At 67.6% G+C, this 48,078-nt stretch carries 42 protein-coding genes and 1 pseudogene (1 of these 43 running past the window's edge); 20 read left to right on the top strand and 23 right to left on the bottom strand.

Annotated elements, in window-relative coordinates; all coding sequences use genetic code 11:
- Positions 1-70: 70 nt before the first annotated feature.
- The 3 genes and pseudogenes from AB0J16_RS43765 to AB0J16_RS43755 all read right to left on the bottom strand — a co-directional run bounded on the left by AB0J16_RS43765 (position 71) and on the right by AB0J16_RS43755 (position 1,864).
- Positions 71-841, bottom strand: a complete 771-nt coding sequence (locus AB0J16_RS43765) for an ISAs1 family transposase (RefSeq protein WP_358551218.1) — start codon at positions 839-841, stop codon at positions 71-73.
- Positions 802-954, bottom strand: a pseudogene (locus AB0J16_RS43760) (transposase family protein); the annotation flags it as partial. The gene AB0J16_RS43765 and the pseudogene AB0J16_RS43760, both read right to left, overlap by 40 nt.
- A 298-nt stretch (positions 955-1,252) precedes the next feature.
- Positions 1,253-1,864 carry an RICIN domain-containing protein gene (locus tag AB0J16_RS43755; protein ID WP_358551216.1) on the bottom strand — a complete coding sequence of 204 codons (612 nt, stop codon included), beginning with the start codon at positions 1,862-1,864 and terminating at the stop codon, positions 1,253-1,255.
- Between the two features lie 175 nt (positions 1,865-2,039).
- Here AB0J16_RS43755 and AB0J16_RS43750 point away from each other — a divergent pair, with 175 nt between their 5' ends.
- The 3 genes from AB0J16_RS43750 (at position 2,040) to AB0J16_RS43740 (ending at position 5,027) form a co-directional block, all read left to right on the top strand.
- On the top strand, positions 2,040-3,149 hold the full coding sequence (locus AB0J16_RS43750) for a class I SAM-dependent methyltransferase (RefSeq protein ID WP_358551214.1): 1,110 nt from the start codon (positions 2,040-2,042) through the stop codon (positions 3,147-3,149).
- Positions 3,150-3,313: 164 nt separating this feature from the next.
- Entirely contained in the window at positions 3,314-4,585 is a 1,272-nt protein-coding gene (locus tag AB0J16_RS43745) for an ATP-binding protein (RefSeq protein WP_358551212.1), read from the top strand.
- Positions 4,586-4,907: 322 nt separating this feature from the next.
- The gene (locus AB0J16_RS43740) at positions 4,908-5,027 is read left to right on the top strand and encodes a hypothetical protein (protein ID WP_358551226.1); all 120 of its coding nucleotides are present in this window, start codon (positions 4,908-4,910) and stop codon (positions 5,025-5,027) included.
- A 288-nt stretch (positions 5,028-5,315) separates the two neighbouring features.
- On the opposite strand, the gene AB0J16_RS43735 is transcribed toward AB0J16_RS43740, so the two are convergent.
- The 4 genes from AB0J16_RS43735 to AB0J16_RS43720 form a co-directional block, all read right to left on the bottom strand.
- On the bottom strand, positions 5,316-5,453 hold the full coding sequence (locus AB0J16_RS43735) for a hypothetical protein (protein WP_358551210.1): 138 nt from the start codon (positions 5,451-5,453) through the stop codon (positions 5,316-5,318).
- Positions 5,454-5,604: 151 nt separating this feature from the next.
- Positions 5,605-6,885 carry an FAD/NAD(P)-binding oxidoreductase gene (locus AB0J16_RS43730; protein WP_358551208.1) on the bottom strand — a complete coding sequence of 427 codons (1,281 nt, stop codon included), beginning with the start codon at positions 6,883-6,885 and terminating at the stop codon, positions 5,605-5,607.
- Positions 6,882-7,082, bottom strand: coding sequence for a ferredoxin (locus AB0J16_RS43725; protein WP_357944715.1), 201 nt, complete (start codon positions 7,080-7,082; stop codon positions 6,882-6,884). Before AB0J16_RS43725 ends, AB0J16_RS43730 begins: the two co-directional genes overlap by 4 nt.
- Positions 7,082-8,281 carry a cytochrome P450 gene (locus AB0J16_RS43720; RefSeq protein ID WP_358551206.1) on the bottom strand — a complete coding sequence of 400 codons (1,200 nt, stop codon included), beginning with the start codon at positions 8,279-8,281 and terminating at the stop codon, positions 7,082-7,084. The genes AB0J16_RS43725 and AB0J16_RS43720 overlap by 1 nt, the downstream gene beginning before the upstream one ends.
- 100 nt (positions 8,282-8,381) lie before the next feature.
- Here AB0J16_RS43720 and AB0J16_RS43715 point away from each other — a divergent pair, with 100 nt between their 5' ends.
- The 3 genes from AB0J16_RS43715 (at position 8,382) to AB0J16_RS43705 (ending at position 11,044) form a co-directional block, all read left to right on the top strand.
- Positions 8,382-8,996, top strand: a complete 615-nt coding sequence (locus tag AB0J16_RS43715; RefSeq protein WP_358551204.1) for a TetR family transcriptional regulator — start codon at positions 8,382-8,384, stop codon at positions 8,994-8,996.
- A gap of 354 nt (positions 8,997-9,350) precedes the next feature.
- Positions 9,351-9,557 (top strand): hypothetical protein, encoded by a 207-nt coding sequence (locus AB0J16_RS43710; protein WP_358551202.1) that lies wholly within the window; start codon positions 9,351-9,353, stop codon positions 9,555-9,557.
- Positions 9,548-11,044, top strand: coding sequence for a glycosyltransferase family 39 protein (locus AB0J16_RS43705; RefSeq protein WP_358551200.1), 1,497 nt, complete (start codon positions 9,548-9,550; stop codon positions 11,042-11,044). The genes AB0J16_RS43710 and AB0J16_RS43705 overlap by 10 nt, the downstream gene beginning before the upstream one ends.
- A 39-nt stretch (positions 11,045-11,083) precedes the next feature.
- Here the strand turns inward: AB0J16_RS43705 and AB0J16_RS43700 are convergent, their stop codons facing one another.
- The 6 genes from AB0J16_RS43700 to AB0J16_RS43675 form a co-directional block, all read right to left on the bottom strand.
- On the bottom strand, positions 11,084-12,301 hold the full coding sequence (locus AB0J16_RS43700; RefSeq protein ID WP_358551198.1) for a hypothetical protein: 1,218 nt from the start codon (positions 12,299-12,301) through the stop codon (positions 11,084-11,086).
- Between the two features lie 65 nt (positions 12,302-12,366).
- Complete coding sequence (locus AB0J16_RS43695; protein ID WP_358551196.1) at positions 12,367-12,768, bottom strand: hypothetical protein; 402 nt, start codon at positions 12,766-12,768, stop codon at positions 12,367-12,369.
- The gene (locus tag AB0J16_RS43690) at positions 12,765-14,885 is read right to left on the bottom strand and encodes a right-handed parallel beta-helix repeat-containing protein (protein ID WP_358551194.1); all 2,121 of its coding nucleotides are present in this window, start codon (positions 14,883-14,885) and stop codon (positions 12,765-12,767) included. The genes AB0J16_RS43695 and AB0J16_RS43690 overlap by 4 nt, the downstream gene beginning before the upstream one ends.
- A gap of 101 nt (positions 14,886-14,986) precedes the next feature.
- The gene (locus AB0J16_RS43685) at positions 14,987-15,595 is read right to left on the bottom strand and encodes a TetR/AcrR family transcriptional regulator (RefSeq protein ID WP_358551192.1); all 609 of its coding nucleotides are present in this window, start codon (positions 15,593-15,595) and stop codon (positions 14,987-14,989) included.
- A 7-nt stretch (positions 15,596-15,602) separates the two neighbouring features.
- On the bottom strand, positions 15,603-17,159 hold the full coding sequence (locus AB0J16_RS43680; protein ID WP_358551190.1) for an MFS transporter: 1,557 nt from the start codon (positions 17,157-17,159) through the stop codon (positions 15,603-15,605).
- A gap of 90 nt (positions 17,160-17,249) precedes the next feature.
- Entirely contained in the window at positions 17,250-18,476 is a 1,227-nt protein-coding gene (locus tag AB0J16_RS43675; protein ID WP_358551188.1) for an MFS transporter, read from the bottom strand.
- Between the two features lie 148 nt (positions 18,477-18,624).
- On the opposite strand from AB0J16_RS43675, the gene panB reads away from it, so the two are divergent.
- From panB to AB0J16_RS43660, 3 genes are all read left to right on the top strand, one after another.
- Positions 18,625-19,455 (top strand): 3-methyl-2-oxobutanoate hydroxymethyltransferase, encoded by an 831-nt coding sequence (gene panB / locus AB0J16_RS43670; RefSeq protein ID WP_358551186.1) that lies wholly within the window; start codon positions 18,625-18,627, stop codon positions 19,453-19,455.
- Positions 19,456-19,552: 97 nt separating this feature from the next.
- A complete protein-coding gene (locus AB0J16_RS43665) occupies positions 19,553-20,740 on the top strand; it encodes an AAA family ATPase (RefSeq protein WP_358551184.1) in 1,188 nt (395 codons plus the stop codon).
- Between the two features lie 99 nt (positions 20,741-20,839).
- Positions 20,840-22,081, top strand: a complete 1,242-nt coding sequence (locus tag AB0J16_RS43660; RefSeq protein ID WP_358551182.1) for a S8 family peptidase — start codon at positions 20,840-20,842, stop codon at positions 22,079-22,081.
- A 112-nt stretch (positions 22,082-22,193) separates the two neighbouring features.
- Here the strand turns inward: AB0J16_RS43660 and AB0J16_RS43655 are convergent, their stop codons facing one another.
- The gene (locus AB0J16_RS43655) at positions 22,194-23,105 is read right to left on the bottom strand and encodes a serine/threonine dehydratase (RefSeq protein ID WP_358551180.1); all 912 of its coding nucleotides are present in this window, start codon (positions 23,103-23,105) and stop codon (positions 22,194-22,196) included.
- A 48-nt stretch (positions 23,106-23,153) separates the two neighbouring features.
- Positions 23,154-24,326, bottom strand: coding sequence for an aminotransferase class I/II-fold pyridoxal phosphate-dependent enzyme (locus AB0J16_RS43650; protein WP_358551178.1), 1,173 nt, complete (start codon positions 24,324-24,326; stop codon positions 23,154-23,156).
- A gap of 59 nt (positions 24,327-24,385) precedes the next feature.
- On the opposite strand from AB0J16_RS43650, the gene AB0J16_RS43645 reads away from it, so the two are divergent.
- From AB0J16_RS43645 to AB0J16_RS43620, 6 genes are all read left to right on the top strand, one after another.
- Positions 24,386-25,819, top strand: a complete 1,434-nt coding sequence (locus tag AB0J16_RS43645; protein ID WP_358551176.1) for a PLP-dependent aminotransferase family protein — start codon at positions 24,386-24,388, stop codon at positions 25,817-25,819.
- Positions 25,820-25,891: 72 nt separating this feature from the next.
- On the top strand, positions 25,892-26,578 hold the full coding sequence (locus tag AB0J16_RS43640; RefSeq protein ID WP_358551174.1) for an alpha/beta hydrolase: 687 nt from the start codon (positions 25,892-25,894) through the stop codon (positions 26,576-26,578).
- A 45-nt stretch (positions 26,579-26,623) separates the two neighbouring features.
- The gene (locus AB0J16_RS43635; protein WP_358551172.1) at positions 26,624-27,511 is read left to right on the top strand and encodes an ABC transporter ATP-binding protein; all 888 of its coding nucleotides are present in this window, start codon (positions 26,624-26,626) and stop codon (positions 27,509-27,511) included.
- Entirely contained in the window at positions 27,508-28,233 is a 726-nt protein-coding gene (locus AB0J16_RS43630; protein ID WP_358551170.1) for an ABC transporter permease, read from the top strand. Before AB0J16_RS43635 ends, AB0J16_RS43630 begins: the two co-directional genes overlap by 4 nt.
- An 11-nt stretch (positions 28,234-28,244) precedes the next feature.
- Positions 28,245-29,330, top strand: coding sequence for a histidine kinase (locus AB0J16_RS43625; RefSeq protein ID WP_358551168.1), 1,086 nt, complete (start codon positions 28,245-28,247; stop codon positions 29,328-29,330).
- A complete protein-coding gene (locus AB0J16_RS43620) occupies positions 29,327-29,935 on the top strand; it encodes a response regulator transcription factor (protein WP_358205012.1) in 609 nt (202 codons plus the stop codon). The genes AB0J16_RS43625 and AB0J16_RS43620 overlap by 4 nt, the downstream gene beginning before the upstream one ends.
- A gap of 39 nt (positions 29,936-29,974) precedes the next feature.
- Here AB0J16_RS43620 and npdG read toward each other — a convergent pair whose 3' ends face one another.
- The gene (gene npdG, locus AB0J16_RS43615) at positions 29,975-30,625 is read right to left on the bottom strand and encodes an NADPH-dependent F420 reductase (RefSeq protein WP_357944648.1); all 651 of its coding nucleotides are present in this window, start codon (positions 30,623-30,625) and stop codon (positions 29,975-29,977) included.
- 487 nt (positions 30,626-31,112) lie between these two features.
- Here npdG and AB0J16_RS43610 point away from each other — a divergent pair, with 487 nt between their 5' ends.
- On the top strand, positions 31,113-32,534 hold the full coding sequence (locus tag AB0J16_RS43610; RefSeq protein WP_358551166.1) for a hypothetical protein: 1,422 nt from the start codon (positions 31,113-31,115) through the stop codon (positions 32,532-32,534).
- 386 nt (positions 32,535-32,920) lie between these two features.
- Here the strand turns inward: AB0J16_RS43610 and AB0J16_RS43605 are convergent, their stop codons facing one another.
- Positions 32,921-33,364 carry an ATP-binding protein gene (locus tag AB0J16_RS43605; RefSeq protein WP_358551164.1) on the bottom strand — a complete coding sequence of 148 codons (444 nt, stop codon included), beginning with the start codon at positions 33,362-33,364 and terminating at the stop codon, positions 32,921-32,923.
- 671 nt (positions 33,365-34,035) lie between these two features.
- On the opposite strand from AB0J16_RS43605, the gene AB0J16_RS43600 reads away from it, so the two are divergent.
- Together AB0J16_RS43600 and AB0J16_RS43595 are read left to right on the top strand one after the other, a co-directional pair.
- On the top strand, positions 34,036-34,884 hold the full coding sequence (locus AB0J16_RS43600; RefSeq protein WP_358551162.1) for a helix-turn-helix transcriptional regulator: 849 nt from the start codon (positions 34,036-34,038) through the stop codon (positions 34,882-34,884).
- A 13-nt stretch (positions 34,885-34,897) separates the two neighbouring features.
- On the top strand, positions 34,898-35,110 hold the full coding sequence (locus tag AB0J16_RS43595) for a DUF397 domain-containing protein (protein ID WP_358551160.1): 213 nt from the start codon (positions 34,898-34,900) through the stop codon (positions 35,108-35,110).
- Between the two features lie 154 nt (positions 35,111-35,264).
- On the opposite strand, the gene AB0J16_RS43590 is transcribed toward AB0J16_RS43595, so the two are convergent.
- From AB0J16_RS43590 to AB0J16_RS43575, 4 genes are all read right to left on the bottom strand, one after another.
- On the bottom strand, positions 35,265-35,624 hold the full coding sequence (locus AB0J16_RS43590) for a hypothetical protein (RefSeq protein ID WP_358551158.1): 360 nt from the start codon (positions 35,622-35,624) through the stop codon (positions 35,265-35,267).
- 1,563 nt (positions 35,625-37,187) lie between these two features.
- Positions 37,188-37,676 (bottom strand): hypothetical protein, encoded by a 489-nt coding sequence (locus AB0J16_RS43585; protein ID WP_358551156.1) that lies wholly within the window; start codon positions 37,674-37,676, stop codon positions 37,188-37,190.
- Positions 37,677-37,702: 26 nt separating this feature from the next.
- Complete coding sequence (locus tag AB0J16_RS43580; RefSeq protein WP_358551154.1) at positions 37,703-43,024, bottom strand: RHS repeat-associated core domain-containing protein; 5,322 nt, start codon at positions 43,022-43,024, stop codon at positions 37,703-37,705.
- A complete protein-coding gene (locus tag AB0J16_RS43575) occupies positions 42,982-44,202 on the bottom strand; it encodes a hypothetical protein (RefSeq protein WP_358551152.1) in 1,221 nt (406 codons plus the stop codon). The genes AB0J16_RS43580 and AB0J16_RS43575 overlap by 43 nt, the downstream gene beginning before the upstream one ends.
- A gap of 558 nt (positions 44,203-44,760) precedes the next feature.
- Here AB0J16_RS43575 and AB0J16_RS43570 point away from each other — a divergent pair.
- The gene (locus AB0J16_RS43570) at positions 44,761-45,189 is read left to right on the top strand and encodes a hypothetical protein (RefSeq protein WP_358551150.1); all 429 of its coding nucleotides are present in this window, start codon (positions 44,761-44,763) and stop codon (positions 45,187-45,189) included.
- Positions 45,190-45,216: 27 nt separating this feature from the next.
- Here the strand turns inward: AB0J16_RS43570 and AB0J16_RS43565 are convergent, their stop codons facing one another.
- Complete coding sequence (locus tag AB0J16_RS43565) at positions 45,217-46,605, bottom strand: metallophosphoesterase family protein (protein WP_358551148.1); 1,389 nt, start codon at positions 46,603-46,605, stop codon at positions 45,217-45,219.
- Between the two features lie 56 nt (positions 46,606-46,661).
- On the opposite strand from AB0J16_RS43565, the gene AB0J16_RS43560 reads away from it, so the two are divergent.
- A complete protein-coding gene (locus tag AB0J16_RS43560; protein WP_358551146.1) occupies positions 46,662-47,924 on the top strand; it encodes a hypothetical protein in 1,263 nt (420 codons plus the stop codon).
- 81 nt (positions 47,925-48,005) lie between these two features.
- Here AB0J16_RS43560 and AB0J16_RS43555 read toward each other — a convergent pair whose 3' ends face one another.
- On the bottom strand, positions 48,006-48,078 hold the 3' end of the coding sequence (locus AB0J16_RS43555) for an AAA family ATPase (protein WP_358551144.1). The gene runs 461 nt beyond the window's last position; 73 of the gene's 534 nt are visible here — the last part of the coding sequence; its start codon lies off the right edge, out of view; its stop codon occupies positions 48,006-48,008.

Below are 48,078 nucleotides of genomic sequence, written 5' to 3'. Positions count from 1 at the left end.
GACGGGGCCTTAGACAAGTCCGATCCTCCCAGTTCAAGGGCACTTTTCTTATGTGAACGATCAGGTCGGCTCAAATTCGCCGTGAAAGCCGCAGGCTAGGCGGCGGCCGTGTGGCACTCAGAGACACCGAACGACCCGATTTGGCGCCGTACGTCGTAAGCGGCTCAGTCTGGGCGGCATTTATGGATGGCGCCAAGAACGGCGAATTCGACTTCTGACCCCAACGCCGGCGGCACCACGACAGCCGTACGTGCTCGAACCGCTTGCCGCGCCCGCCGGGCGAGTGGCACCTTGATCGCCATGACTGCTGTGCCCTCCACCTGGGTTGCAGGCTGGGCTGGTTCTTCTTGACGATCAGGATGTAGTGGGCGTTATTCTCGGCCACCAGGAAGGTGACGTGTTCGCGCTGGGTGTGCAGCGCGTCGGCGGTGAGAACGTACCCGTCCAGGTCAAGGCCTGCCAGCAAGGGCTGGAATCGGGCGATCTCGTTGGTTTTGCCGTTCACGTCGGTCTGTGCCAGCACTAGGCCGGAGCTGTGGTCGAACGCGGCCGGCAGGTGCACTGTGTGGTGCTCGTTACGGCGGGCGCCGCGCAGCGCCTTGCCATCCACCGCGACCGCCCGGCGCATCGGCCTCTCACCCGATGAGGTGGGTTTGGGCTGAAGCTGGGCATGCCGGCGAGCGGCGAGCCACGCAGCGAGGATGGCGTCGAAGGTGTCGGCGTCGACGATTTCCAGCACGCGGCGAATCGTGGCCTCATGCGGCGTTGGGCAATGCCGCTCACGCGATCGTGCCGAACCTCCAACGCGGTCTGTACCTGGCCAGGGGCATCGGCGATCCATTCGCCGATCGCGGTGAAAGACCGCGCTCCCGCCAATACCGCCGCTGCGGCAATTGTCAGGATCGAGGCCAGCGCGTGGCGGATGCCGCGCCGTCCACGCGAGTCGGGAACCAGTCGCAGCTAATCCAGCAGGTTCCCGCACTCAGCCGCAGCTACAGGGGCTGAGTCGCGGGCAGGCCCTGTGTAAGGTGCCGGCAAGCGCATTCACCTTTTGGCAGCTGTCAAGAACGCAGACCGCTGCGTGGGAGGTGTGCGCTGCGGCTGACGGGGCCCTGGAGCGGGACCGCTGATGACCGTGAGCGGTCCCGCTCATATGTCTTTCAGGTCTGGGCGATCCGTCTGACAGATCTGAGCGGCAGCCATAGAGCTGGGCGCCACCGGCCACGGCTCGGCTCCCGGGCGGCCCTTCATGTCAGTACACCGAATACGCCTTCCATATCTGGGCTTTGGTGTTGTTGCAGGTCCACAACTGAATTCTGGTCTCGTCCGCGAATTTTCCGCCCTTGATGTCGACACATAGTGTGCCCCCGTCGGGTCCGACGGGGACGAGTTCATAGTTGTTGGTGCCGTAATTAAAGTCCAACCTCCATAGATTGGAGTATGGCATGTTCGCCCCCGAGCACTCGTAGGCGTTCAGAAGCTGACCTTTGCTGGTACTGAGTCGGGTAAGACACAGGTCGGGATTGGTGGCCAGCGAAAAAACCAGGCCATCTCCGTAGTCAGTTTCGATGGTCTTGCTCATGATCCACCGCTGGGAGGCGTTGTTGGCCCTTGCTTGCCCGAGAGCCAGAACCGTGTTGTTCGTCGTCCTGCCGTTCGCCGTTCCTAGACGCCAATGTCCGCTGGGGGCGCCGTCGGCTTCGAGGTACACTTCATCGATGAGTCTCGACGTCGTGGCGGCGTGAGCGGTTGATGATGTAGTTGCTTGCCGGGTGACGGCCGTAGCTGCCGACGCAGGGGACGAAGCAACGCCGCTGCCAAGGGTTATCGCGGCAATGAGAGTAACGATTTTGCGCATGCGCATGCCCGGATTCCTCTCGCAGATGACGGCCTGACCCATTGATACTGTGGGACGCGATCTTCTGGTGCAAGCCTTTGCACGCTGATGCAATAACCCAGCTCACGCATACCGGCGGGTCTCCGGGCAGGCGACTCTTCTGCTCTTCTGCCATGACGTCGTCGAGGAGAAAGAGGCGGCCATGGACGCCTTGAACATCGACACCAGCCCGGAAGCCCGTACCGATCAGCTCGTCGAGCGCCTGTTGGACAGCACCATCGGCGCCCTCGAACTCTTCTCGGTCTACCTCGGCGCCGAACTCGGCCTCTACCGCGTACTGGAACAACGAGGTCCCCTGACCGCCGAGCAGCTCGGCGAGCAGGCCGGGATCGCGGCGCGTTACGCCCGCGAATGGCTGGACCAGCAGGCCGTGGCCGGCTTTCTGCAGATTGAACCGGACCTCCCCAAGGCCGCCGACAGGGAGCGGCGCTATCGCCTGGACCCCGCGTACGCCCGCGTGCTGACGCACGTCGACGACCCCGCGCACGTGGCGCCGTTGGCCCACATGCTCGCCGGGATCGGCGGCGTCCTGACCGAGGTGGCACATGCCTACCGCACCGGTGACGGCGTTCCCTACCAGGACTACGGCCACGCCTTCCGCCACGGCCAGGGCCACATCAACCGCCCCGCCTTCACCCACGAACTGCCCACGGGCTGGCTGGCCGCGATGCCGGACGTCGTGGCCCGCCTGGAGGCGGCGCCGCACCCGCACATCGCCGACGTCGGCTGCGGGCAGGGGTGGTCGACCCTGGCGATGGCCCGCGCCTTCCCCAGCGCGCGGGTGGACGGCCTCGACCTGGACGCGGCCTCGATCGCCGACGCCCGCCACCAGGCCACCGGGGTCGACCTCGAAGGACGCGTGCGTTTCGTGCACGCCGACGCCCAGCGCCTGCCCGACACCGGCCCGTACGACCTCGTACTCATCCTGGAAGCCCTGCACGACCTGCCCCAACCGGTCCAGGTGCTGCGAGCCGTCCACCTGGCCCTTACCCCTGGCGGCACGGTGCTCATCGTCGACGAGCGAGTGGCCGACCGCTTCAGCGCACCCGGCGACAAGATCGAACGGATGATGTACGGCTGGAGCGTCACCCACTGCCTGCCCGCACAACTCGCTGAGAAGCCTTCGGCGGCTACCGGCACGGTACTGCGCGCGGAGACCGTCGGAGAGTGGGCGCGTGAGGCCGGTTTCGCCCGATGCACCGTGCTGCCGGTCGACAACGACTTCTTCCGCCTGTACCGACTCGACACCTGAGCGGCGCTGTTCTGCCCCACAGAACTCCGGCTCCGCGCGAATTCGACCCGGCCACTCAACAAGACAGCGAGCTCGCATGTCGCGTAGAGTGACTGAGGCTGCTTCTCTCCGGTTTTCTACGCAGAACAGCATGTAACCCTTGGCACCAGGAGGTCAGCCCGCCCATGCTGCTGAGTTTTCGCGTCGCCAACCATCGATCCCTTCGCGATGAGCAACAACTTCTGCTGACACCCAGCTACGAAACGGACTCACGGTCGCCCCTTACCGCCGAAGCCGTGCCCGTGATCGGCCTATTTGGACCAAATGCTTCGGGTAAGTCCAATGTAATAGACGCCCTTGTTTACATGCGTAACCTCGTCCGAGGCTCTCTTCGCGAATCCGAGCCTGGGGCAGGAATAAAGCGCCACCCCTTCGCCTTGGATCCTGCCGCTCTCGAGGAGCCCTCTACCTACGTGGTCGATCTGCTGATCGAGGGCGTGCGATACACCTATGGGTTTGCCGTGGACGATGCCCAGGTGGTCGAAGAGTGGATGTTCAGTTACCCCTTGAAAAAGAAGAGGGTGATATTTCAGCGAAGCTTGGACGACTACTCGTACGGAGACCACTCACCCGCATCAATGCGACAGGTAGCCGCGATCACCGAGACCAATGTACTGTTCCTGTCCATCGCGGCGAGATCAAGGCAAGAGGAAATTCGACCGGTCTACGATTGGTTCACAGAAATTCTGACCCGAAACCCTCGCCATTTCCGACCAGGGCGCCCCTCTACAGCCGAATCACTGGATCGCCTTGGCCTGCTGGACAGGATAACCGCCCTACTGCAGGCGGCAGACACTGGAATCGAGTCCGCCGAGATAGTCGAAGAGACCGATGCAGAGCTTGCAGAAAGATCCATGCGCCTCAAAGGGCCGGACGGATACACGCCAGAGCGCCGCAAGGATATATTCTTCAAGCATAAGGGCGAAGGGGGAACATTCGCGCTGAGCCTACGCGACCAATCCTTGGGCACACAGATCCTGTACGAAATGGGATTCGACGTGTTCAGGACGGTCAGCCGAGGATCGATATTGGTCGTCGATGAGCTCGATTCGAGCCTTCACCCGTATTTGACGGCACAGCTCATCAAGCTCTTCAGCGATCCGGCGCTCAACACCCGTGGGGCGCAACTCATCTTCAGCAGCCACGATGCGACCCTCCTCGGCCGGATCCAGGGTGAAGAAGTGCTACGCCGTGACGCCATCTGGTTCACGGAGAAGAATGATCATGGTGTCACCGAGCTTTTCCCTCTGACCGACTTCAAGCCCCGACTCGACGAAAACCGGGAGCGACGCTACCTGGCCGGTCGCTACGGCGCCGTGCCGATTGTCAGCGACAACCTGTTCGCCGCCGCTCTGGCGACCCGTGGAGAGGCGGACGATGTCTCCTCGGAATCTTAGAGGCGAGAGAAACAGAAAGAAGATTAATACGGAAACTCGCCTCGACCGCACGAGGAGTGGAACGCGGCAGGAACGATCGTCTTTCTTGATTCTTTGTGAAGGCAAAACCGAGAGAGACCACTTCATCGGCATGCGGTCGCGTCGCGGGCCACAGATCGACGTCGACATGCCAGAGGTCGACCACCTATCCATAGTGCGCGAGGCACGCACTCGCAAGTCCGATGAATACAGCGCAGTTTGGTGCGTTCTGGACACGAAACTCGATCAATCGCTAGCTGATGATCTTGTCAGAGAAGCCACCTGAGCCTCCGTCGAGCTTTGCCTGTCCACTCCTTGTTTCGAAGTATGGCTGATCATGCATCACGTCGACTGCACACGACCGTTTCAATCCGCCGAAGAAGCCAAGAAGAAGCTCAAGTCCCTCATCCCTTCATGGAGCTAAGGTACGACTCGGTTCTCGGACTTTTCACATGGCCTGGAAGACGCATGCCATCGGGCACGCAAGATCGACCCAACCGGACGCGAAGTCTCCAAAAATCCCTCGACGAACGCTTGGCGACTCGTTATCGAGCTAAAAGCCGGACTCGATTAGCTCGCTATGAACCGCGAGACGCCATGCGCGTCCAGGCAAGTTCGTACGGGCGGCTGGGTCTCCACGAAAAATCGCGGACCGGGTCCTCGGATGCGGCATTGGCGAGGTCGAGTTGCCGCTCCCTGCGGTCGCCGGTGATCAGGTCCACGTCCAGATGGTCCTGCTTCTGTCGGACCCGACCACACCAGACACACCGTCGAGGCTGATCACGGCGAGGTCGGCCATCGCGTGGATGGTGTGGCCGGAGAAGCAGTGGAACATCCGAAGATCATTCATGCGCGAGACCGTATCCCGCCCGTGACACTTTCCACAGATTCCCGGCAGCTCGGGGGTCGCCTGGGGTTCAACCACCGTAGAAGGACCTGCAGGCTGCCGATGCCGCGAGTGGGTGGTGTGGCGCGGGAGTGCCGGTACACCGCCCAGGTGTTCAGGTCCCGCTAGTTATGGATCGGAGGGCGTCGGTGACGTGCCCGCGGGCGAGCCTGACGCCGCGCGGATGGTTCCAGCCGATCGCCGCGGTGGGGACACCGTCCACCTCGGCCAGAGCGGCGAATCGGCCGCTGCCCGGCTCTCCGTCGAGTGGGCGCAGGCGGGCGCCGGGTGGGATGTGGCCGTGGATCTGGAGCTTGACGTCGTACTGGTCGGTCCAGAAGTACGGGATCGGGCTGTACGGCGCGCCGTCTCCCATGATGTCGGCGGCCACGGCCATGGCTTGCTGGGTGGCGTTGGTGCGGTTCTCCAGGCGGATGCTCGTTCCCAGGAGTTCGTGGTGCCAGCGGGCCACGTCGCCGACGGCGTACACGCCCGGTGCGGCCCGGCAGCGGGAGTCGCACTCGACGCCGTCGGTGAGCGCCAGGCCGCTACCGGCCAGCCAGCCGGTGGCCGGAACGGACCCGACGGCGATCACCACCACGTCGGCGGGGACACTCTCTCCGCTGGTCAACTCGACCGCACCGACCCGCCCGGCCGGACCGACTCGCTCGGCCGGGCCATCCCCGGAAGCCGCTCCCGTCAGGCCGGACACGCCCACCCCGGTGCATACCCGGACTCCGTGGCTTTCGTGGAGTGCCCCCACCAGGCTGCCGAGCTCGTCGCCCAGCTGGCGGACCATCACGGTCGGCAGGGGGTCGACGAGCGTGACCTCAGCCTCCAGGGTGCGAGCGGTGGCGGCGATCTCGCAGCCGAGTACGCCCGCACCGATGACCGCGACCCGCCGCGCCCCGCGCAACTGTTCGCGCAGGGCCAGGGCGTCGTCGAGAGTGCGCAACGTATGCACGCCGGCAAGGTCCCGAGTGGGCAACGTGTGCACCCCGGCAAGGTCCTGAGCGGGCGACGTGGGCGCCCCGGCAAGGTCCCCCAGGAACGGCGGCCGGCGCGGGCTCAGGCCGGTGGCGATGACGAGCGTGTCGTAGGACAGCGTCCGCCCGTCGTCGAGATCCACCGTACGGGCGGCGGTGTCGAGCCGTTCGGCGCGGCGGCCGAGGATGAACTCGGCGCCGAGGGCGTCGAGCCGGGCGGGGTCGCGCAGGAAGACGCGTTCGGCGGGCCAGGCTCCGGCCAGCACCTCCTTCGACAGCGGTGGCCGGTCGTAGGGCAAATGCGGCTCCTGACCGACCAGCCGGATCTGCCCGGCGTACCCCTTGGCCCGCAACACCTCCGCCACGGTGAGCCCCCCGGCCGAGGCGCCGACGATGAGCACGCCGCTCACGGCTCCTCCGTCAAAGCGATGGCCGTGGCCGGGCACAGCAGCGCGGCCTCGCGGACGGCCGCGTGGAGTTCGGGCGGCGGCGCGGGGTCGAGCAGGACCACTACGCCGTCGTCGGGGTGCTGGTCGAACACTTCAGGGGCGCTGAGCACGCACATGCCCGCGGCGCAGCAGCGTTCCGGGTCCACATCGATGCGCATCACACCACGTCCCAGGTGACCGGGAGCCGGTGCACGCCGTAGATCATCATGTCGGTGCGCAGCGGCACCTCCTCGGCCGGCACGTCCAGGCGCAGCGTCGGGAACCGCTCGAACAGCGCGGGCAGGCCGACCTGCAGCTCGACGCGGGCCAACTGCTGGCCCAGGCACTGGTGGACGCCATGGCCGAAGGCCACGTGCCCGGTGGCCGGGCTGCCCAGGTCGAGTACGTCGGGGTCGGCGAACTGGTGCGGGTCGTGGTTGGCCGCCGGGATCGACACGGTGACGGTCTGACCGGCCTTGATCAGCTGCCCGCCGAGCTCGACGTCCTCCAATGCGGCCCGGTGCAGGCCGGGGACGATGCTCAGGCGACGCAGCAGTTCCTCGACGGCCTTGCCGGCGTCGGCGCGCAGGAGCGCGAGCTGGTCGGGGTGGCTCATCAGGGCGAAGGCGCTCAGGGCGAGCATGTTCGCGGTGGTGTCGAACCCGGCGCCCATGAGGATGCCGCCGATGACGGACAGCTCGTCGTCGGTCAGGTCGCTGTCGTTGGCCAGGCCGCTGAACAGGTCGTCGGTGGGCTGGGCGCGCTTGGCCGCCGCCAGGTCGCGCATGAACCCCTGCACCGCGGCGAAGGCGGCGACCTTGTCCTCCGGAGAGATGCCCATGCCCCCGAGCACGGCCATGTGGTGCTGGAAATCGGCCCGGTCGGCGGTCGGCACGCCCAGCAGTTCGCAGATCATCAGGGCCGGGAGCGGCAGCGCGAACGCCTCCACCAGGTCCACCGGCGGGCCGTGCCGCTCCATCGCGTCCAGGTGTTCGGCGGTGATCTGCTCGATCCGTCCCGTGAGCTGGCGCATCCGGCGGACGGTGAACTGGCCGGTGAGCAGCTGGCGGTAGCGGGTGTGCTCGGGCGGGTCCATGGAGGGGAAGGCGCCGGGCGGTGCGGGCCGGGGCTTCGCGCTGAGAGTCGCCCCGGGGAACGGGCTGTGGGTGAGCTCGGCCCGGTGGCTGAATCGCTTGTCGGCCAGGACCGAGCGGACCAGGTCGTGCCTGGTCACCAGCCAGCCGATATGGCCGTCGGGGTAGGCCATCGGGGCAACGGGGTGTTCGGCGCGCAGGTGCCCGAGCTCTTCGGGCGGGTCGAAGGGACAGCCTGGGCGACGCGTCATCGGGATCGGGCTCGGGTACGCGGGTGCGGACATCTCATTCCTCTCTGGTCTGGAGGTGACGCGGCTCCACTTAACACCACTAAGAGTAAAAATACAACTAGTGTAAAAACAGTCGTGATGTAAGCTCATCCCCGTGGAGGAGACACGGCGCGAGCGCAAGAAGCGCCAGACCAAGCAGCTGCTCGTCAGCACCGCGTACCGGCTGTTCAGTGAGCAGGGCTACGAGCGGACCACCGTCGCGCAGATCACCTCCGAAGCGGATGTGGCGACGAAGACGTTCTTCAACTACTTCCCGAGCAAGGAGGACGTGCTGTTCTCCGACGCCGAGCACTATTACGAGGTGGCGCTGGAGGTCCTCGCCGAGCGGGCGCCGGATGAAGGGGTCCCGGAGCTGCTGCTGCGGACCTACGACCAGGTCATCGCCCGCTATCTCGCCGACGATCCGCTGACCGGCGACCGCGAGCGGATGGAGATCTACGGCAACCTGATCATGACCGTCCCGGCCGTACAGGCGAAGGCCCTGCATGTGCTGTTCGACCTGCAGAGCAAGATCGCGGGCGCGTTCGTGAAGGCCTTCCCGGACGAGCTGGACCCGATCAGCGCGGCGGCCGCGCTCGGCTCCCTGCTGGGCGCCGTCCAGGCGGCGACGCGCGCCTGCGGGGAACTGCACGGCCATTCGGAGGAGGAGTACTTGAAGGCGGGCCGACGGGCCGTCGAGATCGCCATGCGCGGGCTGGGCGCATTGTGAAGTGACAGCCCTGCCGTACCTGGATCGCTTCGGCCCGCCCGAGCGCACCCACCGAAATCAGGCGTCCACGGCCTCCTCCCACACGGGATGATCCCGGGCGCCGGGCCGGCACCAGATCAACGCCCGCGATGACGCCTGCTGCGCGCTGCCCAACGTCTCCCACAAGGCCAGTTAACCGGCGCCTGCACCGGCGCCTTCAGACGTCACGGACGTCGCCGGAGCAGCGAAGATTGGCGACGAGGTGCTAGCAATATGATATCATCCAGATATCAGGCAGCACTGAGGCTCGTTGACTGCTGGACTCATCATGAGCGCGAACACGGGCAAGGACATGTCCGCACGTCGAATTGGTCGATGGCGGCGGTCGCAGGCGCCAATCGCACGGCGGCCGAGCGCGAGATCTTCGGCCCGCGCGGCGAACGGCCCTCGCCGACCGGATCCGTCGAGCGGGGTCGATCCGGCCGCCACCTCTTCCGGCTGGTCCTGCGCCACGGCGATCGCGAACGCCCTACCGATACGACCGGTGGTGATCACGACCGATGGTTGACGGCGTGGATGTGACGAGATCGCCAACGGGTTCCCGATCGTGGGCGGTGCCGTGGCCGGTGTGGCTGGTGGCCGGGCTGATGGTCGCCGGGTTGCTCAGCCTGTCGGGGGCGTACGGCTTTCATGGTGATGAGATGTACTTCGCGGTGGCGGGGCGGCATCCGGCGTTCGGGTACGTGGATCAGCCGCCGCTGACGCCGTTGCTGTCGGCGGCGGCGGTCGCGATCCTGGGGGCCTCGCCGACGGCGGTGCGGATCCTGCCGGCGCTGGAGATGGCCTCGGTCGTGATGATCGTGGGGTTCATCGTCCGCGATCTGGGTGGCTCGCGCCGGGCGCAGGTACTGGCCGCGGTGACGGCCGGCATCTCGGGGTATCTCGGCGCGGGGCACCTGGACACCACCACCGAGCCGGACCTGCTGGTCTGGGCGGTGGTGATGTGGTTACTGGTGCGACTGCTCGCCGGCCGGGATCGGCGGCTGTGGGTGGCGGTGGGGCTGAGCGCGGGCATCGGGCTGGAGAACAAGGACACGCTGCTGTTCCTCGCCGTGGGGCTCGTCATCGGGGTGCTGCTGTGCCGGCGCTGGGAAGTCGTCCGCTCACCGTGGGCATGGGCCGCGGCTGTGATCGCGGTCGTGATGTGGGCACCGAACCTGGCATGGCAGGCCGTGAACGGCTGGCCGCAGCTGACGATGGCCTCGCGGATCGCCGGGTACGCGGCGACGAACCGCGCCCAGGCCCTGCCGTTCCTGTGGCTGTTCACCGGCCCCTTGCTGTTCCCGGTCTGCGTCATGGGCCTGGTCTGGGTGCTGGGGTCGCGGGCGGCCGCGCCTTGGCGACCGCTCGGGGTCGCCGCCCTCGTGGCCATGACCTTGGTCCTGCTCAGCGGCGGCAAGGCGTACTACGCGATCGGCAGCGCCGCGCTGTTCATGGCGGCCGGCGGGATCGTCCTGGACAAGTGGATCACCCGGGGCCATCGACGGCTCAAGATCGCGGGGTTCGGCGCGGCGGGCGTCGCCTCCGGTGGGCTGATCGCGCTACTGACCCTGCCGGTCCTGCCGGTCGCTGCTTACGCCAAGACCACCCTGCCGGCCACAGTGCCCGACGTGGCCAACCAGATCGGCTGGCCACAGTTCGTGGCGAGCGTGGAACAGGTCGTGGCCGGGCTGTCCCCGGCGCAACGCGCCCACGCGGTGATCCTTGCCAACAGCTACAGCGAGGCCAGCCCCCTCATCCTCCTCGGCAAGGGCCTGCCGCCGGTCCACTCCGGCCACAATTCCTACTGGACCTGGGGACCTCCGCCCGCCGAGCGCACCGTCGTCGTCCACGTCGGGGACTGGCGACCGGCTAACTGGACTCAGTACTTCACCGGCTGCCGGGACGTGGCCCGTATCGACAATCGGCTCGGGATCGACAACGGCGAACAGGGCAAGCCGGTCACAGTGTGCACCGGCATCCGCGCCCCGTGGACAACGATATGGCCCGCCCTCCGCACCATCAGCTGACCCGGCAAGCCCGCCTTGACCAGCAGCACCGCAGCACCCTCAGGCGAAGAGCAGGGTCAGGCCCCCGATCGTGTAGCAGAGCATCAGGATGAACAGCGGGATCTGTCCCGCCACCGCCCTGTCGGGCCGCAGCAGGCGGACGGAGCGGTCATGCGCGGCGACCACCCCCACCACGTGCCCGATCACGATGGCCAGCACCTGGACCGTGGCGATCGTGGCCGGGCTGACCACGTTCTGGTCCACCGAGGCGTCGAGGCCGAGTGACAGGATGATGGCGCGCTGGCCCTCTATGACCAGCAGCGAGAAATAGTGCGCGATCAAGTAACCGATCGCGATCGGCACCAGCGAATGGGCGAAGCGGGGCGCCAGTCCCCTGGTCCCGCCGATCAGTCCGGCCAGCCCGAGACAGGCGCCGTACAGCACCGCCACCCCGGCGATGGCCGCCAGCAGGCCGAGCGTGCCGAGCCCCGCCCTACCCAGGGAGCCGGACTGCAGGGCGTTCACCCAGACGGGCGACGAGGAGAAGCCGTCGTAGCCGGTGCCGCCGAGCAGTACGCAGACGGTGGCCACCAGGCCGGGAGCCGGTTCGAGGGCGTCGAGGCCGTCGAACGGATTCCGCAGCACCGGCTTGCCGTCGGCCCGCCTGCCGAAGGGTGACAGATGGCCGATCAGGGTCGAGTACCCCTCGAACGGGTCGCCCCTGGACAGCCACACGTGGCCGTACACCAGGGTCCCGGCCAGCTGCGCCGTGCCGTACAGGCCGCAGAAGACCAGCAGCGTCGCGGGCGCGGCGGGCTCGGGCGCGACCAGCTCCATCCAGGTGTACGCCAGCAGGCCGACGGCGGCGGGCCAGTAGCCGAGCCGCGGCGGCAGTGGCGCGCGCGGCCGGTCGGGCAGCAGCCGGAACGGGTTCAGCACCCGCCACACCGGCCCGAACAGCAGCGAAGCGGGCACGAGCCCGACCCAGAAGAGCACATACACCAGGTACGGGCCGGCGTTGCCGTCCGCGGGGCCGACCACGAGCCAGACCAGCGTGTACGCGACGGCCAGGAGGGTGAGCACCCGCAACGGCCGGGCAGGCGGCCGCAACGGGAGCACCCACCCCGCCCGATCGCCACGGAAGCGGGAGTCCGCCCAGAGCAGCCCGAGCGCCAGGAAGGACACCACGAGCGCGGCGAATGCCCCGGCATAGGCGTAGAAAAGCGGAATCGGCAGATCGCTGCGACTACCCACCCCATGCGCCAGCACGCCAGTCACCTATCTGCCCACCGTCTCGACCGCGCGCCCGGCTACTTGGGCGCCCGCCGTCTCGACCGCGCCCGTCATCGAACGGCCACCTGGGTGAGTACGAGCTTGCTCCGGTGTGCCTCCACCTGGAACACGCCGGTCAGGTCCGCCGTGAACCGCAGCGTCACCGGCTCGCCGGGTCGCAGCCCGGCCTTGAGGTCGTAGCCGTGCACATGTACCTCGTCCGCGACGTCACTGGTCACCGTGATGCTGACCGGCTGCCCTTTGGCCATCTCCAGCCACCCCGACGGCGGGCTCACCTTGCCCCCGGCGATGACGATCGCCGCGTTCGACCGCGCGCTGGGCTCTCCAGTGGAGACCTCGTGGCTGTTGCCGGGATTGTGGTGGGTCTGTGACAGCGGCCCGCACCCCGCAACCAGCACACACGCCAGAGCCAACAGCAGCGCAGGCGCCAGGGCGACGACGGCTCGCCTCACGCCGGCACCCCGGCCTCAGCCGACGCCGTCTCCGCCGTACCGCCGCGCCGCCTGGGCGCCAGGACGACCACCGCGCAGAGCACCCAGAACCCGGTGAGCAGCCCACGAACCCAACCAGGCCCCAGCGGAATCATCGGGATCAGATAAACCACCCGGTCGAACGCGTCCAGGGCAGCCAGCAGCCCCAGCACGATCGTGAACCAGCCGAACACCGGCCGCCCCCGCCGCACCGCCGCGCCCAGGCAAAGCCACCAGCCCGCCATGAGCAGCAGCGCGAGCGCCGCCACCAGCGTCCCGCCCGTGGCGGCGGCCACCACGTCGAACGCCAGCCCCAGGAACCCGCACAGGCTCCCGGCCACGACCAGCCGGTGCCGGTACTCGCTGCGCGCGGCCATCGCCGGGGGCACCCCGTTGGCCGCCGGGTCGCCCTTGCGCCGCCGTACGGCCTGGCCGGTCCGCCGCCAGAACAGGGCCGCGATCAGCGCGAGCACGGCCGAGCCGCCCAACGCGAGCTGGGCCTCCACCTTGCCGAGGCCGGCGGCGCCGAACCAGTCGCAGCCCGCGGGCAGCCGCGCCTGCGCGGCGCTGAAGTCGGCGCACAGGTAGAGCTTGCTGAGCTTCACCGGCTCGGCCAGCCAGCGGCTGGAGCCACCGGACAACGCGGGCGCCTCGGCCGCGCAGACCGGCAGCACCGCGGGCGAGGACCGGCCCACGTCGGCCTGCCAGCAGTTGCCGGTCCCCTGGCCGTCCCACCAGACGTCCAGAGCGTTGGGGCGCCGCTCGCCGGTGGGGCTCACGCCGAAGACGTTGCCCTCGTAGCGGTTGTAGTTGGAGGTGTCGGCCTGCTTGGCGAGGTCGTTCTCGCCCCTGATGAACGCGGGGACGCCGAAGAGCCCGAAGGCCGCGCGGTTGTGGCCCCAGATCTGGTTGTTCTTGAAGACGTTGTAGTTGCCGCCCGCGACCAGCACGCCGGTGCCCGGCGGGGCGCCCGTCTGGGAGCAGACCACGCCCTGCTCATAGCCGCGCTGGGCGGGCGGCTTGGCGCAGGTGCCGTTGCGCGTGTACTCGTAGTAGTCCTTGTTGTTGTCGTGGATCTTGTTGTTCTCGAACTTGGCGTGGTTCTGCGGCAGGCCGGGGTGGCTGGGCCAGAGGCTGTCCATCGTGGCGCCGACCATGTTGTCGTAGAACTCGTTGTCGTGGACCCACATGGAGTCGCCCGCGGTGCCGGAGTATCCGAGCGCGTTGTCGTGGCTCTTGCAGCGGCGGATCTCGATGGCGTAGCGCGGGACCTCGTGGCCGCGGCCGTTGTTGAGGTTGGAGGCACTGCCGGGATAAAGGCCGCCGTCGCCGTTGCCGTACGCCTCGCAGTCGGTGTAGAGGCCGTGGTCGCTGGCGAAGGTCAGGAAGCCGTACTCGTCGTTCCAGCGGGTGAGCACCTGGTCGATGACGAAGCCGTCGTTCTCCAGGATGTACAGGGAGTTGAAGGTGGTGCGCTGGGCGGTGAAATTCCTGAAGTAGACGCCGTCGGTACGGTCGGCGCGGATGGCGTTCAGCTTGCGGTATTGAGCGTCGACGATCACGTCGAGAGGGGACGCGCCGGTGCCCTCGATCTGGAGGTCCTTCTTGCCGAGGATGGCGACGAGGTTCTGGTTGTGCGGGCAGCGCTGCTGCTGTTCGAAGGAGAGGATCTGGTAGCCCCAGGTGGACCAGCGGGCCGGGAGGTGGGCGCAGTCGCCGGTGGGGGCGGCCTGGCTGGGCTCTTCCTGGTAGAGGCCGGGGAGTACGGCGATGGTCATGCCCGGCCGGTCGACCTTGTCGACGGCCTCCTGCAAATCCCTCACCCCCTTTTCCCGACATTTCGCGAAGAGGTGGAGGTTGCGTTGTTTCAGGACCTCCGGGAAGGTGGCGATTCTTCGGGCGAAGTCGTCCGCGTCTGTTTTACAGACCAGCAGATCGGGCTCCGCCCCGCGTAAGCCGGGTCGTAAGACGGGTAAGGTGCCCGAACCGTCGGGCAGCGTGACCGGGCGCTCTTCGTGGGCCAGCGCCGGGGCGGCGAGCATGAGCAGCAGGGACGAGCTCAGGGCGACGACGGTGGCGAACCTGCGCATGGGGGGCATGGCCGCGAGGCTAGAACAGGACTCATGTTCTGCCTAGAGCCAAGATCAAAACGGCCGGGAGAATCTCCCGGCCGTCCGAATCTCCATCCTGAGAGCTGATCTCAGCCCTGGGGCCCGATCCCCGCTATGACCGCGTCGACGATCCGCTCGGGCAGGTCTGCGGGCAGGTCGCCGGCGGGCGCCCACTTGGTGTGGTGCATCATGGTCCCGGACAGCATGGCCATGGCGAGATCGACGTCGAGGTCCGGCCTCAGCTCACCAGAGGCGACGCCACGCTCCAGCGTGCCGCGCATGGCCAGCTTGCGCGGCTCGACGGCGCGCTTCATGAAGCGCTCCATCAGCCGCGGGTAGCGATCCGCCTCGCTCATCGCGATGTTCATCACGCACCGGCCCCGGGCCTCGCCCGCTTCCTTGCGGATCACTTCCAGCAGGACGATCAGGTCGTCGCGCACCGACTCTTGGAGTAGCGGCGGCAGCGGTGCCCTGAGCGTGGCGAGCGCGTCGACCACCAGGTCTTCCTTGTTGGACCAGCGCCGGTAGATGGTCGTCTTGCCGACGCCCGCCCTCGACGCGATCGCCTCGATGGACAGCTCCGACACGCCCATGCCCTCGGCGATCAGATCGAGGGTCGCCTCGATGATCGCCTTCTCGGCCTTTTCGCTGCGCGGACGGCCCGCCGGACGGGCCGTCGTGGATTCCTGGATCGTCATCGCGGCCTCACACTACCGCTGGTTCTTTCTTTTCCACCTGCTGGACCGGGCGCGCCTTGCCCGGCATCCACTTCAGCACCACCAGCACACCCAGCAGCGCGATGACCGCGGAGACCAGGGCCGTGGTGTGCATCCCGTGGAGGAAGGCGTTGAAGGCGGGCTGGATGAGGGCCTGCCCGTGCTGGCCGAGGGCGTGCGCGGCACCGACCGTCGCCATGATCGACTCGCCGGCTGCGTGCTGGGCGTCGGCCGGGAGGCCGAGGCCGGACAGGGCGGGCGCGATCTCGCCCCGGTAGCTGGAGGACAGCACCGAGCCGAGCACGGCCACGCCGAGCGCGCCGGAGATCTGGCGGACGGTGTTGCTCATGGCCGAGCCGACACCGGCCTTCTCCCTGGGCAGCGCCTCCATGATGGCGGTGGTCGCCGGGGGCATGATGTTGGCCATCGCGGCACCCTGCACGAAGAAGATGATCTCGATGATCACGATCGGCGTGCTCTGGTCGAGGAACGCGTAGCTGGTGAGCGCCGCGGTGACCACCAGCATGCTGACCACGGAGGAGAGCTTGGCGCCGAAGCGCTGGTTAACCCGCTGGCTGAGCGGCGCGAAGATGAGCTGCGCCGCGGCGAACGGGATCATCAGCGCGCCCGCCTGCACCGGGGTGAAGCCCAGCACGATCTGCATGTAGAAGGTCAGGAAGAACATCCCGCCCATCATCGCGAAGAAGACGATGCCCATCATGCCGATGGCGGAGGAGAACCGGACGTTGCCGAAGTTGCGCACGTCGAAGGCGGGGTGGTCGGTACGCCGCTCCCACCAGACGAACGCCGCCAGCACCGCCACACCGATCAGCGTCGGGGTGAGCACCTCGGCGGAGGCCACGGTGGCCAGCTCGCCGCCGCGAATGATGCCGTAGACGATGGCGACCAGGCCGATGATGGACAGCACCACGCCGATCGGGTCGAGCTTCGACGGCTTGGGGTCACGCGACTCCGGCACGATCGTGCCGATGAGGATCATGCTGATGATCACGATTGGCACGTTGACCAGGAAGACCGAGCCCCACCAGAAGTGCTCGATCAGCACCCCGCCGGTGATCGGGCCGATCGCCACCGCCAAGCCGACGCCACCGGCCCAGACGCCAATGGCCTTGCCGCGCTCGCTCGGCGGGAAGACGTTGGAGATGATGGCCAGGGTCGCGGGCATGATGGCCGCGCCGCCGATGCCCATCGCCGCCCGAGCCAGGATCAGCTGCATCGGATCTTGTGCGTAGGCACTGGCCAGCGAGGCCAGGCCGAACATCAACATGCCGATGAACAGCATCCGCTTGCGTCCGGTGCGGTCACCGATCACCCCGAAGGTGAACAGCAATCCGGCGAACACCAGCGTGTAGGAGTTGATCGCCCACTCCAGCTCGCTCTGGGTCGCGCCCAGACCGACGGTGGGGTCCGCGATGGTCTTCATCGCCACGTTGAGGATCGTGTTGTCGAGCACGACCGCCAGCAGGCTGAACACCAGCACGCCGAGGATGGGCCAGCGGCGTGGATGTCCTGTGTTCGCATCCATGGAAGCACCTTAATTTCGATACGCTTGAGTTTCGCAACGCTACCGTATCGCAAAGATATTCCGATACGCAACGGACTCGTTTCGTAAGGGTTAACTCGTGGCGACGACTGGCTCGGCCGGCTCCGTGACCACGGTCGGTGGCGCCTCGACCGGCTGGGGCCGCCGCCGCCAGAACGGCAGCGCGACCAGCACCATCGCCACCCCGATGAGCCCGGCCACCACGAACGCCCAGGCGGGGCCGTGCGCGTCGATGATCGCCCCGGCGACCGGCGCGGAGAGCGCGCCCCCGATCAGCAGGGCGGTGCCGTGGAAGCCCATCGCCTCTCCCCTGGCGCCCGCGGGCACCCAGCGGCTGACGGTGTCGACCGTGGAGGACAGCGAGGGGGCGCAGAGCACACCGGCGGGCAGCAGGGCCAGCATGAGCCACCACCAGTCGCCACCGGCCAGCGAGGCCAGAACGGTCAGCAGGCCCATGCCCGCAATGAGGGCCAGGGGCGAGACGCCGCGCGACAGCCCACCGTACACGAAGCCGCCCGCGAGTGAGTAAAGGCACCAGATGGCGACCGCGAGCCCGATCCACGGGGTCTGCCCGGCATGCTCCATGGTGCCGACCAGGGCGAGCTCGGTCGCGGTGAGCACGAACGTGGCCGCGGCCACCGTGCCCAGCAGCGCGACGAAGGCGGGCGTGAGCCACTGCCGCCGGGGCACCTTCATCGCGGGCGCCTTCAACTCCTCGGCCGACCGGGTCGGCGGGTTGAGCGCGATCAGCGCCACGCCCGAGCCGGTCAGCCCGACCGCGATGGCCGCCAGCGTCGGCCCGCTGCCGAGAGTGGTCATCCCGGCCACGGCCAGCGCCGGGCCGACCATGTAGGCGAGCTCGACCAGCATCGAGTCGAGCGAGAAGCCGGCCCTGCGATGCTCGACCGGCACCATGGCCGCCAGGCACTGCCTGATCACGCTGAACACCGGCTGCCCCAGCAGCCCTGCCACCGCCGCCGCCACGACCAGCCCGGCGTACGGCAGCGCCCACGCGCCCGCCCAGAACGCCGCCTGCGCGGCGGTGGTGACGGTGAGGATCGGCCGCAGACCGTATTTGTCGACGAACCTGCCCGTCAGCGGCGACCCGACGGCCATGCCGACCGTGCTGGCCATGGTGACCAGCCCCGCCTGCCCGAAGCCGAGCCCCAGGCCGTTGACGACATAGAGCGTCAACGCCATGCCCGTCGCGGTGGTGGGGATGCGGGCGATCAGGCCCACCAGGAGTAACGTCCGCACGCCGGGCAGCCGGAACAGCCGCTTGTAAGGGTCGAGAGCCATGTTGATTGCTTACCTCCAGGTCCATTGTGGCAAGGGGCACCGACAATTCCGCCACTGGTTATCGCCGTACGCGGTCAGCCTCGTGCCATCATCGGAAGGGTCCGGGTACGCCACAGGGGCGCCTCGAGACTTCACCGGAGGGTTTGTCATGTCCTCTTCCACCACTCTGTACGGCGGCGCCACGGGCCACCGCGTCACCGTCCGAGACCTGATCGCGGCCAAGGAGCGCGGAGAGAGGTGGCCCATGGTCACCTCCTACGACGCGATGACGGCCCGCGTGTTCGACCAGGCGGGCATCCCCGTCCTGCTGGTCGGCGACTCGGCGGCCATGGTCGTCTACGGCTACGACTCCACCCTGCCCGTCACGGTCGACGACCTGCTGCCGCTGACGGCCGCCGTCGTCCGCGGCTCCACGCGCGCCCTCGTGGTCGCCGACCTGCCGTTCGGCTCGTACCAGGGCTCGGCCCAGCAGGCGCTGGAGACGGCGGCGCGCTTCATGAAGGAGGCCGGCGCGCACGCGATCAAGCTGGAAGGCGGCCGGCGCGTCCTGCCGCAGGTCGAGCTGCTGGTCTCGGCGGGCATCCCGGTCATGGGGCACCTCGGCCTGACCCCGCAGTCGGTCAACGTCCTCGGCGGCTACCGCGTCCAGGGGCGCGGCCAGTCGGGCGATGAGCTCATGTCGGACGCCAAGGACCTCGAACGGGCGGGCGCCTTCTCGGTGGTGCTCGAATGCGTGCCCACCGAGCTGGCCGAACGGGTCACCGCCTCGATCGCCATCCCGACGATCGGCATCGGCGCGGGACCGGCCACGGACGCGCAGGTGCTGGTGTGGCAGGACCTCATGGGGCTCACGCCGCGCCCGGCCAAGTTCGTCAAGCAGTACTCGGGGCTGGCCACGGAGATGGACCGCGCCGTGCGCGCCTTCGCGGCCGACGTGACCTCGGGCGCCTTCCCTGAGGCCGGCCACTCGTACGAATGACGCGAGTGACCGGCCACGGCCAGACCCCTGGACACATCCCGACAAATGGGAAAAAGTTTATTGACAGCTTATAGTCCGGCCGGTTGGGGTGCGCGTCATGCCTTTCGTGGGACGAGAGCACGAACTCCGCCAACTGGCCGACGCACTGAGCCGTCCCCCGCTCGTCCTCCTGATCGAGGGCGAGGCGGGGGTCGGCAAGACCCGGCTGCTGCATGAGCTCACCGGCCAGCCGATGCTCATCGGGAGCTGCCACCCCATGCGGTTCCCGTACGGGCCGGTCGTGGAGGCGTTGCGGGAGGTACGCCCGCTGCGCGACCTCAACCCGATCACCGGGGCGTTACGCCCGTTCCTCCCGGAGTGCGGCCATCTGCTGCCGCCCACCCCGCCCCCGATCCAGGACGCGATGGTGGAACGGCATCGGCTGTTCAGGGCGGTGCTGTCGCTGCTGGGTTCGCTGCGGCCGATCACGCTGGTGGTCGAGGACGTGCACTGGGTCGATCCGGGGACCAGGGAACTGCTGGCGTTCCTGGCCCGCTGCCTGCCCGACGGGGTCAACCTGGTGGTCACGTACCGCACGGAGGACCTGAGCCATCCCGTGACCGAACTGCTCGCGCATCTGCCACCGCGGATCGACCACGCCGAGATCGCCCTCGCCCCGCTCTCCACCGCCGAGACAGCCCTCCTGGTCAAGCATCTGCTGCCGGGCGCGGCCGACCTGTGGCCGCTCACCGGCGGCGTACCCCGCGCCATCGAGGAGCTGACCCGCATGCTGGCCGACGGCCAGGAGCCGGGCACGCCGCCCGCGCTGCGCGACGCCGTGCTGGTGAAGCTGGCCGCGCTGCCGCGCGCGGCGCGCCACATCGTGCAGGCGGCCTCCCAGGTCGAGCATCCGGTGTGCGAGGACGTGCTGACGGGCGTCGCGGGCGTGCCGCCGGAGCAGGGCGAGCGCGGCCTCACCGAGGCGGTACGGTGCGGCCTGCTGCGCGAGTGGGCACCCGGCAGGTACGGCCTGCGCCAGCCGCTGGTCAGGCAGGCCGTCTCGGAGACGATCACCCCGGCGGCGAGCCGGCGGCTCCGGCGCAGGCTGGCCGGCCCGGCCGTACCTCAGGGCACGCTGTCGCCGCGTGAGGAGGAGGTGGCCAGGCTGGCCGCGGACGGTCTGACCAACAAGGAGATCGCCGAGAGCCTGTTCCTGTCGCCGCGCACGGTGGAGGTGCACATCGCCAACGCGCTGCGCAAGCTCGGCCTCACCTCACGCAGGCAGCTCAACGTCGGCACTACGTAGTCGCGCAATACGTGTCCTCCACGTATGGCCGCGAGCGCGCTTCTGACTCATGTTTTCTGTGATCCCCATCCAATCCCCCAGGAAGGGTTCACACCTGTCATGCGACCACGCACCCTGATGCTCGCATCGCTCGTCGGCGCGCTGGCTCTGTCCGCGGCGCCGCTCCCCGTCTCGGCCGCCGCGCCGGAGACCAGCACGTACATTGTCCAGCTCAACCCCAACGTCCGCGCCGGCACGCAGGCCGCCGCCCAGGACCAGGTCAGCAGGTATGGCGGGCACCTGATCGGCGTCTATGAGGACGCCTTCAAGGGTTACACCGCCACTCTGACCGCGGAAGCCGCCGAGAAGCTGCGGCAGACCCCGAACGTGCTCACCGTCGAGAAGGACGCCGTCGTCACGGCGTTCGCGCAGACCGTCCCGACGGGCGTCCGGCGGATCTTCGCCCCCTCCAACCCGAACCTGGACATCGACGGCGTCGACGACGTCCAGATCAACACGGACGTGGCCGTCGTGGACACCGGGGTGGACTACACCCATCCCGACCTGAACGTGGTGGCCCGGACCAACTGCGTGACCGGCGTCTGCGTGAACAACACGGGCACCGACGACAACGGCCACGGTTCGCACGTCGCGGGCATCATCGGCGCGCGCGACAACACCATCGGCTCCGTCGGCGTGGCCCCGGCCGCCCGCATCCACGCGGTGAAGGTGCTCAACGCGGCCGGCTCAGGCACCCTGTCGGCCATCGCCGCCGGGCTCAACTGGGTCGTGGCCCGCGCCTCCACCATCGAGGTCATCAACCTGAGCCTCGGCTGCAATGGATGCACGAGCAGCGCGATCAGCACCGCGATCACGAACGCCACCAACGCCGGCATCGTGGTCGTCGTGGCGGCGGGCAACAACCACGCGAACGCCTCGTCGTTCTTCCCGGCCAACCACCCCGACGTGGTCACCGTCTCGGCGCTGACCGACAACGACGGGCTGGCGGGCGGCCTCGGCGGCAGCACGCTGTCGTGCCGCAGCGAGACCGACCAGGACGACACCTCGGCGTTCTACTCCAACTTCGGCGCCACGATCGAGATCACCGCACCCGGCACCTGCATCTACTCGACGTGGATGAACGGCGGCTACAACACGATCAGCGGCACCTCGATGGCCAGTCCGCACGTCGCGGGCGCGGCCGGCATCCTCACCTCGGGCGCCCGCAAGCCCACCACCCGGGCAGGGGCGCTGGCCGTGCGGAGCAAGCTGATCTCCACCGGCAACTCCAACTGGACCGACGACTCGGGCGACGGCGTCAAGGAGCCGCTGCTCGACGTACACGACGCGACGCAGTACTGACCCCTCCACCTCACTGACCGCTCCCCCTCACTGACCGCTCCCCCTCCAGGTGCCCGGCACGCCGGGCGCCTGGAACGGCGGTGTCAGGCCGGCGTGGCGCCTGAACGGCGGGTCAGGCGAGCGTGGCGGGGTCGGTGTTAGCGCCGCACACCACGACCGCGACCCGCTCGCCGTCGGCGGGCACGTACGCCCCGGACAGCAGCGCGGCGTACGCGGCCGCTCCCGCGTGTTCGGTGGCCAGCCGGTGCTCCTGCCAGAGGGCATGGCGGGCGGCCACGATCGCGTCGTCGGACACGAGCACGCTCTGGACGTCCGCCCGGGAGAGGACATCGTAGGCCACGCCGCCGACCTGGCTCGCGCCCAGCGCGTCCGCTCCCACGCCGCTGACCTGCACCGGCACCGGATGGCCCGCCCGCAGCGCCTCGTGCAGGGTCGGGCACAGCACCGGCTCGACGGCGACGATCCGCGGCCCGCTCCCGACACCGACCGTGATGCCCGCGGCGAAACCGCCGCCTCCCACGGCCACCACCACCGTGTCCACCCCGCCCGTCTGCGCCATCAACTCCAGACCCGTGGTCCCCTGCCCCGCCACGACCTCCGGCTGGTCATAGGCGTGCACCGTGAGCGCCCCGGTCTCCGCCGCCCGCTTGGCCGCCGCCTCCGCGGCCTCCGAGTAGATGGCCCCGATCTGGTTGATCTCCGCGCCCAGCCGCCGCAGCCCGGCCACCTTCACCGGGCTGGTCACCTCCGGTACGAAGATCTCCGCCCGGACGCCCAGCGCCCTGGCGGCGTAGGCGACGGCGAGCCCGTGGTTGCCGCCGCTGGCCGCGATCACCCCGCTCGGCGGCAGCTCACCGGCCGACAGGATGCGGTTGAACGCCCCTCGCACCTTGAACGACCCCGAGTGCTGCAGCTGCTCCAGCTTGAAGAACAGCCCGGGAGAGATCTCGAGCACCGGTGTACGCAGCACATGCCCGCCGATCCGCGCGGCCGCGCTCGTCACGTCCTCGTACGTCACCGTCATCGAGATCTCCCTCCGAAGCATTTAGGCATTTTCCTAACTCCCTAAGCGCTATGTCAACGCCTGGGAGATGTCCGCCCACAGATCCTCGGGGTGCTCGATGCCCACGGCGATGCGTACGGTGCCCTCGCTAACCCCGTGCCTGGCCAGCTCCTCGGCGCTGAGCCCGAGGTGCGACGTGGTCGCCGGGTGCATGACGAGCGTCTCGACACCGCCCAGCGAGGGGGCCAGCAGCGCCAGCTTGATCGAGGCCATGAACTTCTCCCCCGCGGCCCGGCCGCCGACGAGATCGAAGGAGAACACGCCGCCGAAGTCGGGCAGGAGCTTGGCCGCCAACTCGTACGACGGGTGCGACGGCAGTCCCGGCCAGTGCACGGCGGCGACCGCCGGATGCTCGGCGAGCCGGGTGGCGAGCAGGCGGGTGTTGGCGCAGTGGCGTTCCATGCGCAGCGCCAGCGTCTGGATCCCGCGCAGCGTCAGCCAAGCGGCGAACGGGTCCGCCGAGGCGCCCAGCTTCGTCGCGAAGCGCCACACCTTCTCGTACAGCTCCTCGTCGGCGAACACCGCGATGCCGCCCACCACATCCGTGTGCCCGGACAGGTACTTGGTCGTGGAGTGGACGACGATGTCGGCGCCGTGTTCGATGGGCCGGCACAGTATGGGCGTGGCGAAGGTGTTGTCCACGACGGACACGATGCCGAGCTCCCGCGCGACGGCGAACATCCCGGGCAGGTCGGCGACCTGGGCGATCGGGTTGGCGATGGTCTCCAGGTAGACGAGCCTGGTCTCGGGGCGCACGGCGGCGCGCAGGGCGGCGGGGTCGTCCTCGGGCACGTAGGTGACCTCGACGCCGAACCTGGCGACCAGGTCGTTGATCATCCCGGCCGTCCCGCCGTACAGGGCCTTCTGGGCGATCAGGTGGTCGCCCGGCTTGAGCAGGCCCAGCAGCACGGTGTTGATCGCGCCCATGCCGGAGCCGGTGGCCATGGCGGCGACGCCGCCTTCCAGGCCGGAGACGGCCAGCTCCAGGGCTCGGACGGTGGGGTTGCTGTAGCGCCCGTACACGAACGGGCCGTCGGGGCGGCCCATAGCGTCGGCCATGATCGCCGGATCGTCGAAGACGAAGCCGGAGGTCTGGTAGATGGGCATCGTGATCGGACGGCTGCCCTCGATGGGTGGCTGGGGCAGATGCACGGCTCGGGTCTCGGGGTGCAGTTCGCTCATACAGCGAGAATGTCCCAAGATGTGGCCTTTTGTCAGATCCAATGATAGAGAATTGGTCCATGAATGGGGCCAATCTTGATGACCTCGTCGATCTGCTGGGCCGCTGGGCATCCGGGCGCGGGCCTCTCTACCTGCTGCTCACGGGCCGCCTGCGGGCGCTCATCGACGACGGTGTACTGCCGCCCGGCGAGCAGCTGCCGCCCGACCGGGCGCTGGCCAGGCGGCTGGCGGTCGGCCGGGGCACCGTCGTGGCCGCCTACGACCTGCTCCAGCAGGAGGGGCGCGTGGTGCGCCGCCAGGGCAGCGGCACCCGCGTCGCGGCCTGCGACCTGCCCTCGACCCGCGCCACGGACAGCGTCGTCGCCAATCCGCTGCTCCTGCACATCCTCCATCCCCCGGACGGCGTACAGCTGCTGACCTGCGCCGCCCCCGACGACCCGCCGCCCGAGCTGATCGAGGCGTACCAGGTGGCGGCCGGCCGCCTCGCCGGTATGCGCGACCTGGGCTACCAGCCCGCCGGGAACCCCGCCCTGCGCGAGGCCGTCGCCGCCTACTACCGCGAGCGCGGCGTGCCCACCACCGCCGGGGAGATCCTCATCACCAACGGCGCGCAGCAGGCGCTGACGCTGCTCGCGGGCCTGCTGATCTCGCCGGGGGACATCGTGCTGACCGGGTCGCCGACGTATCCGGGCGCGCTGGAGGTGTTCAGGCACGCCGCCGCGGCCGTCCGGCCGGTGACGCTGTCCCCGGTCCCCGCCGAGGCGATGCGCGAACGGCCCGCCCTGGTGTACGCCGTGCCGACCGCCAGCAACCCCGCCGGTTCCATCATGGAATCGGCCGACCGCAGGCGCCTGGCCGCCCTCGCCGCCGAGTACGACGTGCCGGTGATCGACGACGAGGTCTGCGCGGAGCTCTGCTTCTCCGGTGAGATCCCGCCGCCGCTGGCCGCGTACGGGTCCGGCGAGCAGGTGATCACGATCGCCTCGCTGAGCAAGCTGGTCTGGGGCGGGCTGCGGGTGGGCTGGATCCGGGCGTCCGCGCCGCTGGTCTCGCGGCTGGCCCGGCTGCGGGCCGTACACGATCTGGGGGGCGAGATCCTCGGCCAGCTCGCCGCCGCCACGCTGCTGGGACGACTGGACGAGATCAGGCGGGCGCGCGTACGGACGCTGCGGGCGCGCCACGAGCACCTCTGCGCCGAACTGCGCGAACACCTGCCCTCGTGGGAGTTCGAGCCCGCGCGCGGCGGCCAGACGATCTGGGTACGGCTGCCGCGCGGCGAGGCCGACTCGTTCGCGCAGGTGGCGCTCAGGCACGGGGTGGCGGTGCCGCCGGGGCGCTCGTTCGACCCGCTCGGCGGGCATGCCGAGTACACGCGGCTGCACTTCCTGTTCCCCGAGGAGGAGCTGTCGCGGGCGGTCGCCGGCCTGGCGCGGGCCTGGCGCTCGTACGACGGCGCCCACGAGCCCGCCGCCCGCCACACGCTCATCGTCTGATCCGCTGTCCGCTAAGTCCGCCGACAGCTGACATCGGCGTCGCCGGATCACCGCGTGCGAGAAAGTGGAAGCATGAACGTGACGTTCGTGCTCGTGCACAGCCCGTCAGTGGGGCCTTCGACCTGGACGCCGGTGGCCGAGGCCCTGGGGCGCAGGGGTTATGCCGCCGTGGTGCCCGACCTGACCGGGGTGGCGCGGAGCGGCTCGCCGTACTGGCCGAAGGTGGTCGAGGCGGTGCGCGCGGCCGCGCCCGAGACGCCGCTCGTGCTGGTCCCGCACAGCAACGCGGGGCTCTTCCTGCCGGTGATCAAGGAGGGGCTGGGCGAGCGGGTGGTGTCGTGCGTGTTCGCCGACGCGCACATCCCGCCCCGTGACGGGCTGGTGCGGGCGGCGCAGGAGGCGTTCCTGCCGTTCCTGCGCGATCTGGCCGACGACGACGGCGTGCTGCCGCGCTGGTCCGACTGGTGGAGCGACGACGACGTGGCCGCCATGCTGCCCGACCCGCGCGTCCGCGCCACGGTGGTCGAGGAGCAGCCGCGCCTGCCGCTCGGCTACTACACCAAGCCCATTCCCGTCCCCGCCGGGTGGGACGCGGTCAGGTGCGCCTGCCTCTGGTACGGCCCGCCCTACGACAAAGTGGCCGAGGAGGCGCACGAGCGGGGCTGGCCGGTGCTGCGCACGCCCGGCGAGCACCTGCAGCAGGTCGTCGATCCCGAGGGGGTGACCGACGCGCTGCTCAAGCTCTCGCGGAAGTCGTGAATTCTTCACGGGCGCCGCACCGCACCTCCCGAAATAGTCGTACATATGACAGCGATTCATGTGGAAGACGTCAGGAAGCGCTACGGGGACTTCACGGCGGTCAACGGCATCTCGTTCGAGGTGGCCGAGGGGGAGATCTTCGCCCTCCTGGGCCACAACGGCGCGGGCAAGACCACGGTGATCGAGCTGCTGGCCGGGTTCCAGCAGCCGGACGGGGGCGCCTGCCGGGTGCTCGGCCTCGACCCCGCAAGGGACCGGGCGGCCGTCAGACGGCGCACCGGCATCATGCTGCAGGACGCCGGGTTCTTCCCGGATCTGACCGTCGCGCAGACCGTCGACATCTGGCGTGACCTCATCGTCACGCCGAGGCCCCGCGAGGAGGCGCTGGAGCTGGCGGGCCTGCTGCCGAAGGCGGGCACCCGGGTGCGCCAGCTCTCCGGCGGCGAGAAGCGGCGGCTCGACCTGGCGCTGGCCCTGCTGGGCCGGCCCGAGGTCCTGTTCCTGGACGAGCCGACCACCGGCATGGATCCCGAGGCGCGCCGCAACACCTGGGAGGTCATCCGCGACCTGGCCGGGCAGGGCACCACGGTCCTGCTGACCACTCACTACCTGGACGAGGCGCAGCGGCTGGCCGCCTCGATGGCCATCATGGACGGGGGCGAGATCGTCGCGTCCGGCGGGATGGCGGAGACGCTCGCCGCGCGGAGCGGGCGGGTGGCGTTCCGGCTGCCGCCGGGGACCGCACCGGACGACCTGCCGCTCCCGGTCACCCTGGAGGGCGAGACGGCCGTGTGCCGGGCGGCCGACCCCGACCTGGCCGCGCAGACGCTGCTGAGCTGGGCAGCCGAACGCGGCCTGCGCCTGGCGGGCCTGGAGGTCCGCACCGCCACCCTCGAAGACCTCTTCCTCGACCTGTCCAGGAGCGCCCGATGAGCTACGCCGCGACCTACCGGCTCGGCACCAGACTGTTCTGGCAGGACCGGGCCATGCTGTTCGCCTCGGTGATCACGCCCGTGGGGCTGAGCGTCGGCCTGCCGGTGCTCATGCGGCATGTGACGGCCGACGGGGTGGCCAACGCCACTCAGCTCTCCCATGGCATGACCTCGATCCTGCTGTCGCTCACCGCGTTCATGAACGTCGCCGTGGCGCTGACCACGCGCCGCGACCAGCTCGTGCTCAAGCGGCTGCGTGCCACCGGGCTGACCGACGGGCAGATCCTCTCCGGCCAGATCGCCAGCACCGCCACGCAGACCGTGGTCGTGACCGCCCTGTGCGCCGTGGCGGTGCGCCTGCTCGCCGACGTGCCGGTCCCCGCGAACCCGCTGGTGTACGCCGGGGCGGTCGTCGTGGGTGCGGTCGTCATGGCCACGCTCGGCGTCGCCTACACCGCCGTGATCCCGCGCACCGAGCTGGCCGCCCCCATCACGATGCCCATCTTCCTGGTGTCCGGGATCGCCTCCGGCGCGATGGGCCCGATCCGCGAGGTCCTGCCCGCCTGGGTGGGGTCCGTACTCGACCTGCTGCCCACCTCCGCCGTCGTGCACGCCCTCAGGACCGGCGAGGTGGCGCTGCCCGCGCTGAACCTGGCCGTCTGGGCGGTCATCGGCGTCGTGGCGATCCGGCTCTGGTTCCGGTGGGAGCCCCGGCGGTCATAATAAGTCCGGACATGAACTCCTCCTCCGCGCAGCGGCTCGCCCGTGTCCTGATCACGGCCGTATCTGTCGCGTACTCGTTCATCGGGCTGCTCTACTTCGCCAGCGGCCCGCGCAACGGATTCGTGGCGAGCGCGGCCGTGATCGGCGTCGTCATGACCCATTACCTGAACATGCGGGCCGGGCTGCGCGGCGAGCGGCCGCCGCTCTTCCCGCTGACGCTGGTGCTGCAGGTGCTCGCCACGTACGTGCCCGACTACCTGCTGCCCTCGGGCTGGTCGGCCGTGACGGCGCCGATGCTGGCCGGAAGCCTGCTGGTCTTCCTGCCGCTGCGCTGGAGCGGTCCGCTGGTGGGCGCGATGACGCTGTGGGACGGCGGCTCGATCTTCGCCTGGTCCGCCAACCCGGTTTTAGCCCTCTTCTACGGTCTCTCCGTATCCACCACCGGCGCGATGATCTACGCCATGGTCCGGTTCGTCCGCGTGACCGTAGACCTCTCACACGCCAGGGCGGAGCTCGCCGAGGCCGCCGTACTCAAGGAACGGCTGCGCATCTCCCGTGACTTGCACGACGGGCTCGGCCGCAGCCTGACGGCGATCGCCCTCAAGGGCGACCTGGCCGCCCGCCTGATGGACCGCGACCCCACCGCGGCGCGCGGCGAGGTGGGTGAGCTGGTGCAGGTGGCGAGGGAGGCGGCGCAGGATGTACGGCAGGTGGCGCGGGGATACCGGGAGCTGTCACTGGTGAGCGAGGTGGATCGGGCGGTGGCGCTGCTGGAGTCGTCGGGGGTCGGCTGCCAGGTGCATCTGGTGGACGCCGCGCTGCCGGAGCGGTCGGAGGCGGCGCTGGCGTGGGGCGTGCGGGAGGCGGTCACCAACGTGCTGCGCCACAGCCGCGCCACCACCTGCACGATCAGCACATCCCTGACAGAGGATCGGCTGCGGCTCGAAGTGGTCAACGACGGCGCCGATCACGATGGCCACGAGTCCGGCGGGGGGTTGACCGGGCTGGCGGAGCGGGCCGCCCAGGCGGGCGGGACGGCCGGTGCCGCCGCGACGGGCAGCGGCGGATTCCGCCTGACCGTGGAGGTGCCCGCGTGATCCGAGTACTGCTGGCCGAGGACATGCACATGATCAGGGCGGCCCTCACGGCCCTACTCCGCCTGGAACCCGACATCGAGGTGGCCGCGGAGGTGACCCGGGGCGACGAGATCGTACCCGCCGCCCTGAAGACCCGGCCCGACGTGGCGATCGTGGACATCGACCTGCCGGTGATCGACGGCATCACCGCCGCCGCCGAGCTCCGCGAACGGCTTCCGTCGTGCCGTATCCTGGTGCTCACGGCGATGGGCCAGCCCGGCCAGGTGCGCCGCGCGCTCGGGGCGGGCATCGAGGCGTTCCTGGTCAAGGACGCGCCCGGCCACCGCCTGGCCGACGCCATCAGGCGCACCGCCGCCGGGCTCCGCGTACTCGACGCCGAACTGGTGGCATCGGCGATGGAGTACGGCGAGAGCCCCCTCACCCCACGGGAGACCACCGTGCTGCGGGAGGCCGCCCGTGGCGCGTCGGCGGAGGAGATCGCCGCCCGCCTCCACCTGTCGGCGGGCACGGTGCGCAACCACCTGACGGGAGCGATCACGAAGACGGGCGCCCGCAACAAGATCGACGCCATCCGCATCGCGGAGGACGCGGGCTGGCTCCCTTAAGAGTCGCGGAGGACGCGGGCCGGCTCCCTTAAATGGTCGTCACACGTCGGTGACGCGGACTCCGGCGTGGGCCTTGTACCGGCGGTTGATGGAGATCAGGTTCGCCGTCAGCGCCTCGACCTGGAAGGCGTTACGGAGCCGTCCGCCGTAGACGCCGCGCACGCCGGGAATGACCGACGCGAGCGCCTGCACCGTGTCGGTCGCCTCGCGGTCGTCACCGAGCACCAGCACGTCCAGATCGACCTTCTCCACGGCCGGATCCATCAGCACCACCGCCGACACGTGGTGGAAGGCCGCCACCACCCGGCTGTCCGGCAGCACCGCGGCGGCCTGCTGGGCGGCGCTCCCCTCCTCGACGGGCAGCGCGTAGGCGCCCTGCTTGTCGAAGCCCAGCGGATTGACGCAGTCGACCACGATCTTCCCGGCCAGCTCAGTGCGCAGCGACTCCAGCAGCGCCTTGTGCCCGTCGTACGGCACCGCCACGATCACCAGGTCGGCCTCGGTGGCGACCACCGCGTTCTCCGCTCCCCGGGCGCCGGAGCCGATCGACTCGGCCGCCTCCTGGGCCCGCCCCGCGTTCCGCGACCCGATCAGCACGGGGTGCCCGGCCAGCGCGAACCGCCGCGCCAGCCCCTTCCCCTGGTCTCCGGTCCCGCCCAGAATCCCGATCGAAACACCGCTCACAGTCATGTCGCATTCCTATCAGCTCAGTTGACCTCTGAGCGCAGCGGGCTGGTGCGGTGACGCGCCGATATCGGGCGCAAGGCATGGTCCCTCATGAGGGCGCGCTTCGCGCGTGTTGTTCGGGGCTGTTCTTCCCAGGGGCCCTGCCGGCCCCTTCGACCCCGGCCCTTGACCGTCTGGGTGACCATGATCGGACAGAGGCGGCGCCTGACGCAGTGCGTAGAAAGGGCTTGTGCACTCGCATGCGTGCCGCGACGTACATGCCACGGCCAGCGCAGACGTCGTCTCCTTGTCGTGGTCGGGCTCGGCCAGCCGATCGGCCACAAGCGGCAGTTGATGGGGCCTACTAGGTTGTCCCGTTCTTCAGCGACCGCTTTCCCGGCGTTGTTCGGCCGGTTAGTTTCGATCATTAGACCTGGCATCTGATCGGACCTGCTCAGGGGCGCGCTTCATCCCGCCCACGGCGCAGTCCATGCAGCGGAGGAACCCCCTGATGCGAGTTGTCCCCCTATTCACCGCGACGGTCGCTGTCCTGGCCGGCCTGACCGGCTTGACCACCCCGGCCACGGCACAGACCACACCCGCGCCCGCCGACACCACCCACACGCGGCCCATCGAGGTCCGCCGGGACCGCCCAGACCCGCGAGTGCCCATCATCGTCCGGAAGTCCGGCGAGGCGCTCATCGATCTGAACGCGTCCGCGCCGGGCACGGACTGGGCCAAGGCAGGCGCCGAGTCGGCCGTCGTATCCATCTCGGTCGACAACCGATATGTCGCCGACCTGGTGGTCTCCGGCGCCCAGCCCCTTCACCGGCAACTCGCCCTGGGCCGGCTCAAAGCCGGAGTACACCAGCTGCGCCTGCACTTCGCCGACGAGCGCTCCGCCGCGTCGAGCAAATCAGTCTCGATAGACGCGCTGAAGGTCTCGACCTACGCGCCGGGAAGCCCCGAATACCTGGTACTGCGCTACGCACCCGTCGTCTATGGCCGCAACATCGCCGCCCTCGGCACCCCGTACCAGAACGCGACCACCGACACCCCGCTCATCGCCTGGCACGACGCGGCACCGGCCACCACCCCCGGCCACACGAAGCTCACGTACTCGGTGATCTGGAGCAACGAGGACGGCGGCACCAACACCCCCGCGCTGATGGCCCGCTGGGGCCGCACGACCGACATCGAGTGGATCTACAGCGTCGAAGTCGACCAGAACGGCGACCGGGTCGCGGGCAGCGACACCTACCAGGCTCCCGACCACCAGACACTGCGCTTCTCCGGCCGGTACGAGAACGACCACGCCCTCCTGCAGACCTGCACGTCGAACAACAACATGTGCGACACCGTGGACGACCCGATGCGGTTCTTCCTGTCGTACCTGCCGACACTGCCGGCCAACCAGGCTCGCGAGTACCTCATGGACGCCAACCCCTGGACGTACGAGATCATGGCCAAGGAAATGCTCCGCGAGGGCAAGATCGAGGCCCCCTCAGCCACCACACCGACCACGCCTGACGTGAGCGACCAGCGCAACTACCTGTACGCGGTGGTCAAGAAGACCACGCAGCCGGCCAACGCGGGCTCATCCTGGGTCGGCGTCTCACTCGGCGTACGCCTCGTGAACGGCGAGACCGTCTATCTGTCAAACCACGTGGACCCGACCTGGTCCCTCCAGCGGGACGACCCGGCGGCGACCACAGTGGAGTTGCCCGCGGGGACGACGGCTGACGACATCGCCGAGGTGACCGCCAACCGCGTCGTGGTCGGCACCGACACCGGCGCCACCGTGCACGTCACGGGGATCAAGCGCGGCTTCCTCCTCGGCCAGAACTACCTCCCCCAGCAGTCCTTCCTGACCTGGAACGGCGACGTCACCCTCGACCAGACCACCACCTCAGCTGTCCTCTGGCACCGCTGACACCACCGCGTGGCGGGCGCCGACTGTCGCCCGCCACGCCCACATTGCACGGCCTGGACCCTCTTCTCAGTGGAGTAGACCGAGCAGCAAAGCGTTCCAATGCGTATCCGCCTGCCCGGCATGCCATCGGTCGCTTTCGTCGACGATCCACATGTTCGGCCCGATACGGATGCGTCGAATGAACCGCCGGCCGCCCGCCTGGCACAGTTCGTAGAAAGGGCTGCTGCACTCGCACGTACACGCGACCACGCGCACGCCACGGCCGCCGTCACACGGCGCGTTCCACGCCAGCGGCGCGGCATGCGATCGCGTCGGGGACACGTGCGGACTTGTGCAGCGAGGATGAAACCACACTTGATCGACCATCCAGGACGCCCCAAAGCACCTCAATTCCTCCCTCCCGCCCTTGCCACGCAGGCCGACGTCCCATCCTTCGTGGACATCGCCACCCACACCACCCGCCGCCGGTATGCCTCATCTCGCACACCCCACCCGGCCGCGAGCGCCTCCACCAGCCGCAGCCCTCGGCCGCCACACTCACCGGCATCGGCGTTACGCACCTCGGGAATGGTCACCGACCCTTCGTCGATCACCTCGATGTAGGCCGTCATGGCATCCACGGAGGAGATCTCCACCGTGACGAACCCGCCAGGCTCGCGAGAAGCGGAGTGGGACACGGCATTCGTCACCAACTCACTCACCACCAGCAGCACGTCGTTGAGGTCCTCGTGCCCGGCGACAATCAGCACCTCCCTCACACACCGGCGAGCCACCGCCACAGAACGCTCCACCCCCGGCAACACGATCTCGGCCAGGAACAACCCGCTCATAGCATCAGCTCCAACGTCCGACCCGGCGGGCTCGCATTGAACGCGTCCACTGGCTGAAGTGGGCCTCGCCCGCACGCGAACAGCCGCCGCGCTCCCCAGGACCTGGCCTGCACTCGCGCCGGCCGTCTCGCCGCCCTCAATGGGGCGACGAACGGCTCCCCGGTACTCAGTAACCGAACCGGGACAGGCACGCTCCCCTGACGCAGAACACAGGGCGGCCCCACCAGGCGGAGACACATCTCCTGGTCTCGGATGGGTCGCGTCCGGTTACGCCTCATCGCTCCAACCGCCCTTCGTTCCCGTGTATGTGAACTACGTCCTTGATCTGCGGTTGCGAGAAGGCTCTACTTCCGCACACCACGCGCAAACTGCTTGAAGCGGAAATTCGCTGCATTTTGCAGTCGAGGCATTACATGCAAAACCTCCTCGCATAACGGGCGTGCGGCGCCCTTCGCATATATGCGAAACATAGGACTGCTCCGCTTGCGTTGCATCTCTTAAGCCACCCTCGCCAGGGCTAATCAAGCGGGGCCGCGTTCTCGCAGCCCATGTGCGCAGCCTTCAGGCAAATCTGTAGTTGATCGACTACGGAAAGCTATACTGCACTAGCAGTGACTTCAAATGCAATACTGCATGCGCATCTCAAGCCCGGATTCAGCTAGGCTGATCGCGTGGCACGTCATAAGGCCCCGACCGCTCGCCTCCGGCGGCTTGCCGTGGAACTACGCCAGCTCAGAGAGCAAGCCGGACTAACTCATCTGCAGGTCGCAGAGGCAACCGGTCTTGTCCCCTCTACCTTGTTCCGTCTTGAATCCGCCAGCGCGAGACCGCAGGTTCGCACATTGCGAACCCTCCTAGATGTGTACAAAGTTCGCGATGAGCGCCGCGAGGAGTTGGAAGCCCTTCTCAAAGCCGCGTCAGAGCAGACATGGCTTCAACCCGTATCGGAGCATTTGCCTGGTCCGTACGCGGCCTATATCGGGTTTGAACAGGAGGCGACAACCCTCCTCAACTATGAATCCTCGTTCATACCCGGACTTCTCCAGACGGAGAAGTACGCACGCGCCGCAATCATCGGCTCAGCACCGAGAGCGTCAGAGGACGAGGTGGAAGGTCGAGTGGCAGCCAGGCTGAAGCGCCAGGAGCTCTTGACGCGAACGCAGCCATTGGAGCTACAGGCAGTGATCGACGAGGCCGTGCTGCGCCGCAACGTCGGCGGCAGACCTACCATGCGTGCCCAGATTGAACGGCTGAGAGAGGCCGCCCACCTACCGAACGTCACTCTACGAGTGATCGTCTTCGACATCGGGGCACATCCAGGCATGTACGGAAGCTTCGCGATCCTCCGCTTCCGAGAGGCTCGGGATGTCGTCTACATAGAATCCGGCACGAGCGACCTCTTCCTCGAAAGCCAGGAGGATATCGGAGGGTATAACGTAATGTTTGAGCACCTCATGGCCAGGGCCGCCGATGCAGATACCACGGAAATCATCTTGGCGCGTGCCCTCGAACAGGCGTGAGAGGAGAGACGGCATGGAAGACAACGACCTGCTTGGTGCCAGTTGGCGGACCAGCAGCCTCAGTGGTGGAAACGGTCAGTGCGTAGAGGTTGCCTTCATCGGCCAGCGTGTAGCCGTGCGAGACAGCAAGAACCCTGACGCGGCAGTACTGATCTTTACCCCAGGCGAGTGGCGCGCCTTCACCGGCGGCGTCCACTTGAACGAATTCGAATTCCCTACCGACTGACCAGCCAGACCGCGACTGATCTCCTCACGGAGAACAATCTTTCCCGGAGTCGTCGAGAGCCCTCGCCATTCCCGGCGAGGGCTCAAATATGAGTTCGCATGCGCCCTGGCGGAACGTGTGGGGAACTGCCACTGCCAAGCACCATAGGTCGGTCTCAAGGAGCCGGCCACGCGCCGCTGCTGCTGTCGGCCGCCAAGCGTGAGCAGATCCGTGAACTGGCCGCCGATCTCCCGGCGCCGTAGCCTACCGACAACAGCTCCAGCGCCGGTCGCAAGCAACTCCAGCGCGCCATCATCGAGGCCGTCACCGTCACTGTCCATGGCGAATCCGAGCAGATCACCTGGGCAGGCAGACGCACCGCCACCACCGATGACTCGCTTCTCCGGCCGCCCGGCTGGAGAAGCTGGCGTAACAGCCGCGGCTTGTCGTGCTGGTCCTGCAATTCGACAACGCCGATCCGACCAGCGCCCAGATCATCGACCGGCTCAAAGTCGAAAGCCTGCGCCCTCCCCACAGGTCGCCATCTTCGGAGCGCAGACGATCCGGGATCTGGTGCGCCACCTGCGCAACACCACCGACCAACCGGGCCGAAACCTGGCCTAAGCGCCACACACCCAGCCACAATGCCTGGTGGCCAGCCGAACTCGCCCGCACACTGGCCGTGCCCCCAATCGCCCTCTACAACTGGATCCGCCGCGACCGGGTGACCGCAACCCACGACTCTACGAATTCAGCCTGTGGTAGCGCACAATAGCCGCCATGAGCTATCTCGCCTCAACAGACAACCAGGGCCTACTGCAATTTCTGGGCAGTTGGTACGGCAACGCAACGTCCCCTAACTCAAGCTTGAGAGAAGCGTCTGCAGCGCCCAGGGAGCTTGTTGAATGGCATGATATCTCCGCACGATGGGACGGAGTGATCACCTCGCACAACTACGCCATTCCAGTTTCGGAACTCACGCCAGAGGACGGAAAGGTACCCTTCTGGGTCGAGAACCAAGGAACTTGGATATGGGCATTCGACCCGGACGATGAAGCTCACTAGGTATACGAGCGAGAGCCATCCGATAACCCGAACCCATGGACACGCACTGGCGAACAGCTCTCAGACTTTTTTATTCACGCCACAGTCATCGAGGCAATCCTGGGAGCTCCTGCAAGTAAATTTGCGCGAGAAGTACAGGCCGATTGGATCCGATCCCAGGAAGGGAGTCGCGAGTTCGGCCTTCCGGCATGGAACTGGCCGACTCGCGATTCACGTATCTTCCTCGGCGAGCAGTGGCTGGCCCTCGTACACCCGAGCGACGAACCCAAAGCGGGATACGACATCACTTTGGCAGCGATTACACCAGAGCACCTCGCGTGGGCGGACAATACTCCAGAAATCAAGTGGCGCTCCTACTCTGCTACTCAGAACTACACAACTGATGAATCGCTCCCTTGGTAGGTAGCCAGAAACTCGCCCTCCGCACCGGACTCCGCAAAGGCGAACTCCTCGGCCTGCACTGGGAAGACCTCGACCTCAACAGCGGCACCGCCGGCATCCGCCGCTCACTCCAAGGCACCCCGAGCGGCGGCCTGACCGCCCTACCCACCCACCAAGACCCGCGCCTCCGAACGCCGCATCACCCTGCCGACGGGGTGCGTCCACTCACTGAAGAGCCACCAGGAACGCCAGGAAGCAGAACGCAAGGTGGCCGGGGTGAGATGGAACACAGGCGGGAATGGATACCTTCGGTCGGCTGCTCGACTGGGCCGGGCTCCGCCGCATCCGCTTCCATGACCTGAGCCACTCGACGCCCACCCTGCTCCTGGAGTAAGGCGTCGACCTCGTCGTTATCCAAAGAACTCCTCGGCCACGCCCATATCGGCGTCACGCCGGCGTCTACGCTCACGTCCGGCTCCGCCTCCAACCGCAGGCCGTCGACACCCTGGGCAACGCCCTTGGCCCGGCCAACGACGACCCAGACGGCCCACTCGCCGCAGCAACCGTCCGCTGACGTTGCTGTCAGCGTTGCCATCAAACGACGCAGGGGTCCCACTGGAACACGCCAGTGGGACCCCTGTCATTTCACCCTCTATTCGCGGGGCATCGAGTCCATCCACTCCGGCGAGAACCGCTGAATTACTGGGTTATCGGCCAGTCCGGGGACATTTTCAGTCAGACGAGTATGGGCCTCTCGCAGGAAGTCATCGAAAGCGCCAACGAGCTCTTCCTGCTCCACGGAGACCTGCCACTGATGCTTCGATGACGTAATTTCGACTTGATCAGCCTTACGTCGCAAGCGGATGACTTCATCATCTTCCGTGAAGCCGATTGCCGTATCTTCTCCCGACGAGATACGACTCAACGCGTGGCAGAGAGAAAGGGCTAGATCGACGAGGGTCACATGCCCCTCGCTGGAGATGACCTTAACCTCGTCAACCACAAGCTCGGCACTTACCCCGAAGTACTTGTAGCAGAGGTCCATCTCGCTGATGGCCGCTGGGTTGACCTGGAAGGCCCTGTCCCAGGTATCGCGCCAGGGCGACCCAGCTTTCGGTACCTCGAAAGAGAAACGAATCATAAATTCCTCAGCTCGCCGTTATTTAGCTAGAACGGGAACGCCGTCACGACTTTACCGTCATCTACGACGACACGGATGCCTGTCAACTCTCCCCCACCATTCGCCGGACCGGCCCTTCCAACGGGAACACCGAAATCCCACTCATATATCTGTCCGGCGCGCGGCCTACCGGTTTCAGGATCCGGAGTGTTCGCCTTTGGCGTCCCTCGGTCGATGGTCTCCGCTATTCGCTCACGAACAAGCTTGGCCTTACCTGTTAGAATTCCAGCCTTGGCGTCGACCTTCACACCGCCGGGACGGTGCCGATCCACGATGTGCTGCCAGTCTCCATTATCCAGCGCCGCGGTTCCGCACAACCCATTCGAATTGTGAACCAGGACCGGCGTCTCGCCTGCCAGCACATAGTACGTGTGTAGGTCGGCTACCGTCAGGTTGTAGACGCGCTGGTCAGCAGCGGTTGACTTCTCGAGCGCAGCAATCTTTAGGTAGGCGCCATGGCTGGTCTGCAGCGACTGCCCTGGCCGAAGCGTGCCCGCCTGCTCCCACTGCCGAGCGGTCGGCGCCCAGAAGGGGTGCCCGTCCGTGGCGGTGACCATGCCGGCCCCGCGGCCTTGGTCGCCATCGCTGTCCACCGCCACCCGCACCAGATTCTTGACACCTTTACTGGTGATCGGAGTGATGACGGATTTTGCCTCGCTCTTGCCTGTTTTTGGATCGGTCGCGACGACTTTATCGCCGACTTTGATGTCTTCAATGGACTTCTTGGTTCCGTCGGCCATGAGCACCTTCGTGCCAGGAACGAAGCTGCTGCAATTAGAGGCTTTCTCGCCAGGCTTCTTGAACTTGGCGTCCGCGAGAGCGTCGAGGCAGCTCTTGTCCGGCTTCTGGGCACAGGTGGTTCCGACGGTGACGATGTCGTAGTACTTCTTCAGCCAGGTGAACACCCCTATTTCCAGCGGCGTGAACTCAGGCTTGACATCGCACTTCTCGTCTGCGGGGGCGCAGTCAAGAAGCACATGAGCATTCTGCTCTTCCGGCTTTTCGGACTTGACTTTCTTAGTCTTTCCGGACTTGGCTTTCTTGACTTGTTTAGCAAGTCTCTTCTTTTCGTTGTTTTCGAGTTTGATCTCCCACGTCTTCTTTTTCTGCCCGCTGGCCTTGTGCGTCTTGGAGAAAGTTTTGTCAGATTTGGCGTTGCCGGTGTCGACGCGGCGGCCGTCGGGGTCGGATTGGGTGATGGGGTCGTTGGCGGCGTAGCTGTAGGGGTTGGCCCATTCGGGGGTGCGGAGGTCGAGTTCGGGGTCGGTGGAGATGAACTTGGCGATGGCGGGGTCGTAGTAGCGGGCGCCTAAGTAGTCCAGGCCGGTGGAGGCGTCTTCGATCTTGCCGAGGAAGCCGCGGTCGGTGAAGGGCAGGTCGTCGCCGCCGCGACGCTGGCCATAAGGCAGGTAGCGTTCGCGGTTGACGGTGCCTGTGGCGTTGTTGACGGCCAGTTGAGTGCTGCCGTGCTGGCCGGCGAGCAGCCAGGTGACGCCGGTGGCGTCGCGCATGGCGATCTGTGATCCGTCGCTGGCGCTGTAGTAGCGCTTGCTGGCGACCAGACCACCGGACAGACGGAGCTCCATCGGGCCGAGGTAGAGGGTGGTGCTGCCATCGGGGTCACGGCGGATCAGGCGTTCGCCGGCGGCGTCGTAGACCATTGAGGTCTGCTTGCTGTCGATGGTGGCCTGGGTGAGCTGGCCGAGTTGGTCGAAGTCGAAGGTGCCTTGCTTGCCGCCGACGGTGCGCGCGGCGAGTTGTCCGGCGTTGTCGTAGGCGTAGGTGTCGGTGCCGCCAGGTCGGGTGATGGAGGTGACGGCGTTGGGCCGGACGGCGGTCGCGCCGGGGGCGGGGTAGGTGTAGGTGGCGGTCTGACCGTTGTCGGTCAGGCTGGTGATGTTGCCGACCTTGTCGTAGGCATACGCCTGGCTGTAGGGATCGAGGCCCTTGGCGTCACCGGTGCCCGTGCACGAATTCGCGGTAGTGGTGTATGCGGTCTTCAACCGCAGTAAGCCGTCGTAGGTGAAGCATTCGGACTGGCCGTCGGTGTTGCCGGGAATGGCCGAGGCGGCATCCAGGACGCGGGTGATGTTGCCGGCCACGTTGTAGCTGTAGCGGTCGTCCTGAATGGTTTCGGGCGTGGTGGTGTCGGCCTCGGCCTGCGTGGACACACGAGAGAGCCAGTCGGTGACGGTGTCGCGTTCGAGAGCGCGTTTGATCTGACCGTTTGCGCCGAGCGAGCGGGTGGCGAGTTTGCCGGTGGGGGTGAAGGTGGTGTCCTTGACGTAGGTGAACCCACCGGCCAGGTCGGAGGTCAGGCCCTGGGCGAAGCCAAGGTCGGTGTACGCGAAGGTGAGCTTCTCCGCGCCCAAGCCACCGGCCTCAGGCAGCCCCTGCTCGCGTAGATTCCCGGCGGCGTCGTAGGTAGAGGTGAAGGCGTAGTCGCGGCCAAGGTTGCCTTCACTGGCCGGGATGGTGAGTTTGGTGCCGGTAGGCCGGTAGTCACTGTCATACGACGTGACGATCTGGGTGTAGGGCTGGCCTCCGGTGTAACGGGTGGCGGCGCCGGGCTGGCCCTTGGCGACGGTGTCGTAGCTCCACTCGGCGAGCTTGGTGCCGGTGGACACCTCCCCCGCCCATTGGATGGTGCGCCGACCGAGGTCGTCGTAGCTGTAGGAGGTCTTCTGGTTCTTGCCGTTGATGCTGAAGGTGAGCCGGCCGGCCAGGTCGTAGCCGTAGCTGGAGGCACCCGCGTCCGGATCGGTGGCGGCGGTGCGCCGGTTCAGCCAGTCGAAGGTGTAGGTACGGACGTTGCCGTTGGCGTCCGTCATCTTGGTGAGGTTGTCGTGCAGGTCGTAGCTGTAGCTGGTGTCCTGGTGGGTGGTGGCGTCGGCCCACTCCTCGACCTTGACGGCACGGTCGAGGGCGTCGGTGACGGTGGCGGTCTTGCCGCCGACCGGGGGTGTCACCTCGGTGCGGTCCAGGCCGGGGTAGGAGGTGCTGGTCCGGCGCAGCTCGGTGTCGAGGTGGTAGGCGATCGTGGCAACCGGGCGTTCCTGGTCGTCGTAGACGCTCTTCGTCCACTGCGGCAGGCTGGTCAGCGCGGGGTTGAGCAGCCCGCTGCCCGGCTGAGCGGTGTTGTGCACCGGCTCGGAAACCCCGCTGGTCAGGCCGCGCGCGTCGTAGGTGGTGGCGGTGACGATCCGGCCGCCGGACGGGGAGGCGGTCTGCGCCTCGCGGGCCCGGCCTAACCCGTCTTCGTAGCTGATGGCGCTGGTGTACTTCGTGCCGGTAAGCAGTTGCTTGACGGTCGTCTTGATCGGCGCGGTTGGCTGACCTAACCAGCCGTCCCAGGCGATGTCATAGGCCACCGTTGCACTCGGGATACCGTCATTGCGCGGCTGGCCCGGCTTCCACAACGCGGTGGTACGGCCGAGCGCGTCGTAGTCGATCTCGGTGGTCTTGCCGTTGGCGTCGGTGACCGAGACCGCGTCGCCCAGGCGGTGCGAGAGCCGGGCGGTGATGGTGTGGCCGAGCGGGTTGGTGGTGGTGATGCCGGTGCTGGGCCAACCGACGGGCGGGGTGTACGTCGTCGAGGTGGTCTTGCCGAGCGGGTCCACGCTGGTCAGCTGTCGACCGTACTCGTCGAAGGTAGCCTTGGCGGTGGAGATGGTGGACGCGCCTGCGTAGGAGCGGACCTCGGTGAGGTTGCCGTCGCTGGGCTTGTTGGTCGCCGGATCGGTGCCCAGGTCGTACAGGTTGACCGTTTTACCGATCAGCGCGCCCGCCGTGCAGTCGTCACCAGACCGTTCCTCCACCACGGAGGGGAAGTTGACCAGCCACTGGCCGGTGTCGGCGTTGCGGGCATAGCTGGTGGTGGTGCAGGAGTTGTCGGTGGTGACGCCGTCCTGGCCGTAGTCGTTGACCTGCTTGGGCAGGCCGTCGGCGTTGTAGGCGGTCTTGGAGTCGGTGTAGCGCCAGGTTCCGCCCGTGATCTTCTCCCGCGCTCGCTCGCGGGTCTGTAACACCAGCGCGGGATCCATGGTGCCGGGCCCGTTGCCGGTGTTCTGGATCGTGTACTCCCACCGAGTCGAGTCGACCTCGGTGTACGCACGGGGACTGAGCGCGGTCATCTTCCACGACTGCTCCTGCAGGACATTGCCCTGCAGGATCGGCTGGTCGACCAGGGTGCCACCGTCGAAGTCGGTGACGGTCTCACCGGTGCCGCGCAGGAAGTTGCGGGTGGTGACGGTGTAGCCGGCCGGGTCGGTGCCCGTCCCGTCGATGGTGCGGACCTGGCTGTAACCACGCCAGTCCGAGGTCGGCGGCGCCTGGCCGGGCTCGGCGAACTGCACCGGCTTGGTCCAGCGCGGACTGCCGATGAACTCGTAGGCATGCACCATGTCCGGCGAGGCGCCGACCATGTCCCGTTCGACGACCTTGACCGCGAGCTGCTTGAAGAAGCGCGACCAGCTCTCATAGCCGGAGTCAGGGTCGCTGCCCATGTCGACGTCGTAGCAATCGCCGACCTTGTCGGTGAAATAGTTGGACCCGTCGCGGCCCTTGCCGCCGCCGCACGGATCGGCTTGGCCGTAGGTGACCTCGGTACGGCCGCCCATCCCGTTGCCGATCGCGGCGATGCGCGGCACCATCCGCCACGACAGCAAGTCGGTCCAGTCCGACATGGAGTCGTAGTCCATCTTGCCGGCCAGCATCACCGCGTCGAAGTCCAGCGAAGGCAGCATGATCGACGGGCTGGCGGCCTGGCCGGTCTGCTGTACCTTGTCCAGCCACAGCACCGGATCATCGGCCGGCCCGAAATCGGTCCGCTGGTAGATCCACGTCTGCGTCAGATCCAGCCGGTCCACCGGGTCCCAGCCGCCCAAGGTGGGGTTCAGCGACTCGGTCTGCACGATGGTCAGCTTGCGGGTGGAGAAGAACGCGAGCGCACTGTTGGTGCAGCCCGTGGCCTGTGCGCACTGCAGGTCGGTGGGCACGTCGACGCCGCCCCGGTCGGCGGTGGTGAAGGTGGTACGCGCGGTCGGCACGCTGCCGGGCACCTGGGTGTTGTGGCCCCACTGCACCCTGGCCAGCGTGCCGCCCCGGTCATAGGGCAGCACCCGGTACAGCTCGTGCGCGCACGAGGGCAGGCAGAAGTAATTGGTCTCCCGGTTGTAGGAGTAGTCGATCACGTTCTCGTTGCGGTCGATCTCCTGATCGAGGTTCCACCGCCACACGCCGGTGCAGGTCGGCGGAATGTCGTTGTTCAGGTACCGGTCGTAACACGGCTCGCCCGAGTCGTTGCCCACATACGGCACCTGCCACTGGGCGTCCTTGGTGTAGCCGAACCGCCAGACCTGCCCCTCCTGGTTGGTGATCTTCCAGTACGGCTGGCCGTCGGCTCCCCCGGCGACCTGCTCGATCTTCCAGCCGAAGTCCGGAACGTCTTCCAGCCCCCGCCCGTATTCCGGTCCTTGACGATCTGCGCCGACCGACCACCCGCCGACAACACCAATTCCGACTGCGACTTGTCGTTGGTGGAACTGTCACCGTCGGTCTCATCCGGCGACTCCCAACACAACGCCTCCCCGCCGATCCCCTTCTCCTCAGCGGTCCAGATCAACTCCGCGGTGTTGTCGTCGTAGGCGTTGTCGACATAACACCGCCGATAACGCCGCTCGATGAATCCGGCGCTCAGATCCCAGCCCGCCCCCACCACGCCGGACTGGTTGTTGCTCCACTGCCCCTGCCCATCCACCGACGACGCCTCGTACTGCAGCGACAGATCCGGCCCGTTCCCGGCCACCGACGGCGGCTCCGGCAACGGCACGTCATAGTCGAACCCACCACCCGAGGTACCCGCCTGCCACGTCCCTGACGGCTTCAGGTCGGTGGCGCCCCAGTTGCCGTTCGGCCCCGTCATGCCGACCTGCAGCAGATACACCGACCCGGCGGCCAGCTGCGCCGCCAGCCGCTCGCGGGCCGCCTGGGCCGCCCATGCCTTGCGATCCTTGCCCGCAGGTGTCGGCTTGACCGCCGCCGCACTCGCGCCGGCCGGCGCCGCCTCGACCTCCGCGGTCAGCGTCCCGGCCTTCGCATCGTTCGTGGACGGCACCACCACGGGGCGCACCACGCACGTCTTCGGCCGCGGCACCTCCACCGCACACGCCGGCACCCGTACCAGCCGCAACCGGCTGACGAAGTCCCCACCGAACGCGTCCCGGAAGCCCGCGTACGAAAACTCCGCCCGTACCTTGCCCGGCGCCGCCCCGTCATCGGCCCGCACCATTCGAGCGGCGATCCCCACCCCGCCCAGAGCGCGGGCAACCTCCGGCGACAAGGTCTCCACCTTGACCTTGTCCAGCCCGCCGCCCTTGACCTGGCCCACCTTGACCGGCAACGTCCCGGCCTCGGCCACCTTGTCGACGGCCGACACCTCCACCTCGGCCGTGCCTGCCTTCGGCCACACCGGCTTACGCCGTTCCACCTTCGGTGCTGACTCCTCCGCGCCCCTGGGGACCTCGCGTTTCGGTACAGGGCGGCCGTCCACGGACTGTTCAGGGTCCGGCGCGGCAGCGGCAGCCCGCTCCACCAGCTGATCCGGCACCCCGACACTCGAAATCAGCACCATCGCGCAAAGCCCGACGATCAATGCCGCCAACCACATCCGTACACGCCGAGCCCGCATACCGCATCCCTTCAAGGCACGCTGACGCAGACCCCGGGAAACGGGGCCTGTGGGTGCCGTTTGCCGCCTGCCCAGCTGTTGCCGCTGACCGCTGTGATCTGATGCGAGCTCCATGTCAACCGGTTCGACACGCGCGGGGAATGGCGATCACCACGGTCTGCCAGTCAAACCTTTCGGTCCCATTGAACACAAAACGGATATTGAACCGCCATTCCCTTGCTTTCCAGCCAAAAACCGCATCGAGCGAATGCATGCCACCGCAATCACTGAATCTAGGGATCCCCCTCGTATGCCGCCGCGATGCACAGTCAGAGCAAGCATCCAGCCGAGGATGAATCCTTTCTCATGGAGGTAGACATGAAGAACTCAGTACGACTGCCAATGATGCTGGCAGCCTCTGCCATCATCGCCAGTGGCGTGTTCGCCGTCTCAAGCGCGACTGCGGACACCAATTCCGCAGCACTGTCCGCCAATCGGGCTGCCCCGGGAACCCTCTGGGCCAAAGTCAGCGCAAACGGAACCCTGCTCGCCGCATCGGGCATCAGGAACGTCAACAAATTCGGCGGGGGGCGCTACAACCTGACGACGGACTCCGACATCAGCAGATGCGCACTGACCGGAACGATCAACACGTCGGGTGGCAATGATCCCGGGCCGGGCAGTGCGTCGATCCTGGTCGGCGCGGTCAATGGAAGGACGCTTTTCGTTCGCACAGCGACGCCATCGGCTCAGCACCCGATGAACGTCGACGACGACCGACCGTTCTCCCTGGTGATCTCCTGTTGAGGCCCGCCGGCTTCTGAGCTGAGCAGATCAAACGCAAATCATCTTCACGCCCACGCCAGAAACGGCAACACATCGAGAAAGGAGTTTGTCGTGAGTTACCGAACTCGCCTGCTGGCCGGCGTGGCCACCGCTGCCGCCGCGACCAGTCTGCTGCTGGGAGCCGGCACCACTGCGATGGCCGCCATCGAAAGGACCGCCGTCAAGGCCCAGACCGTCCTCGGCCCTTACGCCAGCTTCGAAGTCTGCGCGGTATCCGGGCTGCAGGGCCAGCAGGCCGGTCAATGGGTTTCGTGGTTCTGCTCGCAGAACGGCACCACCCAATGGTGGTTGTTCACCACTCCCTGAAATACCCATAGCTCGATGACCCGACCTTGGCCCTCTCCGCGATCTTGGAGATGGCCAAGGTCGGGTCCATTTGGGCGGCTCGTCCAGGACCAGCCCCAACGCGGCCGCCAGGTCGATCGTTCTGCGTGGTGTCGGGCACTGCCTGGCCAGGTCCGCCTGGTCGAGGCGGCCGTTTCGGGCCTGGAAGAGAACCTTCGCAGCAGGATGTCGGCGCAGTCCCTCCTCGGTGAGCTCATCGGCGACTCGATGCGCCGTGGCGACCATGGTGGGGAATGCCGACTGCAGATTCGCGGCCCACTCTTGGAGCTCCTCCAACCACCCCCGTGTGGCGGTGTCAGGCGCCGAAGCGACCCGCTCTATCGCCTGAGCCAGCTCCAGCCAGGTGGAGTCATGCCAAGGCTTCGACTTCAGGACCGGCAACTGCCACTGGCGCTTGGTGGTCGACCAATGATCCGCGTGCGCCCTTACCGAGTGGACCGTGAATCCTGGGAGACACAGTGCGGTCAGATTCCAGCCGTGGCAGGCACCGGTGTCGAGGCCGAAGATCCGGCCGTTGAGGATCATCGGTTCCCTGCCGGTTACGTGATGGCCGAACACCACCGGCTTGGCATCGGTGTAGTGGTCGTACCAGCTGCTGTCCGGGAACAGCATCGTGAGCTCTCGTTCGCCCCTCGTCGAGCCACAGAGGATTTCCTCCCTCTGGTCGGCCAGCGGAATGCCGGACTGCATCGCGGCGTGGACGACACGGACGTGCTCGTTCTCGAAGTAGTACGGCAGTGTCCGCATCCAGTCGACCGTTTCGGCGTAGTGGTCGCCGAGCTGCAAGCGGGTGATCTCTTGTGCGTAGGAGAAGATCCCGCGTACGTGTTTCCGTTCGTGGTTACCCATGACCGCGACCGAATTCGGACGCTCGCGGAAGAGCCTGACCACGTCACCGGGCGCTTGACCGCGATCGACCAGATCACCGACGCTGACCAGCAGGTCGTCCGGTCGGATGTCGACTTTCTCCAGCAGTTCGAGCAACTCGTCGAAGCAGCCGTGGATGTCGCCGATGATGATCGTGCGCCGCATGCCGGCGATCCTAGGGAGGCGTCGGTTCGGCGTACAAAGGATTTGCGCGATGACCGATGCTGGAGACCCCTACGATGCCGCGTGTGGATCGTGATCATATTCTCCTGACTCATCCCGGGACCTCGAAGCGCAAGTACCTGGAACTCCGGGTCGACGGCGTTGAGCTGCACCGGAATTGGTGGGCCGGCACCGGGAAGCCTCAGGGGCGCACGAAGGCGTTCGACGACGGGCCCGCGGCACGCGAGGGCCTGGAGAAGGTCGTCACTGAGAAGATGCGTGACGGGTACGCCCTGCTCCGCGACGTCGCCGCGACCGAGCCGGGTGACGTCGTCGTCCAGTGCGCGACGCGGGCAGAGAATGGCGCCGTGGAGATCGCCCTGCACCCGGACGGCCACACCGTCGCGGTCGCCCGCGGCATCCCCGACCGGGTCGGCAATGCCGGCTCCGATGTGCAGACAATCGATCTACGGACTGGCGTCCGGCAGGTGATTTACACCGATGCGTACCAGTACTCACTGATCCATACCATGGCCTTCGAGCCGGACGGATCGCACCTGACGTTCACTGTCCGCGACAGGATCACCATGGTGGAGGTGAGCTGCACGGTGGCGCTCGCCACCGGTCATGTCCAGCGCCTGCCCCAGACCCGACCGGAGTGGGACTCGGCCCGCCAGCGGATGCTGGTCGTCGACAACGATTACGCGCTGCGAGTGCTGGGCCCGGACGGCGGTTCGTGCCTCGATTTTCCGCCGAGCAAGCGCTTCCAGACCACCGCCGCACTGTCGCCGTCGGGTCGGCTCGTCGGCCTCACCCACGATCCGGACAACCGCGATACGGAGTACGACCTCGAGATCTGGGATGTTGACGCTGGTCAGCGAGTGCTCGCTGCCCCATTCCCCTTTCCCCCGGGATTCCAGGGGATCGGGCGCCAGTTCGACAAGCTGGCGTTCGATGGGAGCGAGCAAATCCTCGTCGCGAGCGGCGCGACCTCAGGATGCTTCGGCCTCTCGGTGGAGTCCGGTGCTCTGTGCTGGGCGATCGAGGGCGAGCGGGACGGGCACGAGCGATTCGCCGACTTCGCGCTGTCACCCGACGGCACCCTGCTCGCCGGCGCCCCCTCTCGTGGCCCGGTCATTGTCTACGACGTCGCGACCGGACAGCCGCTGAAGCCGCGCTTCGCGGTACCCGGCGAGTGGCCGAACTGGTACCAGGGGGTTGGTTTCTCCGCCGACGGCCGGCTTCTGGCGGTCGGCGACTACCCCGGCCGCGTTACGGTGTTCCGGTTCGACGGCGTGGAGTTCACCAAGCCCGGCGGTTGACGGCCGGCACCCGCTCGACTGCGGTAGTAGGCGCCTCCCGCGACTCGTCAGCATGGTCGAGGATGGCGAAGGAGTGGCCTTCTAAAGGGGCTGGTCAGCCGTGAGGTCGGCCTCCGCCAGGATTCGTTGGACGATCTCCAAAAGGGAACTGTCC

This window comes from Nonomuraea sp. NPDC049750 (assembly GCF_040659625.1).
GTDB lineage: Bacteria > Actinomycetota > Actinomycetes > Streptosporangiales > Streptosporangiaceae > Nonomuraea.
This window is presented reverse-complemented; position numbering and strand designations above follow the sequence as displayed.

Excerpts from the sequence above, each read along its gene's own strand:
- AB0J16_RS43630 (WP_358551170.1), top strand. The coding sequence starts at position 27,508 with ATGAGCTACGCCGCGACCTACCGGCTCGGCACCAGACTGTTCTGGCAG.
- AB0J16_RS43635 (WP_358551172.1), top strand. The coding sequence starts at position 26,624 with ATGACAGCGATTCATGTGGAAGACGTCAGGAAGCGCTACGGGGACTTC.
- AB0J16_RS43690 (WP_358551194.1), bottom strand. The coding sequence starts at position 14,885 with ATGCCCCCCATGCGCAGGTTCGCCACCGTCGTCGCCCTGAGCTCGTCC.
- npdG (WP_357944648.1), bottom strand. The coding sequence starts at position 30,625 with ATGACTGTGAGCGGTGTTTCGATCGGGATTCTGGGCGGGACCGGAGAC.
- AB0J16_RS43710 (WP_358551202.1), top strand. The coding sequence starts at position 9,351 with ATGGCGGCGGTCGCAGGCGCCAATCGCACGGCGGCCGAGCGCGAGATC.
- AB0J16_RS43605 (WP_358551164.1), bottom strand. The coding sequence starts at position 33,364 with ATGAGCGGGTTGTTCCTGGCCGAGATCGTGTTGCCGGGGGTGGAGCGT.
- AB0J16_RS43750 (WP_358551214.1), top strand. The coding sequence starts at position 2,040 with ATGGACGCCTTGAACATCGACACCAGCCCGGAAGCCCGTACCGATCAG.
- panB (WP_358551186.1), top strand. The coding sequence starts at position 18,625 with ATGTCCTCTTCCACCACTCTGTACGGCGGCGCCACGGGCCACCGCGTC.
- AB0J16_RS43655 (WP_358551180.1), bottom strand. The coding sequence starts at position 23,105 with ATGACGGTGACGTACGAGGACGTGACGAGCGCGGCCGCGCGGATCGGC.
- AB0J16_RS43610 (WP_358551166.1), top strand. The coding sequence starts at position 31,113 with ATGCGAGTTGTCCCCCTATTCACCGCGACGGTCGCTGTCCTGGCCGGC.
- AB0J16_RS43725 (WP_357944715.1), bottom strand. The coding sequence starts at position 7,082 with ATGCGCATCGATGTGGACCCGGAACGCTGCTGCGCCGCGGGCATGTGC.
- AB0J16_RS43745 (WP_358551212.1), top strand. The coding sequence starts at position 3,314 with ATGCTGCTGAGTTTTCGCGTCGCCAACCATCGATCCCTTCGCGATGAG.
- AB0J16_RS43645 (WP_358551176.1), top strand. The coding sequence starts at position 24,386 with ATGAATGGGGCCAATCTTGATGACCTCGTCGATCTGCTGGGCCGCTGG.
- AB0J16_RS43755 (WP_358551216.1), bottom strand. The coding sequence starts at position 1,864 with ATGCGCATGCGCAAAATCGTTACTCTCATTGCCGCGATAACCCTTGGC.
- AB0J16_RS43595 (WP_358551160.1), top strand. The coding sequence starts at position 34,898 with ATGGAAGACAACGACCTGCTTGGTGCCAGTTGGCGGACCAGCAGCCTC.
- AB0J16_RS43685 (WP_358551192.1), bottom strand. The coding sequence starts at position 15,595 with ATGACGATCCAGGAATCCACGACGGCCCGTCCGGCGGGCCGTCCGCGC.
- AB0J16_RS43570 (WP_358551150.1), top strand. The coding sequence starts at position 44,761 with ATGAAGAACTCAGTACGACTGCCAATGATGCTGGCAGCCTCTGCCATC.
- AB0J16_RS43665 (WP_358551184.1), top strand. The coding sequence starts at position 19,553 with ATGCCTTTCGTGGGACGAGAGCACGAACTCCGCCAACTGGCCGACGCA.
- AB0J16_RS43625 (WP_358551168.1), top strand. The coding sequence starts at position 28,245 with ATGAACTCCTCCTCCGCGCAGCGGCTCGCCCGTGTCCTGATCACGGCC.
- AB0J16_RS43765 (WP_358551218.1), bottom strand. The coding sequence starts at position 841 with ATGGATCGCCGATGCCCCTGGCCAGGTACAGACCGCGTTGGAGGTTCG.
- AB0J16_RS43720 (WP_358551206.1), bottom strand. The coding sequence starts at position 8,281 with ATGTCCGCACCCGCGTACCCGAGCCCGATCCCGATGACGCGTCGCCCA.
- AB0J16_RS43680 (WP_358551190.1), bottom strand. The coding sequence starts at position 17,159 with ATGGATGCGAACACAGGACATCCACGCCGCTGGCCCATCCTCGGCGTG.
- AB0J16_RS43640 (WP_358551174.1), top strand. The coding sequence starts at position 25,892 with ATGAACGTGACGTTCGTGCTCGTGCACAGCCCGTCAGTGGGGCCTTCG.
- AB0J16_RS43650 (WP_358551178.1), bottom strand. The coding sequence starts at position 24,326 with ATGAGCGAACTGCACCCCGAGACCCGAGCCGTGCATCTGCCCCAGCCA.
- AB0J16_RS43660 (WP_358551182.1), top strand. The coding sequence starts at position 20,840 with ATGCGACCACGCACCCTGATGCTCGCATCGCTCGTCGGCGCGCTGGCT.
- AB0J16_RS43675 (WP_358551188.1), bottom strand. The coding sequence starts at position 18,476 with ATGGCTCTCGACCCTTACAAGCGGCTGTTCCGGCTGCCCGGCGTGCGG.
- AB0J16_RS43565 (WP_358551148.1), bottom strand. The coding sequence starts at position 46,605 with ATGCGGCGCACGATCATCATCGGCGACATCCACGGCTGCTTCGACGAG.
- AB0J16_RS43585 (WP_358551156.1), bottom strand. The coding sequence starts at position 37,676 with ATGATTCGTTTCTCTTTCGAGGTACCGAAAGCTGGGTCGCCCTGGCGC.
- AB0J16_RS43560 (WP_358551146.1), top strand. The coding sequence starts at position 46,662 with ATGCTGGAGACCCCTACGATGCCGCGTGTGGATCGTGATCATATTCTC.
- AB0J16_RS43735 (WP_358551210.1), bottom strand. The coding sequence starts at position 5,453 with ATGAATGATCTTCGGATGTTCCACTGCTTCTCCGGCCACACCATCCAC.